The sequence below is a fragment of the Nonomuraea sp. NPDC048892 genome, assembly GCF_040649735.1.
Classification (GTDB): Bacteria; Actinomycetota; Actinomycetes; order Streptosporangiales; family Streptosporangiaceae; genus Nonomuraea; species Nonomuraea maheshkhaliensis.
Window position 1 is genome coordinate 56204 of record NZ_JBEZFZ010000028.1, and the last position, 56676, is coordinate 112879.

General features: G+C 70.9%; 53 protein-coding genes and 1 pseudogene (1 of these 54 running past the window's edge). 18 read left to right on the top strand and 36 right to left on the bottom strand.

Annotated features, from left to right (window positions below; all coding sequences use genetic code 11):
- Nucleotides 1-812 carry the 5' portion of an FAD-dependent oxidoreductase gene (locus AB0C28_RS46970; RefSeq protein WP_358082632.1) on the bottom strand. Its footprint begins 325 nt before the window's first position, so 812 of the gene's 1137 nt are visible here — the first part of the coding sequence; it begins with the start codon at nt 810-812; its stop codon lies beyond the left edge, outside the window.
- A gap of 97 nt (nt 813-909) precedes the next feature.
- On the opposite strand from AB0C28_RS46970, the gene AB0C28_RS46975 reads away from it, so the two are divergent.
- On the top strand, nt 910-1896 hold the full coding sequence (locus AB0C28_RS46975) for a COX15/CtaA family protein (protein WP_358082635.1): 987 nt from the start codon (nt 910-912) through the stop codon (nt 1894-1896).
- A 74-nt stretch (nt 1897-1970) separates the two neighbouring features.
- Here AB0C28_RS46975 and AB0C28_RS46980 read toward each other — a convergent pair whose 3' ends face one another.
- The 4 genes from AB0C28_RS46980 to AB0C28_RS46995 all read right to left on the bottom strand — a co-directional run bounded on the left by AB0C28_RS46980 (nt 1971) and on the right by AB0C28_RS46995 (nt 5530).
- On the bottom strand, nt 1971-3158 hold the full coding sequence (locus AB0C28_RS46980) for a PrsW family intramembrane metalloprotease (RefSeq protein WP_357854368.1): 1188 nt from the start codon (nt 3156-3158) through the stop codon (nt 1971-1973).
- Nucleotides 3145-4140: a cation diffusion facilitator family transporter gene (locus AB0C28_RS46985; RefSeq protein ID WP_358082638.1), complete on the bottom strand. Its 996-nt coding sequence runs from the start codon at nt 4138-4140 to the stop codon at nt 3145-3147. Before AB0C28_RS46985 ends, AB0C28_RS46980 begins: the two co-directional genes overlap by 14 nt.
- Nucleotides 4137-4520 (bottom strand): metalloregulator ArsR/SmtB family transcription factor, encoded by a 384-nt coding sequence (locus AB0C28_RS46990; RefSeq protein ID WP_106251496.1) that lies wholly within the window; start codon nt 4518-4520, stop codon nt 4137-4139. Before AB0C28_RS46990 ends, AB0C28_RS46985 begins: the two co-directional genes overlap by 4 nt.
- 65 nt (nt 4521-4585) lie before the next feature.
- Nucleotides 4586-5530 (bottom strand): heme o synthase, encoded by a 945-nt coding sequence (locus AB0C28_RS46995; RefSeq protein WP_357854374.1) that lies wholly within the window; start codon nt 5528-5530, stop codon nt 4586-4588.
- Nucleotides 5531-5947: 417 nt separating this feature from the next.
- On the opposite strand from AB0C28_RS46995, the gene tkt reads away from it, so the two are divergent.
- From tkt to pgl, 6 genes are all read left to right on the top strand, one after another.
- Nucleotides 5948-7978 (top strand): transketolase, encoded by a 2031-nt coding sequence (gene tkt, locus AB0C28_RS47000; protein ID WP_357854509.1) that lies wholly within the window; start codon nt 5948-5950, stop codon nt 7976-7978.
- 8 nt (nt 7979-7986) lie between these two features.
- Complete coding sequence (tal, locus tag AB0C28_RS47005) at nt 7987-9078, top strand: transaldolase (RefSeq protein ID WP_357854377.1); 1092 nt, start codon at nt 7987-7989, stop codon at nt 9076-9078.
- A complete protein-coding gene (locus tag AB0C28_RS47010) occupies nt 9078-10691 on the top strand; it encodes a glucose-6-phosphate isomerase (RefSeq protein WP_358082705.1) in 1614 nt (537 codons plus the stop codon). Before tal ends, AB0C28_RS47010 begins: the two co-directional genes overlap by 1 nt.
- Before the next feature lie 73 nt (nt 10692-10764).
- The gene (gene zwf, locus AB0C28_RS47015; protein ID WP_357854515.1) at nt 10765-12294 is read left to right on the top strand and encodes a glucose-6-phosphate dehydrogenase; all 1530 of its coding nucleotides are present in this window, start codon (nt 10765-10767) and stop codon (nt 12292-12294) included.
- 61 nt (nt 12295-12355) lie between these two features.
- Nucleotides 12356-13270 carry a glucose-6-phosphate dehydrogenase assembly protein OpcA gene (locus AB0C28_RS47020; RefSeq protein WP_357854380.1) on the top strand — a complete coding sequence of 305 codons (915 nt, stop codon included), beginning with the start codon at nt 12356-12358 and terminating at the stop codon, nt 13268-13270.
- Nucleotides 13271-13293: 23 nt separating this feature from the next.
- On the top strand, nt 13294-14067 hold the full coding sequence (gene pgl / locus AB0C28_RS47025; RefSeq protein WP_357854518.1) for a 6-phosphogluconolactonase: 774 nt from the start codon (nt 13294-13296) through the stop codon (nt 14065-14067).
- A gap of 133 nt (nt 14068-14200) precedes the next feature.
- On the opposite strand, the gene add is transcribed toward pgl, so the two are convergent.
- Nucleotides 14201-15268 carry an adenosine deaminase gene (gene add / locus AB0C28_RS47030; protein ID WP_358082641.1) on the bottom strand — a complete coding sequence of 356 codons (1068 nt, stop codon included), beginning with the start codon at nt 15266-15268 and terminating at the stop codon, nt 14201-14203.
- Between the two features lie 99 nt (nt 15269-15367).
- Here add and AB0C28_RS47035 point away from each other — a divergent pair, with 99 nt between their 5' ends.
- Nucleotides 15368-16114 (top strand): methyltransferase domain-containing protein, encoded by a 747-nt coding sequence (locus AB0C28_RS47035; RefSeq protein ID WP_358082644.1) that lies wholly within the window; start codon nt 15368-15370, stop codon nt 16112-16114.
- Nucleotides 16115-16211: 97 nt separating this feature from the next.
- Here AB0C28_RS47035 and AB0C28_RS47040 read toward each other — a convergent pair whose 3' ends face one another.
- A complete protein-coding gene (locus AB0C28_RS47040; RefSeq protein WP_358082647.1) occupies nt 16212-17081 on the bottom strand; it encodes an oxidoreductase in 870 nt (289 codons plus the stop codon).
- 158 nt (nt 17082-17239) lie between these two features.
- Nucleotides 17240-18043: a hypothetical protein gene (locus tag AB0C28_RS47045; RefSeq protein ID WP_358082650.1), complete on the bottom strand. Its 804-nt coding sequence runs from the start codon at nt 18041-18043 to the stop codon at nt 17240-17242.
- Between the two features lie 73 nt (nt 18044-18116).
- On the opposite strand from AB0C28_RS47045, the pseudogene AB0C28_RS47050 reads away from it, so the two are divergent.
- Nucleotides 18117-18533, top strand: a pseudogene (locus tag AB0C28_RS47050) (Clp protease N-terminal domain-containing protein); the annotation flags it as partial.
- A 212-nt stretch (nt 18534-18745) separates the two neighbouring features.
- Here the strand turns inward: AB0C28_RS47050 and AB0C28_RS47055 are convergent.
- Complete coding sequence (locus AB0C28_RS47055) at nt 18746-19768, bottom strand: GNAT family N-acetyltransferase (RefSeq protein WP_358082653.1); 1023 nt, start codon at nt 19766-19768, stop codon at nt 18746-18748.
- 109 nt (nt 19769-19877) lie between these two features.
- Between AB0C28_RS47055 and AB0C28_RS47060 the strand changes: the two genes are divergently transcribed.
- Both AB0C28_RS47060 and AB0C28_RS47065 read left to right on the top strand, forming a co-directional pair.
- Entirely contained in the window at nt 19878-21248 is a 1371-nt protein-coding gene (locus tag AB0C28_RS47060) for an FAD-dependent oxidoreductase (protein WP_358082657.1), read from the top strand.
- Between the two features lie 12 nt (nt 21249-21260).
- Nucleotides 21261-22859, top strand: a complete 1599-nt coding sequence (locus tag AB0C28_RS47065; RefSeq protein ID WP_358082660.1) for an amidohydrolase — start codon at nt 21261-21263, stop codon at nt 22857-22859.
- A gap of 75 nt (nt 22860-22934) precedes the next feature.
- On the opposite strand, the gene AB0C28_RS47070 is transcribed toward AB0C28_RS47065, so the two are convergent.
- From AB0C28_RS47070 to gap, 5 genes are all read right to left on the bottom strand, one after another.
- Nucleotides 22935-23279, bottom strand: coding sequence for an RNA polymerase-binding protein RbpA (locus AB0C28_RS47070; protein WP_090942943.1), 345 nt, complete (start codon nt 23277-23279; stop codon nt 22935-22937).
- A 74-nt stretch (nt 23280-23353) separates the two neighbouring features.
- Nucleotides 23354-23584: a preprotein translocase subunit SecG gene (secG, locus tag AB0C28_RS47075; protein WP_106251512.1), complete on the bottom strand. Its 231-nt coding sequence runs from the start codon at nt 23582-23584 to the stop codon at nt 23354-23356.
- A gap of 95 nt (nt 23585-23679) precedes the next feature.
- Nucleotides 23680-24462 carry a triose-phosphate isomerase gene (gene tpiA / locus AB0C28_RS47080; protein WP_357854403.1) on the bottom strand — a complete coding sequence of 261 codons (783 nt, stop codon included), beginning with the start codon at nt 24460-24462 and terminating at the stop codon, nt 23680-23682.
- A gap of 3 nt (nt 24463-24465) precedes the next feature.
- A complete protein-coding gene (locus AB0C28_RS47085) occupies nt 24466-25653 on the bottom strand; it encodes a phosphoglycerate kinase (RefSeq protein WP_358082708.1) in 1188 nt (395 codons plus the stop codon).
- Between the two features lie 40 nt (nt 25654-25693).
- A complete protein-coding gene (gene gap / locus AB0C28_RS47090) occupies nt 25694-26698 on the bottom strand; it encodes a type I glyceraldehyde-3-phosphate dehydrogenase (RefSeq protein ID WP_357854406.1) in 1005 nt (334 codons plus the stop codon).
- A gap of 208 nt (nt 26699-26906) precedes the next feature.
- On the opposite strand from gap, the gene AB0C28_RS47095 reads away from it, so the two are divergent.
- Nucleotides 26907-27554: a hypothetical protein gene (locus AB0C28_RS47095; protein WP_357854409.1), complete on the top strand. Its 648-nt coding sequence runs from the start codon at nt 26907-26909 to the stop codon at nt 27552-27554.
- A 225-nt stretch (nt 27555-27779) separates the two neighbouring features.
- Here the strand turns inward: AB0C28_RS47095 and whiA are convergent, their stop codons facing one another.
- Together whiA and yvcK are read right to left on the bottom strand one after the other, a co-directional pair.
- Complete coding sequence (gene whiA, locus AB0C28_RS47100; RefSeq protein WP_026214667.1) at nt 27780-28760, bottom strand: DNA-binding protein WhiA; 981 nt, start codon at nt 28758-28760, stop codon at nt 27780-27782.
- A gap of 71 nt (nt 28761-28831) precedes the next feature.
- Nucleotides 28832-29749 (bottom strand): uridine diphosphate-N-acetylglucosamine-binding protein YvcK, encoded by a 918-nt coding sequence (yvcK, locus tag AB0C28_RS47105; protein ID WP_357854525.1) that lies wholly within the window; start codon nt 29747-29749, stop codon nt 28832-28834.
- An 18-nt stretch (nt 29750-29767) separates the two neighbouring features.
- Here yvcK and AB0C28_RS47110 point away from each other — a divergent pair, with 18 nt between their 5' ends.
- Entirely contained in the window at nt 29768-30352 is a 585-nt protein-coding gene (locus AB0C28_RS47110; RefSeq protein WP_358082663.1) for a hypothetical protein, read from the top strand.
- Here the strand turns inward: AB0C28_RS47110 and rapZ are convergent.
- The 5 genes from rapZ to AB0C28_RS47135 all read right to left on the bottom strand — a co-directional run bounded on the left by rapZ (nt 30328) and on the right by AB0C28_RS47135 (nt 34850).
- On the bottom strand, nt 30328-31194 hold the full coding sequence (gene rapZ / locus AB0C28_RS47115; protein ID WP_346111479.1) for an RNase adapter RapZ: 867 nt from the start codon (nt 31192-31194) through the stop codon (nt 30328-30330). The genes AB0C28_RS47110 and rapZ overlap by 25 nt on opposite strands.
- Before the next feature lie 175 nt (nt 31195-31369).
- The gene (gene uvrC, locus AB0C28_RS47120) at nt 31370-33274 is read right to left on the bottom strand and encodes an excinuclease ABC subunit UvrC (protein ID WP_357854530.1); all 1905 of its coding nucleotides are present in this window, start codon (nt 33272-33274) and stop codon (nt 31370-31372) included.
- Nucleotides 33275-33382: 108 nt separating this feature from the next.
- Nucleotides 33383-33856: a Rieske 2Fe-2S domain-containing protein gene (locus AB0C28_RS47125; protein WP_358082667.1), complete on the bottom strand. Its 474-nt coding sequence runs from the start codon at nt 33854-33856 to the stop codon at nt 33383-33385.
- A gap of 45 nt (nt 33857-33901) precedes the next feature.
- Nucleotides 33902-34357: a Rieske (2Fe-2S) protein gene (locus AB0C28_RS47130; protein WP_346111459.1), complete on the bottom strand. Its 456-nt coding sequence runs from the start codon at nt 34355-34357 to the stop codon at nt 33902-33904.
- A 103-nt stretch (nt 34358-34460) separates the two neighbouring features.
- On the bottom strand, nt 34461-34850 hold the full coding sequence (locus AB0C28_RS47135) for a Rieske (2Fe-2S) protein (RefSeq protein WP_358082669.1): 390 nt from the start codon (nt 34848-34850) through the stop codon (nt 34461-34463).
- Between the two features lie 269 nt (nt 34851-35119).
- Between AB0C28_RS47135 and AB0C28_RS47140 the strand changes: the two genes are divergently transcribed.
- Nucleotides 35120-35773 (top strand): DUF2306 domain-containing protein, encoded by a 654-nt coding sequence (locus AB0C28_RS47140; RefSeq protein WP_358082672.1) that lies wholly within the window; start codon nt 35120-35122, stop codon nt 35771-35773.
- 191 nt (nt 35774-35964) lie between these two features.
- Here the strand turns inward: AB0C28_RS47140 and uvrA are convergent, their stop codons facing one another.
- Nucleotides 35965-38805 carry an excinuclease ABC subunit UvrA gene (gene uvrA, locus AB0C28_RS47145; protein WP_357854424.1) on the bottom strand — a complete coding sequence of 947 codons (2841 nt, stop codon included), beginning with the start codon at nt 38803-38805 and terminating at the stop codon, nt 35965-35967.
- 219 nt (nt 38806-39024) lie between these two features.
- On the opposite strand from uvrA, the gene AB0C28_RS47150 reads away from it, so the two are divergent.
- Nucleotides 39025-40128, top strand: a complete 1104-nt coding sequence (locus tag AB0C28_RS47150; RefSeq protein ID WP_358082675.1) for a maleylpyruvate isomerase N-terminal domain-containing protein — start codon at nt 39025-39027, stop codon at nt 40126-40128.
- Nucleotides 40125-40781: an MBL fold metallo-hydrolase gene (locus AB0C28_RS47155; protein ID WP_357854431.1), complete on the top strand. Its 657-nt coding sequence runs from the start codon at nt 40125-40127 to the stop codon at nt 40779-40781. Before AB0C28_RS47150 ends, AB0C28_RS47155 begins: the two co-directional genes overlap by 4 nt.
- Nucleotides 40782-40929: 148 nt before the next feature.
- On the opposite strand, the gene AB0C28_RS47160 is transcribed toward AB0C28_RS47155, so the two are convergent.
- From AB0C28_RS47160 to AB0C28_RS47220, 13 genes are all read right to left on the bottom strand, one after another.
- Nucleotides 40930-41205, bottom strand: a complete 276-nt coding sequence (locus AB0C28_RS47160) for a hypothetical protein (RefSeq protein ID WP_357854434.1) — start codon at nt 41203-41205, stop codon at nt 40930-40932.
- A gap of 47 nt (nt 41206-41252) precedes the next feature.
- Nucleotides 41253-42083: a CDP-diacylglycerol--serine O-phosphatidyltransferase gene (pssA, locus tag AB0C28_RS47165; protein WP_106251537.1), complete on the bottom strand. Its 831-nt coding sequence runs from the start codon at nt 42081-42083 to the stop codon at nt 41253-41255.
- A complete protein-coding gene (locus AB0C28_RS47170) occupies nt 42070-42681 on the bottom strand; it encodes a phosphatidylserine decarboxylase (RefSeq protein WP_357854439.1) in 612 nt (203 codons plus the stop codon). Before AB0C28_RS47170 ends, pssA begins: the two co-directional genes overlap by 14 nt.
- 138 nt (nt 42682-42819) lie before the next feature.
- Nucleotides 42820-43803, bottom strand: a complete 984-nt coding sequence (locus AB0C28_RS47175; RefSeq protein WP_358082677.1) for a TerC family protein — start codon at nt 43801-43803, stop codon at nt 42820-42822.
- Between the two features lie 177 nt (nt 43804-43980).
- Nucleotides 43981-45054: a glycosyltransferase family 4 protein gene (locus tag AB0C28_RS47180; protein ID WP_358082680.1), complete on the bottom strand. Its 1074-nt coding sequence runs from the start codon at nt 45052-45054 to the stop codon at nt 43981-43983.
- Between the two features lie 583 nt (nt 45055-45637).
- The gene (locus tag AB0C28_RS47185; protein ID WP_357854447.1) at nt 45638-47236 is read right to left on the bottom strand and encodes a lipid II flippase MurJ; all 1599 of its coding nucleotides are present in this window, start codon (nt 47234-47236) and stop codon (nt 45638-45640) included.
- 108 nt (nt 47237-47344) lie between these two features.
- Nucleotides 47345-48208: a hypothetical protein gene (locus AB0C28_RS47190; RefSeq protein ID WP_358082683.1), complete on the bottom strand. Its 864-nt coding sequence runs from the start codon at nt 48206-48208 to the stop codon at nt 47345-47347.
- Between the two features lies 1 nt (nt 48209).
- Nucleotides 48210-49187, bottom strand: coding sequence for a copper transporter (locus AB0C28_RS47195; protein ID WP_358082686.1), 978 nt, complete (start codon nt 49185-49187; stop codon nt 48210-48212).
- Nucleotides 49184-50380, bottom strand: coding sequence for a putative cytokinetic ring protein SteA (steA, locus tag AB0C28_RS47200; RefSeq protein ID WP_346114753.1), 1197 nt, complete (start codon nt 50378-50380; stop codon nt 49184-49186). Before steA ends, AB0C28_RS47195 begins: the two co-directional genes overlap by 4 nt.
- Nucleotides 50381-50453: 73 nt before the next feature.
- Complete coding sequence (recN, locus tag AB0C28_RS47205; protein ID WP_357854457.1) at nt 50454-52163, bottom strand: DNA repair protein RecN; 1710 nt, start codon at nt 52161-52163, stop codon at nt 50454-50456.
- 177 nt (nt 52164-52340) lie between these two features.
- Nucleotides 52341-53240 carry an NAD kinase gene (locus tag AB0C28_RS47210; protein WP_357854460.1) on the bottom strand — a complete coding sequence of 300 codons (900 nt, stop codon included), beginning with the start codon at nt 53238-53240 and terminating at the stop codon, nt 52341-52343.
- The gene (locus AB0C28_RS47215; protein WP_357854463.1) at nt 53237-54052 is read right to left on the bottom strand and encodes a TlyA family RNA methyltransferase; all 816 of its coding nucleotides are present in this window, start codon (nt 54050-54052) and stop codon (nt 53237-53239) included. Before AB0C28_RS47215 ends, AB0C28_RS47210 begins: the two co-directional genes overlap by 4 nt.
- Complete coding sequence (locus AB0C28_RS47220) at nt 54049-54348, bottom strand: hypothetical protein (protein ID WP_357854467.1); 300 nt, start codon at nt 54346-54348, stop codon at nt 54049-54051. The genes AB0C28_RS47215 and AB0C28_RS47220 overlap by 4 nt, the downstream gene beginning before the upstream one ends.
- Before the next feature lie 126 nt (nt 54349-54474).
- Between AB0C28_RS47220 and AB0C28_RS47225 the strand changes: the two genes are divergently transcribed.
- Nucleotides 54475-54822, top strand: coding sequence for an SCP2 sterol-binding domain-containing protein (locus tag AB0C28_RS47225; RefSeq protein ID WP_346114759.1), 348 nt, complete (start codon nt 54475-54477; stop codon nt 54820-54822).
- Between the two features lie 241 nt (nt 54823-55063).
- Here AB0C28_RS47225 and AB0C28_RS47230 read toward each other — a convergent pair whose 3' ends face one another.
- Nucleotides 55064-56035 (bottom strand): HAD-IIA family hydrolase, encoded by a 972-nt coding sequence (locus AB0C28_RS47230; protein ID WP_358082689.1) that lies wholly within the window; start codon nt 56033-56035, stop codon nt 55064-55066.
- Nucleotides 56036-56113: 78 nt separating this feature from the next.
- Between AB0C28_RS47230 and AB0C28_RS47235 the strand changes: the two genes are divergently transcribed.
- On the top strand, nt 56114-56554 hold the full coding sequence (locus AB0C28_RS47235; RefSeq protein WP_358082691.1) for a TipAS antibiotic-recognition domain-containing protein: 441 nt from the start codon (nt 56114-56116) through the stop codon (nt 56552-56554).
- Nucleotides 56555-56676 lie beyond the last annotated feature (122 nt).

Below are 56676 nucleotides of genomic sequence, written 5' to 3' on the forward strand. Positions count from 1 at the left end.
CTGCTGGCCCCGATGAGCACGGTCCCCGAAGGGGTGCCCTCCACGACGGCCGAGGTCTCCAGGCCGGCGGAGTCGCTGGCCACGTTGGTCACGTAGGCGGCGGTGTAGACCTTGTGCCGGATGAGCGGCTCGCGCAGGGGCTCGGTGACGAGGATGAACCCGCGCCTGGGCAGGATCGGCAGGTGGGCGCTGGCCAGCGCGGCGATCTCGCCGCCCCAGGTGCCGGCCGCGTTGACGACGGCGTCCCCGAGGATGTCGCCGCCGGACGTCCGCACGCCCGTCACCCGCTCGCCGGAGCGGAGAACGCCGGTGACCTCGACCCCGAGACGCAACCGCAGGGTCCCATGGTCGCCGGCGCCGCGCCGGAGCAGGGTGGCGGCGGCCAGCATGGGCTGCACCTGCGCGTCCTGCGGGTAGAAGACGCCGCCGGCCAGCCCCTCGGCCAGGTGCGGCTCGTGGTCGCGCAGCTCGGACGCCCCCACGAGCGAGTACTCCACGCCCTGCTTGGCGGCCAGGCCGGTGAGCTGCCGCTGGACGTCCTCGGTCTCGGCGACGACCAGCCCGCCCTTCGGCTCGAACTCGAACCCGCCCGGCTCGGCCAGCTCGCGCCACAGCCGGTTCGACAGCACGGCCAGCTCCAGCTCGGGCCCCGGTTCCTTGTCGGACACCAGGATGTTGCCCTCGCCCGAGCCCGTCGTGCCGCCCGCCACGGGCCCGCGGTCGACCACGGTCACGTCGAGGCCCGCGCGCGCGGCGTAGTAGGCGCAGGCCGCGCCCACGACTCCGGCGCCGACGACGATCACGTCGGACATCACCACCTCCTCGCAGTAATATGTCACATACCTTGAGGTCTTGAGAAGCCTGTTCCCGGTGGCGGGACCGCCGGGTCCGGCCCCTACCATCGATGACGTGAAGCTACCCACGGACAACCCCAACCCCTTCGTGCGTTTCCTGCTGTCCTTCTGGGCACCCACGACTCGCTCGCTGCGCGGCTGGGCGCTGGCGTCCGTGGTGGTCAACGCGGGGATCACGGTGACCGGGGCGGGCGTGCGCGTCACCGAGTCCGGGCTCGGCTGCCCGACCTGGCCGAGGTGCACGCCCGACAGCTTCGTCCCGGTGGCGCACCCCGAGGTCTCGCCGCTCAACATGGCCGTGGAGTTCGGCAACCGGCTGCTGACGTTCCTGGTGCTGGCCGTCGGCGTCGCGTGCGTGCTGGCCGCGCTGCGGCTGGCCCCGCGCCGGGTCTCGCTGGTGCGCCTGGCCTGGCTGCAGCCGGCCGGCATCGTCGCCCAGGCGCTGTGGGGCGGGCTGGTCGTCAACACGATGCTCAACCCGTTCACCGTCGGCACCCACTACCTGATCTCCAGCGGCCTGATCGCCGTCTGCTGGCTGTTGTACGCGCGCGCGGGCGAGGGCGACGGCCCCGTGCGCCGGGTGACCCACCGCGACATCCGCAGGCTCGGCCACGTGCTGCTGGCCGCGACGTTCGCGCTGCTGGTGGCCGGGGTCGTGGTCAGCGGTACGGGGCCGCACTCGGGCGACAAGATGGCCTCGCGCTTCGACCTCGACATCGAGGCCATGGCCCGCTTCCACGCCGATCTGGCCTACCTGGTGGTGGGGCTGACGTTCGCGCTGCTGTTCGCCCTCCACGTGACCAACGCGCCGAGGCCCGCCAGGCGGGCGGCGCTGGCGCTGCTCGGCGTGGAGCTGCTCCAGGGCGTGATCGGCTACACGCAGTGGTTCCTGGCCGTGCCGGCCGCGCTGGTGCTCATGCACGTCCTGGGCTCGACGCTGGTCTGGATCGCCGCGCTCAGGGTGGTCACCTCGCTGCGGGTCCGCGACGGCGAGCCCGCCCCCGTCAGCCCCTCCCCCACCGGGACGCCCGCCGCCGTCTGAGGGGTTGTGCCGGGGTTTGCGGTGGTACGTCCGCCACTCCCCCACCCCATCGGACGCCCGTTTTGCGCAGAAGGTCAGGTCGGTGCGCCGGGCGCGTAGCCGGGCGGAGGTGAGCCCCTGGCCACCGACCTGGTGTGCAGCGGCATGGGGAAGTCGGCCCGCGCCGTGCTCATGCACTCCAGCAGCGCCCGCTGCTCCTCGTGGAAGGTGTGCTCGTCGACCATGTGGCGGGCCGCCCGCTCGTGCAGCAGCCCCAGCTCGGTGGCGGCGAGCTGGTAGTCGCGCATCGCCCGCACGCCGCGCTTGCCGCCGTAGGCGCGGGCCCACTGCCGGGCCTGGCGACGCCGGGAGAAGGCCGACAACATGTGGATGTCGGCCTGGGTGACGAGCCTGGTCGGCTCGTACGGCGGCAGATACCGCTGGATGAGCGCCACGATGCGCCGCCGGTCCCTGAAGATCACGCCGATGAGCACGACCAGGACGACCAGCAGCACCAGATAGGCCACGACGAGCCCGGGGAAGCCGCCGTAGGAGGCCAGGCCGTTCCACAGCCCGTGCAGGATCATCGCCCCCGACCAGCCGGCCAGCACGTAGGTCACCCGCTCGGGGCCGGTGCGCTGGGCCGCGTACGCCACGCCGACCCCGATCATCGAGCTGAACAGCGGATGCGCCAGCGGCGACAGGATGCCGCGCAGCACCACCGTGACGGCCAGCCCCTTGACGCCCGAGGTGGACAGCGCGCCGAGGTAGTAGCTGACGTTCTCGCTCATGGCGAAGCCGAGGCCGACCATGCTGGCGTAGATGACGCCGTCGGTCGGCCCGTCCAGCTCGGCCCGGCGGAACCTGAGCAGGCCCAGCAGCACCAGGCCCTTCATCGTCTCCTCCACCACGGGCGCGCCGAACGTGGCCGCGATGTTGCGCGCGCTGGCCTCCGACAGCTTGGCGGTGTCGATGATGTAGTGCAGGTTGAGCGAGTTGATCACGCCGGCGACCAGCACCGCGACGCCCGCGCCCCACGCGAAGGCGAAGATCAGGTTGCTGCGCGGCTCCGGCTCCATCCGGTCCAGCGCCAGCACCGCCGCGAGCAGCAGCGGCACCGGGGCCAGGGCCAGGGCCAGCGCGATGAAGAACTGCACCGGAGCGCCGTTGAAGACGTCGAAGGAGAACGAGACCAGAGCGCAGATGCCGGTGAGGACCAGCCCGATGATCAACGCGAACGACGGGCGGTCCTTCAACACCCAGCGTGGATCACGGGTCGCCATACGGTGACCTTAACGGATCAGAGTGCCGGGGTCCGTGCGGGTCCTCGCAGTGCCGATCAAGACCCGGAATACCGTGGTCGACCTGGAGTGTCGTGTGCCCGATCGCGAACCTCCGGCTCAGCAGGTCCGCCAGCCGGGAGCGCACCCGGTGGCAGTCGGAGCCCCTGGCCACGATCACGTGCGCCGACAGGGTCGGATAGCCACTCGTCACCGTCCAGACATGGAGATCGTGGATCTCCTCCACGTCCGCCTCCGCGGCCAGCACGCGGCCGATCTCGTCGGGGTCGAGGTCGCTGGGCGCGGCCTGGAGCAGCACCCGGCCCGAGTCGCGCAGCAGCCCCCAGCCGGCCTTGAGCATGAGCGCGGCCACGACCAGGGCGGCGATCGTGTCGGCCTGGCGGAAGCCGGTCAGCCAGACCACGAGGCCGGACACGGCGGTGGCGATGAACGCGTACATGTCGTTGAGCACGTGCTGGAAGGCGCCCTCGACGTTGAGGCTGCGCCGGTTCGCCCTGGACAGCAGCCAGGCGGCCAGCGCGTTGACGGCGATGCCCGCCACCGCGGTGACGACCACGATCGGGCCGTCCACCGCGGGCGGCTCCAGCAGCCTGCGTACGCCCTCGTAGACGAAGTACGCCACCAGCAACAGCAGCGTCACCCCGTTGATCTGCGCGGAGAGGATCTCGGCCCGCTTGTAGCCGAAGGTGTAGGCGCCCTTGGCCGGCCTGGCGGCGATGCGCATGGCGATCAGCGCCAGCGCGATGGCGCTGGCGTCGGTGAGCATGTGGGCGGCGTCGGAGATCAGCGCGATCGAGTTGGCGGCCACACCGGCGATCACCTCGACCGCCATGTAGCCGAGGATCAGCGCCAGCGCGCCGACGAGATAACGCCGGTCGGCGTCCGCGCTCAGCGCGTGCCCGTGCCCGTGCCCGTGTCCGTGTCCGTGCCTATGACTGGGCCCGTGCTCGTGGTCGCCGCTCATCCGGTCTCCTTCAGATGCTCCCTGCTCAGGTCGAGGAGCATGCGGACGTGAGCGTCCGCCAACCGGTAGTAGATCATGCGCCCGGCCCTGCGGCTGGCCACGATGCCGGCTGTTCGCAGCAGGCGCAGCGCGTGGGAGACGGCGGTGTCGGTCACCTCGACCGCGTCGGCCAGGTCGCACACGCACAGCTCCCCCGCCTCCAGCAGCGCGTAGAGCAGCCGGGCCCGCGTGGGGTCGCCGAGCAGGCGGAACAGCTCGGCCAGCCGGGTGGCCTCGTCAGGCGTCACGAGCCGGTCGCGGGTGGCCGCGACCCTGGCCGCGTCCGGCTCCGGCACCACGCATCCGTCCAGCGCCGCCACAACACCTGAAGAGCTATTCATATGTGCATGATACGAAAGAGGAAAAGCCCGGCGCAACGGCCGGGCGGTGGGCGGGAGCAAGCCGTTCAGGCCAGCAGCGGATCGATCGCCACGGCCAGGAACAGCAGCGCCAGATAGGCGTTGGACCAGTGGAAGAAGCGCATCGGCCGCAGGTCGACGCCCGTCTTGCCGGCGTTGAGCCGGGCGAGCAGGCGGTGCACCTCCCACAGGCACATCGCGCCCAGCACGGCCGCCACGATCGCGTAGAACGGCGTGGTGCCCGCCACCGGCCACAGCGCCAGCGAGCACAGCACGGTGGCCCAGGTGTAGGCGATGGACTCCAGCACGACCCGCCGCTCGGTGGCCACCACCGGCAGCATCGGCACCTTGGCCGCCGCGTAGTCCTCCTTGTAACGCATGGCCAGCGTCCACGTGTGCGGCGGCGTCCAGAAGAACACCACCCCGAACAGCACCAGCGGCGCCCAGTCGAGCCGCTCGGTGATGCCGGCCCAGCCGATCATCACCGGCATGCAGCCCGCGATGCCGCCCCACACGATGTTCTGGGCCGTGCGCCGCTTGAGGATCATCGAGTAGACCAGCACGTAGAACAGGATCGCCGCGAGCGACAGCACCGCGGCCAGCCAGTTGGTGGTCAGCCACAGGCCCAGCGTGGACAGCACGCCCAGCACGATGCCGAAGATCAGCGCGCCGCGGGGCGAGACCTGGTGCCTGGCCAGCGGCCTGCGGCGGGTGCGGCGCATCTTCTGGTCGATGTCGCGGTCCACGTAGCAGTTGAGCGCGTTGGCGCTGCCCGCCGACAGGGTGCCGAACACCATGACCGCGATCGAGGTCCACAGCGGCGGCAGGCCGCCGGCGGCGAGGAACATCACCGGCAGCGTCGTGATCAGCAGCAACTCGATGATCCGCGGCTTGGTGAGCGCGATATAGGCCTTGATGGTCATGCCTATCGAGCGCGGCGCCTCCACCTGCGGTGAGGGGGCCGTCGCGTGCCTGTTGGTCAGCACCGTCAAGGCGCTTCCAGCCTGTGCGGAGTCAACGCGTAACCTCTGATAAGAGCGGATCCATGGGCGGGCGCCGTGACGCCCCTGCGAACAACCAAACTGTAGTCGCAGGGTCGGCCGGTCCGGCCAATGGGGGGCTTGCGCCGTCCCGGCCGGACGAACCCGACGGAGTCCGGGCCTACATGGACACGCGCGGGTGGAATGGGAATCGATCGCCATCTCCACTCGGTTAGGGTCCCGTGTAGGCGCGGGCCGCACAACCTGCGGCGGGCCGCCGAAGGCGGTCGGCCGCGGGGCGGGACAGCCGACCGGCACCACCACGACAACTAGATTCCGGAGATCGAGCACTTGAGCACCGAACTCGTGCCAGCCCTTGAATGGACCGACCTGGACAAGCAGGCGGTCGACGTCGTTCGAGCCCTGGCGATGGACGCAGTGGAGAAGGCGGGCTCGGGTCACCCCGGCACCGCCATGAGCCTGGCCCCCGCCGCATACCTGCTGTTCCAGCGTGTCATGCGCCACGACCCGACCGATCCGAACTGGCTCGGGCGCGACCGTTTCGTCCTGTCGTGCGGCCATTCGAGCCTGACGCTCTACATCCAGCTCTACCTTTCCGGCTACGGGCTGACGCTCGACGACCTGCGGCGGCTGCGCCAGTGGGACAGCCTGACGCCCGGCCACCCCGAGCACGGCCACACGGCCGGCGTGGAGACGACGACGGGCCCGCTGGGCCAGGGCCTGGGCAACGCGGTCGGCATGGCGATGGCCGCCCGCCGCGAGCGCGGCCTGTTCGACCCCGAGGCCGCGCAGGGCGCCTCGCCGTTCGACCACCACATCTGGTGCTTCGTCAGCGACGGCGACATCGAGGAGGGCATCAGCCACGAGGCCAGCGCGCTCGCCGGCCACCAGAAGCTGGGCAACCTCATCGTCGTCTGGGACGACAACCACATCTCCATCGAGGACGACACGCAGATCGCCAAGTCCGAGGACGTGGTCGCGCGCTACCAGGCCTACGGCTGGCACACCGAGAGCGTCGACTGGACCGCGACCGGCGACTACGCCGAGGACGTCCCGGCCCTGTACGAAGCCCTCCAGAAGGCCAAGGCCGAGACCGACCGCCCGTCGTTCATCCGGCTGCGCACGATCATCGGCTGGCCCGCGCCCAACAAGCAGAACACCGGCAAGATCCACGGGTCCGCCCTGGGCGAGTCCGAGGTCGCCGCCACCAAGCAGGTGCTGGGCATGGACCCGGCCAAGACGTTCGACGTGCCGGCCGGGGTGCTCGACCACGCCCGCGGCATCGCCCAGCGCGGCCGCGCCGAGCACGCCGAGTGGGAGAAGTCCTACGCCGAGTGGCGCCTGGCCAACCCCGAGCGCGCCGCCGAGCTCGACCGCATCTCCCACCGGGAGCTGCCGGCCGGCTGGGCCACCGCGCTGCCCTCGTTCGAGAAGGGCTCCTCGGTCGCCACCCGCAAGGCCTCCGGCGAGGTGCTCAACGCGCTGGCGCCGGTGCTGCCCGAGCTGTGGGGCGGCTCGGCCGACCTGGCCGAGTCCAACAACACCACGATGAAGGGCGAGCCGTCCTTCATCCCCGAGGAGTTCCAGACCAAGGCGTTCCCCGGCAACCGCTACGGCCGCACGCTGCACTTCGGCATCCGCGAGCACGCCATGGGCGCCATTCTCAACGGCATCGCGCTGCACGGCGGCACCCGCCCCTACGGCGGCACGTTCCTGGTCTTCTCCGACTACATGCGTCCCTCGGTGCGCCTGGCCGCGCTGATGAAGCTGCCGGTCACGTACGTGTGGACGCACGACTCCATCGGCCTGGGCGAGGACGGCCCGACCCACCAGCCGATCGAGCACCTGTGGGCGCTGCGCGCGATCCCCGGCCTCGACGTGGTGCGCCCGGCCGACGCCAACGAGACCGCGTACGCGTGGAAGGCCGTGCTGGAGCACACCGACCGGCCCGCCGCGCTGGCGCTCACCCGGCAGAACCTGCCGGTCTACGAGGGCACGAGCGCCGACGGCGTGGCCCGCGGCGGCTACGTGCTGCGCGAGGCGTCCAACGGCCAGCCGAGGGTCATCCTCATCGCCACCGGCAGCGAGGTGGAGATCGCGGTCAACGGCCGCGAGATCCTGGAGGCGCAGGGCATCCCCACGCGAGTGGTCTCGATGCCGTGTGTGGAGTGGTTCAACGGGCAGGATTCCGCATACAGGCAGACGGTTCTGCCCTCGTCGATCCGGGCTCGCGTGGCGGTCGAGGCGGGCATCGCGCTCGGCTGGCACGCCTACGTCGGCGAGTGCGGCGAAGTGGTCAGTCTCGAACACTTCGGTGCCTCCGCCCCGTACAGAACTTTGTACGAGCAGTTCGGACTGACGGCGGAGCGCGTGGCGGCCGCGGCCAAGGCGAGCCTGGCCAAGCTGGGTCAGGACAAGGGCGAGACGACGGGAAACTGAGAAAGATCATGAGCGAGAACCTCAACAAGCTGTCCGGCCAGGGCGTTGCCATCTGGCTCGACGACATCAGCCGCGAGCGCCTGCGCACGGGCAACCTCGACCAGCTGATCAAGGAGAAAAACGTCGTCGGGGTGACCTCCAACCCGACGATCTTCGCCAACGCGCTGAGCAAGGGCGACGCCTACGACAGCCAGCTGCACGACCTGGCCGTACGCGGCGTCGACGTGGGCGAGGCCGTGCGCGCCATCACCACCTACGACATCCGCTGGGCCGCCGACGTGCTGCGCCCGGTCTACGACGCCAGCGGCGGCGTGGACGGCCGCGTGTCGCTGGAGGTGGACCCGCGCCTGGCCCGCGAGAGCGAGAAGACGATCGCCGAGGCCCGCGCGCTGTGGTGGCTGGTCGACCGGCCCAACCTGCTGATCAAGATCCCGGCCACGGTGGAGGGGCTGCCCGCGATCACGCAGGCGATCTCCGAGGGCATCAGCGTCAACGTCACGCTGATCTTCTCCCTTGAGCGCTACCGCGCCGTCATGGACGCCTGGCTGACGGGGTTGGAGGCGGCCCAGGCCAAGGGTCTCGACCTGAGCTCGATCGAGTCGGTGGCCTCCTTCTTCGTCAGCCGCGTCGACACCGAGATCGATAAGCGGCTCGACCAGCTCGGCAAGCCCGAGCTCAAGGGCAAGGCGGGCGTGGCCAACGCGCGCCTGGCGTACGCGGCGTTCGAGGACGTCGTCAACTCCGAGCGCTGGCAGCGCCTGCGCGCCGCCGGCGCGCGCCCGCAGCGGCCGCTGTGGGCCTCGACCGGGGTCAAGAACCCCGAATACTCCGACACCCTCTACGTCGACCAGCTCGTCGCGCCCGGCACCGTCAACACGATGCCGGAGAAGACGCTCGACGCCACGGCTGACCACGCCAACATCACCGGCGACACCGTGCGCCCCTTCTACGAGCAGGCCTGGAACACCATGGCCGCGCTCAAGGACGCCGGCGTCGACTACGACGACGTGGTGAAGGTCCTGGAGGACGAGGGCGTGGAGAAGTTCGAGGCGTCCTGGAACGAGCTGCTCGAGAGCGTCACCAAGAACCTGGTTCCGTGATGGAGGTCTCTTACCGCGAGGAGGGGGTGGCCTCGGCCGCCTCCTCCGTCGCGGGGCGCCTCGTCGCCGACGGCGTGCCCGCGCGGCTCGCCGCCGGCGACCCCACGCTGTGGGGTGAGGACGCCGAGGCGGAGGCGGCGGTCAGGCTCGGCTGGCTGACCCTGCCCCGCTCCTCCCGCGAGCTGCTGCCCGTCCTGGGCGAGCTCGCGGGCCGGGCCCGCGCCGCGGGCCTGACGAACGTCGTCCTGGCCGGGATGGGCGGCTCCTCGCTGGCGGCGCAGGTCATCTGCGACACCGCCGACGTGCCGCTCACGGTGCTCGACACGAGCGATCCCGGGCAGGTCCGCCGGGCCCTGGCCGAGGGGCTGGAGTCCACGGTCCTGGTGGTGGCGAGCAAGAGCGGCTCGACCGTGGAGACCGACTGCCTGCTGCGGATCTACGAGGGGCTCTTCACCGAGGCGGGCCTCGCGCCCGCGGGCCGCGTCGTGGTCGTCACCGACCCGGGCTCGCCGCTGGAGCGGCGGGCCGTGGAGTCCGGCTACGACCTGGTGCTCGGCCCTCCCGGCGTGGGGGGCCGTTATTCGGCGCTGTCGGCGTTCGGGCTGGTGCCCGCCGCGCTGGCGGGCGCCGACGTCGAGCGGCTGCTCGACGACGCGGAAGAGGTGCTGGCGCTGCTGTCGCTCGACAGCGGCAATCCCGGCCTCGACCTGGGCGCCGCGCTCGCCGGCGCGGCCCTGGCCGGGCGCGACAAGCTGCTGCTCGAAGACCAGCTCTCGGCCATCACCGGGCTGCCCGACTGGATCGAGCAGCTCGTCGCCGAGTCCACCGGCAAGCAGGGCAGGGGGATCCTGCCTGTCGTGGCCGCCGACCCTTCGGGGACGGCTGACGAGCTGGTCGTGGCGATCGAGTCCGACGTCGGCGACGTCCGCGTCGACGGGCCGCTCGGCGCGCAGTTCCTCGTCTGGGAGTACGCCACCGCCATCGCCGGGACCGTGCTCGGCATCGACCCCTTCGACCAGCCGAACGTGGCCGAGTCGAAGGCGAACACCGCCGCTCTGCTTGACCTGCCCGACCTGCCCGCCGGCGCGCCCGCGTTCGTGGACGGCCCGGTCGAGGCGTACGGGCCGACGACGGCCAAGGACCTGCCCCACCTGTTCTCCGAGTTGCTCGACGCCGTTCCCGGCGACGGCTACCTGGCGATCATCGCCTTCCTCGACCGGCTGGCGGCCTTCGACGCGCCGGTGCCCGACGGGGCCGACTTCGAGCAGATGACCGACGCCTGGATGATGGCCGACCCTGCCACGCTGCGGGCGCTGCTCGCGCTGCGCACCGACCGGCCGGTCACGTTCGGGTGGGGGCCGCGATATCTGCACTCGACGGGGCAATATCACAAGGGTGGCCCGCAGAACGGGGTGTTCCTGCAGATCACCGGGGCGGTGACCGACGACGTCGCCGTGCCGGGCAGACCGTACACGCTGGGCCGGCTCCAGCTCGCGCAGGCGCTCGGCGACCTGGGGGCGCTGGAGACCCGCGGGCGCCCGGCCGTACGCCTGCATTTGACCGACCGCGCGGCCGGAGTCGCGCGTTTGCTCGCAGCCGCACAGGAGGCTTGAGATGACAGACCCGGCAGCACCCGCGGAGGAGGCCGCCACCGTGGCGGCCGCCGTCGCGGGCACCGCCACCACCATGGAGGTGGCAGCCGCCAACCCGCTGCGCGATCCGCGCGACAAGCGGCTGCCCCGGGTGGCGGGACCATGTGTGATGGTGTTGTTCGGCGTGACGGGGGACCTGGCCAAGCGCAAGCTGCTGCCGGCGATCTACGACCTGGGCAACCGGGGGCTGCTGCCGCCCGGATTCTCCCTGGTCGGGTTCGCCCGGCGGGATTGGAAGGACCAGGACTTCGCCCAGTTGACGCACGACGCCGTCAAGGCCCACGCCAGGACGCCCTTCCGCGAGGAGGTATGGAAGCAGCTGCGTGAGGGCATCCACTTCGTTCCTGGCGAGTTCTCGGACGACGGGGCCTTCGACGCGCTGGCCATGGCCTTGGCCGAGATCGACGAGACCAGGGGCACGGGCGGAAACTACGCTTTCTACCTGTCCGTGCCGCCGAAGTTCTTCCCGACGGTGGTGGAGCAGCTCAAGCGGACCGGATTGTCCGACGCGCCCGACGGCTCGTGGCGGCGGGTGGTCATCGAGAAGCCGTTCGGCCACGACCTGCAGTCGGCCCACGAGCTGAACGAGATCACCACCTCGGCCTTCCCGGAGAGCTCGATCTTCAGGATCGACCACTACCTGGGCAAGGAGACCGTCCAGAACATCATGGCGCTGAGGTTCGCCAACAACCTCTACGAGCCCATCTGGAACCGCAGCTTCGTCGACCACGTGCAGATCACGATGGCCGAGGACATCGGCATCGGCGGCCGGGCCGGCTACTACGACGGCATCGGCGCCGCCCGCGACGTGATCCAGAACCACCTGCTCCAGCTGCTCGCCCTCGTCGCCATGGAGGACCCGACCTCCTTCGACGCCTCGGCGCTGCGGCGGGAGAAGGAGAAGGTGCTCAAGGCCGTGCGCCTGCCGGCCAACCTGGCGCTCAACACGGCCCGCGGCCAGTACTCCGCCGGCTGGCAGGGCGGCGAGAAGGTGGTCGGCTACCTCCAGGAGGACGGCATCTCGGCCGAGTCCACGACCGAGACCTACGCCGCCATCAAGCTGGAGATCGCCAACCGGCGCTGGGCCGGGGTGCCCTTCTACCTGCGCACGGGCAAGCGCCTGGGCCGCCGGGTGACAGAGGTGGCCGTGGTGTTCCAGCGGGCCCCGCACCTGCCCTTCAGCGCCGACGACACCGAGATCCTGGGCCAGAACGCCCTGGTCATCCGGGTGCAGCCGGACGAGGGCATCACGGTGCGCTTCGGCTCGAAGGTGCCGGGCACGCAGATGGAGGTCCGCGACGTCTCCATGGACTTCGCCTACGGGGAGTCGTTCCTGGAGTCGTCGCCGGAGGCGTACGAGCGGCTGCTGCTCGACGTGATGATCGGCGACCCGCCGCTCTTCCCGCACCAGCGGGAGGTGGAGCTGTCGTGGAAGATCCTCGACCCGATCGAGGAGTTCTGGACCACGCAGGGCCAGCCCGAGGGCTACGAGTCAGGATCGTGGGGGCCCGAGTCGGCCGACGCGATGATGGCCCGCGACGGCCGGGTGTGGAGGAGGCTCTAGTGAGCGAGCGAACCATCAGACGCAGCACCACCGTGGTCACGAGACCGACGAAGGAGGGCTCATGACCACGTTCATGCTGACGGACACGACGGCGGGCAAGATCGCCGCCCAGTTCATGCACCTGCGGCACCAGATGGGCGCGCCGGCCATCGGCATGGTGCTGACGCTCGTCGTGATCAGCGAGGAGCGCCACCAGTACGACGCGCTGCGCGCGGCCACCGAGGCGGCCCGCGAGCACCCGTCGCGCATCATCGTCGTGATCAAGCGCGAGGAGGACGAGCCCATCAGGCTCGACGCCGAGCTGCGGATCGGCGAGAACACGCCCGGCGAGGTCGTCGTGCTGCGCCTGTACGGCGAGCTGACCGAGCACGCCGACTCCGTGGTCAGCCCGCTGCTGCTGCCCGACACCCCGGTGGTGGCGTGGTGGCCGGGCGCGGCTCCCGACGTGCCCTCCAAGGACGCGATCGGGGCGCTGGCGCAGCGCCGCATCACCGACGCCAAGGGCTTCGACGACGGCGGCGTCAAGTCGCTGGTGATCAGGGCCAAGGGGTACGCCCGCGGCGACACCGACCTGGCTTGGGCCCGGCTGACGCCGTGGCGCAGCCTGCTGGCGGCCGCGTTCGACCAGCCGGTGGGCAAGGTGCGCAAGGGCGTCGTGGAGGCCGCTCCCGGGCATCCGAGCGCGCCGCTGCTGGCCGCCTGGCTGTCGGAGCGGCTGGGCGTGAGCATGAAGGTCGCCGAGTCCGCCGGCCCCGGCCTGACCGCCGTACGCCTGCAGCTGGGCGACGGCGAGCTCGCCGTGGTCAGGACCGACGCCCGGCTGGCTAAGCTGTCGCGCCCCGGCCAGCCCGACCGCAACGTGGCCCTGGCCAGGCGGCAGACCTCGGAGCTGATGGCCGAGGAGCTGCGCAGGCTGGACACCGACGAGATCTACGAGACCGCCGTCAAGCGGTTCGCTAGGACGTACAAGGGATGACGACAGTTCAAGGGATGGCGACCGTGAGCGTTCCCGGCATCGTCGTGCACCGCGACGCGGACGTCCTGGCCAAGGCCGTGGCGGCGCGGATCATCACCCGCCTGGTCGACGTGCAGTCGGCCAAGGGGTCGGCCTCGATCGTCCTGACGGGCGGCACGGTCGGCACGGCCACGCTGGCCGCCATCGCCGCCACCCCGGCCAGGGACGCCGTCGACTGGCGGCGCCTGGACGTGTGGTGGGGCGACGAGCGGTTCGTCCCCTCGGGCGACAAGGAGCGCAACGAGACCGGAGCTCGCGAGGCGCTGCTCGACCACGTGGACGTGGACCCCGAGCGGGTCCACGTCATGCGCGGCCCCGACTCGGGCATGACGGCCGAGGAGTCCGCCGACGCCTATGCCGCCGAGCTGCGCAGGGCCGCCAGGCCCGAGGATCACGGGCCGGTCCCGAACTTCGACGTGATGCTGCTCGGCATGGGCCCCGACGCGCACGTGGCCTCGCTGTTCCCCGGCCTGCCCGCGCTCTACGACACGCGCCCGGTGGTGGCGGTGCACGGCTCGCCGAAGCCGCCGCCCACGCGCATCTCGCTGACGCTGCCCGCCATCCAGGCCTCGCGTGAGGTGTGGGTGGTGGCGGCCGGCGAGGAGAAGTCGGGCGCGGTACGGCTGGCCCTGTCGAAGTCCGGGCCCGTCCAGGTGCCCGCGGCGGGGGCCAGAGGGCGGGGACGGACGCTGTTCCTGCTGGACCGGGCGGCGGCCGGCAAGATCCCGCCGGGCCTGGGCCGCATCGCCTCCCCGTAACGCCTGCGGGCCCGTCACAGGCGTGACCCTCGCCGATCGGCCGGGGTCACGCCTGTGGCGGTTCACGCCGGCCTGCTCACCCTCTGGGGTGGGTTCCCGCCGGCCTGCTCGCACTCGTTTCCCCGGCCGGTCTCTACGCGCCCGGCCCCTGGGCCGGTCCCTGCGCGCCCGGCGTCTGTGCGGCCTCCTGGCCGGTCAGCGTGTCGATCTCCTCTATGAGCTGCCGCTTGCGCTCCTCGCTCAGGTACGACGCCCGCACCCCGTTCCGCGCGAACTCCGCCAACCGCTCCTTCCCGAACCCGAACGCCCGCGCCACCGCCCGGTACTCCGCGGCCGTCGTCGTGGCGAACATCGGCGGGTCGTCGCTGTTGAGCGTGACGAACAGCCCCTCCTCCAGCAGCCGGGGCAGCGGGTGGTCCTCGATCCCGGCGACCTGGCCCGTGCACACGTTGGAGGTCGGGCACACGTCCAGCGGCAACTGCGTCTCGCGCAGGTGCGCCACCAGGCGGGGATCGGACAGGCAGTTGATGCCGTGGCCGATGCGCTCGGCGCCGTAGCCGTCGATGACCTCCCAGATCGTCTCGGGGCCGCTCATCTCCCCGCCGTGGGGCACGCTGTGCAGGCCCGCCGCGCGGGCGGCCGAGAACGCCGAACGGTAGGCGTCGCGGTGTTTGGGGCGTTCCTGCTCGATCCCACCGATGCCGAAACCTACCAACGCGGCGGGAGGTTCTTGAAGGGCGTGCTCCAGGGTCACCTTCGCGGCCTCCTCGCCGTACTCGCCGGGGATGTCGAAGATGTAGGCCATCTCGACCCCGTACTCGCTGAGCGAACGGCTGGAGGCCACGTCCAGCGCCTCGGTGACGGCCCGCATGGGCAGGCCGACCATGTGGTGCGCGTACGGGGTGACCTGCAACTCGGCGTACCTGACCCCTTGCGGGACGAGGTCGCGGGCCAGGCCGAGGACGAGGGTGGCCACGTCCTCCGGCTCGCGTATCAGGGAGTTGACGGCCCCGTAGACCTGGGCGAAGTGGGGGAAGTCGGTGAAGGTGTAGAAGCGGCGCAGCTCCTCCTCCGAGGTGGGCACCTCGATGCCGGGATGGCGGCGCGACAGCTCCAGCACGGTGGGCACCGAGGCCGAGCCCACCAGGTGCACGTGCAGTTCGACCTTGGGCAGGGCGTCGATGAAGGCGTCAAGGGTCATGCCGACGACCATAGATGCGGGGTTTCCCGGAAATACAGGCTTCGCCGCTAAATCTCACAGTCATTTGTCAGATTCTTTGGCCGAGCTAGGCTGGGGCGCGTGACCGATGCCGAAGCCTACGACCGCGGCTTCGCCCGCCTCACAGCCCACACCGCCGGTCTCCTCGTCGCCTCCATGGCTTGCGACCGCGCCCTGCGCCTGCTCGACGCGGGCTGTGGCACCGGGGTGGTGACGGCGGCGGCGCTGGCGGCGGGGGCCGAGGTGACGGCCGTGGACGTCGATCCGGGCATGGTGGCGCTGACCGCCCGCCGTAATCCGTCCGCAACGGTCCGGCCGGCGGCGCTGCCCGAGTTGCCGTTCGATGACGAGCAATTTGACGCAATAGCCGGAAATTTCATCATCAATCACGTTCCCGACGCCGCCGCGGCACTGACCGAGCTGCACCGTGTGCTGCGGCCGGGCGGCACGATCGGCCTGACCTGGTGGAAGGCCGACGAGATGACGGCCACCGGCGTGATCGCCGACGCCATCGCCGCCGCCGGGGTCCCCTACGAACCGCCGGTCCGCTCGTTCACCGCGCACGACACGCCCGAGCGCTTCGCCGCGCTGCTGGCGCGGGCCGGGTTCAGCCGGATCTCCGTGGAGGACGTCAGATGGCGGCACCGGGTCGACCTCGCCGCATGGTGGGCCGACATCGTGCGGGCGGGCGGTCCCCGGTTCGCGGTCATCGGCCGGCAGCCGCCGGAGGTCGTCGAGCGGGTCAGGGCCTGCTATCTGCGGCTGGCGGCGCCGTACGAGCGGGAGGGGTTCCCTGTCTGTGCCCACCTCGCCCACGCGCACCGCTGAGGCACCCGGCGCGAAACGCTGAGGCACCCGCCCACCTCCCGCGTGCGCCGCTGAGACGCCCCGCCCCTCCCCCTGCGCGCAGCCCCGGCGCGTCCTCTCAGCGGCCGGCGAGCGCCTCGTACCGCACGCCGGTCAGTTCCTCCGAGACCTCCCACAGGCGCGCGGCCAGTTCCTCCGAGCGGGCCCGCTCCGACGGGACGAGCAGCTTGGCCTTGGGGCCGAAGTACTCGCCGCCGCGCACGTCGGGCGAGGTGGCCGCGTACAGCGAGGGGACGGCGCCCGCCGCGGCCGGCTTCAGCACCAGCCCCACCAGCGGCTGCAACGGCCCCAGCTTGACGATCCGGGTGGCCGTCACGCCGGGATGGGTCGCCGTGCTGAGCAGATCGACCCCCGCCTTGTCGGCCCGCCGCTGCAGTTCCAGCGCGAACAGCACGTTGGCGAGCTTGGAGCGCCCGTACGCGGACATGCGGCCGTAGCGGCGCTCCAGGCCCAGATCGTCGAAGTCGATCCGGCCCGCGTTGTGCGCGTCGCTGGTCACGGTCACGACCCGGGCGCCTGGAGCGGCGATCAGCAGCGGCAGCAGCAGCCCAGTGAGCGCGAAGTGCCCCAGATGGTTGGTGCCGAACTGCATCTCGAAGCCGTCCCTGGTCGTGCTCCTGGGGATCATGGCGATGCCGGCGTTGTTGATCAGCAGGTCGAGCTTGCGCACACCCGCGGCGAAGCCCCTGACCGAGGAGAGATCGGCGAGGTCGAGCCGCCCGTACTCGACCTGGGCCCCGGGCACCTCCCGCAGGATCCGCGCGACCGCCTCCTCGCCCCTGCCCTGGTCGCGCGCCGCCACGATGACGTGGGCGCCGTGCCTGGCCAGCTCCAGCGCGGTGGGGTACCCGATGCCGCTGTTGGCGCCGGTCACGACGGCCGACTTGCCGCTCAGGTCGGGCATGGAGGCTGGGGTCCAGGCGGTCATCGGCGCTCCAGGGGTGCGGAACCGTTGCGTAGATCACAGACTAAACGTTCCGGACGTTTCCTAGATCACCGGCGCAGCTTCAAAACGTCGCGCAAATCACCGGCGCACGTTCATGGTGCTTTGGAGATCACCGGCGCACGTTCAAGGCGCTGCGGAGATCACCGGCCGCGGTCCAGGCGCAGGCGGGCGTGCCGTTCCTCGCGCCGCGTCACCTCCAGCCGCTGGGCGCTGTCGTCCAGCTTCTTGCGTGCCTTGGCCAGCTTCCGCTCCAGCCGCGCCACCTTCTCCGCGCGCTCGCCGTGCTCCTTCTCGGCCGCGTCCAGGGCATCGCGCCACTCGCGGTGCGCCGCCTCGGCCTCCCGCCGTTCCTCGGCCTTCCTGGCCTCGGCCTCGGCGCGCTTCCTGGTCTCCTCCTCCCGAGCCTCCGCCCGCGCCTTCTCCGTGTCCTCCGTACCGCTGCCGCGTTTCCCCCTGGCGGCGGCGGGACGCCCGCGCGGAACGGGGGCGGGGGCGAAACCGCTGAACCGCAGTGGCTTGTCCAGCCGGCCGCGGCGCACCTCCTCGGCCGCGCCCGCGTCCACGACGGCGGCGTCCAGCGTCTGGTCCACCTCGGCCCCGGCGGCGGCCGACAGGTTCACGCCCTCCCGCGCGAGCCGGCCCGCCCTCCCGGTCACCTCGCCCCGCCGCCGGGTCAGCTCGGCCAGCTCGCCCGCGTCCTGCCGTTCCCAGGCCGCGCGCAGGCTCTCGCCCACGTCGAGGAGTTCGGCGAGCGCGTCGGGATGCTCACGGGCCAGCCGGTTCACCGCCCAGGCGGAGACCGTCGGCCGACGCAGTTTCGCGATCTCGCGCGAGAGCCGTACGTCCCCCGCGTCCTTGGCAGCGCGGGCCTCCGCCGTGCGCGCGGCGGTGAACTCGGACGGCGGCAACGCATACAGGCGGCCGGCCACCTCGTCAAGATCCACACAGGACAAATACCCCACACGGCCGGGTTTCTAGCGCATAGTGGAGGCAGCCCCAGCCGAACGGAGGCATCCGGTGTTCGAACGCTTCACCGACCGTGCGCGCAGGGTCGTCGTCCTCGCTCAGGAGGAGGCGCGGATGATGAGCCACAACTACATCGGCACAGAACATCTGCTGCTCGGCCTCGTCCACGAGGGTGAAGGGCTCGCCTCGCTGGTGCTCGACAGCTGCGGCGTGGACATCGAGCACGTACGCGCGTTCGTCGAGCGCGAGGCCGGCCACGGCAGCAAGGCGCCGAGCGGGCACATCCCGTTCACGCCGCGCGCCAAGAAGGTCCTGGAGCTGTCACTGCGCGAGGCGCTGCAGCTGCGGCACAACTACATCGGCACCGAGCACATCCTGCTCGGGCTGATCAGGGAGGGCGAGGGGCTGGCCGCATCGGCGCTGGCGGACGCCGGCGCTGACCTGGTGGATGTACGCCAGCGCGTGCTCGACCGGGTGGGCCGCGCCCCCAAGGAGCGCCCGGCCGAGATGTTCTTCGCCGGCGGCTCCGTGCTGAGCGAGCGGCTCACGCAGATCCAGGAGAGCCTCGACCGCATCGAACGCCACCTCGGCATCGAGAAGCGGGACCCACCTGGCCAGGCGGGCAACGACGAGGCGGGCCTGGGCTGAGGCGACCACGGGCCCACCTCAAGCCGAGGCCTTCAGATCGAGGCCAGCGCGCCGACCGGGAGCCGGGCCTCCATCACTCCCGGGTCCTCGGTGTAGGCGAGGCCGGCTCCCAGCGCGACCAGCAGCCGGCGCATCCGCGCGTTGTCCGACAGCATGGTGGCCCTGACCTCGGCGTAGCCCAAGTCGCGGGCCGCCCGTACGAGCATTCTGGCCATCGCCGTGCCCAGACCGCGCCCCTGCCAGCGGTCCTCGACCAGGAAGGCCATCTCCGCGATCCCGGGGTCGGGGGTGAACATGAGGTTGGCCATGCCCACCACCTGCCCGTCGTGGCCCGCGACCAGCGAATATCCCTTGCTCCTGTCACAGAGCTTGTCGAACGCGCGCGGCGGCAGCGCCGGCATGGCGGTGAAGTAGCGGAACCTGCGCGACTCCGGCGAGCACCTGTCGTGCAGGTCGCGCACGGCCTCGCGGTAGATCGAGGTGAGCGGGCGCACCGTCACCTCAGCTCCGTCGGCGAGCTTGATCGCGCGCTCGGCCATGGCCGGCTCCGTCGCGGGCTGGGCCAGCCGGGCGAAGGAGGCCGCCCTGGCCGCCTCGGTCAGCGTGAACGGCAGCTCGGAACGGCGCAGGCGGACGGCGCGCCTGGGCGCGACGGGAACGACGAGCTGGGTCGGGTCGGGAAGATCACTCACGGGCTCACCATAGATCCACCGGGCGTCGTCCGCGCGCAGCAGCTCGGCCAGCAGCTCCGGCAGCCGCCAGGGCATCGTGCGCAGCCTGGAGGCCAGCAGCAGCGCCCGGGTGGGCTCGTCGGTCAGCTCGTGGGCGGTGGCGGGCACCACCTCGACGCGGCGGCCGCCGGCCGCCTCAAGGGCCTCGCGCACGGTCTCGGCGCTGGCGGGGATGTCGGCGACGAACTCGTCGACGGTGCCGTCGGTGTCGGACTGTACGCTCAGGCCGAGGATGTTGCCGCCCCTGTCGGCAAGGGCCGAGGCCAGCGAGGCCAGCCGGCCGGGTCGCTCGTCCACCGTCGTTCGGATGCGCAGGAATCCCATGGGCACGAGCATGCCCCGCGGCTGTTACACGGTCGCTACCGACGTGTTTACATTGCGTATTTCGTCGCATGATGCGCCGACTTATCCCGATATAGGAGGATATGTCGCTATGAGTGTCCCTTTGTCGACCGGGTTCGTGAACGGCGACGTCTCCTTCTGGTACCGGTCGTCCGGGCTGCCCGCCGCCGGCCCGCGGCTCGACGGCGACCTGAGCGCCGACGTGGCCATCGTCGGCGCCGGCTACACGGGCCTGTGGACCGCCTACTACCTCAAGCGGGCCCGCCCGTCGCTGAACGTGGTGGTGCTGGAGCAGGAGTTCGCCGGGTTCGGGGCCTCGGGACGCAACGGCGGCTGGCTCACCGGCGACCTGGCCGGCTCGCACGAGCGCTACGGGGAGGGCGCGCGGCGGCTCCAGCGCGCCATGTACGCCTCGATCGACGAGGTCATCGCGGTCTGCGAGCGGGAGTCCATCGACTGCGACCTGGTCAAGGGCGGCGTGCTGAACGTCGCCCGCACCCCGGCCCAGGCCGCCCGGCTGCGCGAGACGGTGGCCTCCGCCCGCTCCTGGGGCATCGAGGAGCCCGATCTGCGCCTGGTGGACCCGGCGGACCGGGTACGCGTCTCCGGCGCTCTGGCGGCATCCTGGAGCCCCCACTGCGCCAGGATCCAGCCGGCCAAGCTGGCGCGCGGCCTGGCCAGGGCGGTGCGCGAGCTGGGCGTGCCCGTCTACGAGCGCACCCCGGTGACCGCCATCGCCCCGCACCGGGCGCGTACGCCGTACGGCACGGTGACGGCCGGCCACGTGATCCGCGCGACCGAGGGCTTCACCGCCCGGCTGCGCGGCCTGCGCAGGCAGTGGCTGCCGATGAACAGCTCGATGATCGTCACCGAGCCCCTCCCCGCGTCGTTCTGGGACGAGGTCGGCTGGCAGGGCGCGGAACTGCTCGGCGACATGGCCCACTACTACATGTACGCCCAGCGCACGGCCGATGACCGGATCGCCTTCGGCGGGCGCGGCCGCCCGTACCTGTACGGCTCGCGCGTGGACGCCCGCGGCCGCACCCACGAGTGGACCGTCGAGGCCCTGTGGCGGCTGCTGACCGGTTTCTTCCCCGCCGCCCGATCCGCCTCGGTCGCGCACGCCTGGTCGGGCGTGCTGGCGGTGCCGCGCGACTGGTGCTCGGCCGTGCACGTGGACCCCGCGACGGGCCTGGGCTGGGCGGGCGGCTACACCGGTCACGGCGTGACCACCACCAACCTGGCCGGGCGCACGCTGCGCGACCTGATACTCGGCGAGGAGACGGAGCTGACGTCGCTGCCATGGGTGGGCCACCGGGTGCGCCGCTGGGAGCCCGAGCCGCTGCGCTGGGCGGGCGTGCACGCGATGTACCGCCTCTACCGGATGGCCGACCACCGGGAGCGGACGATGCCGCGCACCTCCGCCCTGGCCCGGTTCGCCGATATGATCACCGGCCACTAGAAAGGAACGTCCATGAGCATCCTCTTCCGAGGCGGTCGCGTCTTCACCCCGAAGGGCGTCCTGGCCGGATCCGTGCTGGTGCGGGACGGCGTGATCGCCGCGGTGGTCGCGGAAGGGGAGCCGGCGCCGCGGGCCGGCGAGACGGTGGATCTCGACGGCGGGCTGCTGGTGCCCGGTTTCACCGACGCGCACATCCATCCCATCCAGGCGGGCCTAGAACGCGCGAAGTGCGATTTGTCCGACAAATACGGGCTGGACGCGTACAGAGAAAAGATCGCCGACTATGCGGCGAAAAATCTTGATAAAGAGTGGATTGATGGCGGCGGCTGGGACATGTCGGCATTTTCGGGTGGCTTGCCGCACCGCGAACAGATCGACTTCCTCGACCGCCCCGCTTATCTGATCCAGCGCGACCACCACGCCGCCTGGGTCAACACCCGCGCGCTCGAACGGGCTGGCATCACCCGCGACACGCCCGACCCCGCCGACGGCCGCATCGAGCGCGACGCCACCGGCGCGCCGACCGGTGTCCTGCACGAGGGCGCGATGGACCTGGTCGGCCTGCTCACGCCCCGCCCGACGCCCCAGGACCTCCAGGACGCGCTGGCGGAGGCGCAGCGGCACCTGTTCTCGCTGGGCATCACCGGCTGGCAGGACGCCATCGTGGGCTCCTACGCGGGCTCGCAGGACCAGCTGCCCGCCTACCTGGCCGCGGCCCGCTCGGGGACGCTGCGGGCGCGCGTCGTGGGCGCGCTGTGGTGGGACAGGACGCGTGGGCTCGATCAGATCGAGGAGCTGGTGGCGCGGCGCGCGTCGGCAGAGGGCCTCGACCGGTTCCGGGCCGGCTCGGTCAAGATCATGCAGGACGGCATCACGGAGAACTTCACCGCCGCGACCCTGGAGCCCTACTGCCTGTGCGGGGGCACGGGGCTGTCGTACGTGGATCCGGCACTGCTGCGCGAGTGCGTCGCCGAGCTCGACCGGCTCGGCTTCCAGGTGCATGTGCACGCCATCGGCGAGCGGGCGGTGCGCGAGGCGCTCGACTCCTTCGAGGGCACCGACCCCGCCAACCGGCACCACATCGCCCACCTGCAGATCATCGAGCCGTCCGACGTGCCGCGCTTCGCCGCCCTGGGCGTCACCGCCAACCTGCAGCCGCTGTGGGCCACGCATCACGCCCAGATGGACGAGCTGACGCTGCCGTACCTGGGCGAGCCGCGCTCGTCGTGGCAGTACCCGTTCGCGGACCTGCTGGCCACCGGGGCCCGCCTCTGCGCGGGCAGCGACTGGCCGGTCTCCGACGCCGATCCGCTGCAGGGCATGCACGTGGCGGTCAACCGCACCGAGCCCGGCGGTTCGCTGCACGCGGGCTACCCGACGGCGCAAACGCCGTTCCTGCCCGGCCAGCGGATGGACCTGGCCACGGCCATGACCGCGTACACGGCGGGCTCGGCCTGGATCAACCGCTCCCCCGCCGGCGTCATCGAGCCGGGCCGCCCCGCCGACCTGGTGGTGCTGGACCGCGACCCGTTCGAGCTGCCGCCGGACGAGATCTGGACGACGCGGGTGCGCATGACGTTCGTGGACGGCGAGCCGGTCCACGAACGCTGACGGAGGGTTCTCCTGCGGCGGACATGACGAAGGGGCCCCGGGCAGCCGCCCGGGGCCCCTCGCCGTCCGCCACCACTACCAGGGGGACTTGTTGTTGCGCAGGCGCTCCAGTGCTTCCTCCAGGATCGCCTTGCCGTCCTTGTCGCTCCTGCGCTCCTTCACGTAGGCCAGGTGCGTCTTGTACGGCTCGTTCTTCGGCGGGGCAGGCGGCGCCTCCTCGTCCTGTCCGGCCGGGAGACCACAACGCGGGCAGTCCCACAGCTCGGGCACCGCCGCGTCGCTGGCGAAGCTGGGGCGCGTCTCGTGCATGTTGGCGCACCAGAACGAGACCCGCACTCTCGGAGCCGCCTCGCCACGCTCGGCCTCCCCCATCGGGCCGGCGCCGACTCGGCTGCCACGGATCGCGTTGCCACTACCCACGGATGAACTCCTCGCTCGATCGCCCCGCGTACAGACACGGGGGGAGAATCACTGTCACGCGTTGACTTGCTTGCTCACGGCCTCATGAGCAGGCCGAGAGCGATGATGCAGACGAACCAGACCGTGCCGGTGATGACGGTCAGCCGGTCGAGGTTACGCTCCACCACCGAGGAACCACCGAAGTTCGACGAGAAGCCGCCGCCGAACATGTCAGACAGGCCACCGCCCTTGCCCTTGTGAAGCAGAACGAGCAGGATCATGAGAAGGCTCGCCAGGATGAGGGCGATGGAGATTCCGAGTACCACGGTATGCCTGTTCCTTCAGTGCTCTGTTACGCGTGACGATTCAAACTTGCCTCTTGAGGGTACGACCTGATGTCAAGTCGCACCCCCAGAACGGCTCAGTTGGCAGGCATATCGGAGAATCGGCAGATCTTCGCGAACTCTCCGGCGTCGATGCTGGCGCCACCGACGAGCGCGCCGTCGACATCCGGCTGAGCCATGATGCCGGCGACGTTTCCTGACTTGACCGAGCCACCGTAAAGGATACGGATCGCGGAGGCCACTTCGGGGTCGTAGAGCTCGGCGAGTCTGACCCGCAGCGCTCCGCAGACCTCCTGGGCGTCCTCCGGGGTGGCCACCTCACCGGTGCCGATCGCCCACACCGGTTCGTAGGCCACCACTATCGATTTTGCCTGCTCGGCGCTGATTTTGCGCAGCGCCCCGTCGAGTTGTCGCAAACAGTGCGCGATCTGGCCCCCCGCTTGACGCACGGGAAGGCCCTCCCCCACGCACAGGATGGGCGTCAGCGAGTGGCGGTAGGCCGCCCGGACCTTGCCGTTGACCAGGTCGTCGTCCTCGCGGTGGTACTGCCGGCGCTCGGAGTGGCCCACCACGACGTAGGTGCAGCCGAGCTTGGCCAGCATGGCGCCCGACACCTCGCCGGTGTAGGCGCCGCCGTCGTGCTCGGACAGGTCCTGGGCGCCGTAGACGATCCTGAGCTTGTCGCCGTCGACCAGGGTCTGGACGCTGCGCAGGTCGGTGAAGGGCGGCAGGACGGCGACCTCGGCCTTGTCGAAGTCCTTGTCGTTGAGCGCGAAGGCCAGCTTCTGTACCAGGGCGATGGCCTCGAAGTGGTTGAGGTTCATCTTCCAGTTGCCGGCGATGAGCGGCTTGCGCTGCACCGTTCAGTCCTCCAGGGCCGCGAGTCCGGGGAGGGTCTTGCCCTCCAGGTATTCGAGGCTGGCGCCGCCACCCGTGGAGATGTGGGAGAAGCCGTCCTCGGAGAGCTCCAGCTTGCGTACGGCCGCCGCCGAGTCGCCACCGCCCACCACGGTGAAGGCGTCGCCGGCGATCAGCGCCTCGGCCACCGCCCTGGTGCCGCCGGAGAACGCCTCGAACTCGAACACGCCCATCGGCCCGTTCCAGAACACCGTCCTGGCGTCGGCCAGCTTGGCCGCGAACAGCTCGCGCGTCTTCGGCCCGATGTCGAGCCCCTCCCGGTCGGCCGGGATGGCCGTGGCCTCGACCACGTCGTGCTCGGCGTCGGCGGCGAAGGTGACCGCCGCCAGCACGTCGACGGGCAGCACGAGCTCGACGCCCCGCCGCGCGGCCTCGTCGAGGAAGCCCCGCACCTGGTCGAGCTGGTCCTCCTGGAGCAGCGACCTCCCGACCTCGTGGCCCTGGGCCTTGAGGAAGGTGTAGGCCATGCCGCCGCCGATGAGCAGCCGGTCGACCTTGGTCAGCAGGTTGGCGATGACGCCGAGCTTGTCGGAGACCTTGGCCCCGCCCAGCACCACCACGTAGGGCCGCTCGGGGCTCTCGGTCAGCTTGCGCAGCACCTCGACCTCGGCCACGACCAGCCCGCCCGCGGCGTGCGGCAGCAGCCTGGGCACGTCGTAGACGCTGGCGTGCTTGCGGTGCACGGCGCCGAAGCCGTCGCCCACGTAGAGCTCGGCCAGCCCCGCCAGCCTGGCCGCGAACTCACCGCGCGCGGCGTCGTCCTTGGACTCCTCGCCCGGCTCGTAGCGCAGGTTTTCCAGCAGGGCCACCTGGCCGTCCTGGAGCGCCTCGACCGTGCTCCGCGCGCTCTCGCCGACCACGTCGGAGGCGAAGGCCACGTCCTGGCCGAGCAGCTCGCCGAGCCGCGCGGCGACGGGCGCGAGCGAGTATTCCGGGTTGACCTTGCCCTTGGGCCTGCCCAGGTGGGCGCAGACGACGACCTTGGCGCCCCGTTCGAGCAGGGCCTTGATCGTCGGCACCGACGCCCGGATGCGGCCGTCGTCGGTGATCGTCTCCCCGTCGAGGGGGACGTTGAGGTCGGCGCGCACGAGCACGCGCCGCCCCTTCACGTCGAGATCGTCGAGCGTGCGCATGCTCATGCTCCCGTGGTAAAGAGGCCGTCCTGACCTTCGCTCACAGACCGCGGCCGACGAGCTCGACCAGGTCGGCGAGGCGGTTGGAGTAGCCCCACTCGTTGTCGTACCAGCCGACGACCTTGACCTGGTTGCCGATGACCTTGGTCAGACCGGCGTCGAAGACGCAGGAGGCCGGGTCGGTCACGATGTCGGAGGAGACGATCTCGTCCTCGGTGTAGCTGAGGATGCCCTTGAGCGGGCCCTCGGCGGCGGCCTTGACCGCGGCGTTGACCTCCTCGACGGTGACGTCGCGGCTGACCTCGACGGTCAGGTCGGTGGCCGAGCCCGTGGGGATCGGCACGCGCATGGCGAACCCGTCGAGCTTGCCCTTGAGCTCGGGCAGCACCAGGCCGATGGCCTTGGCGGCGCCGGTCGAGGTGGGCACCACGTTGAGCGCGGCGGCGCGGGCGCGGCGCAGGTCCTTGTGCGGGCCGTCCTGGAGGTTCTGGTCCTGCGTGTAGGCGTGGATGGTGGTCATCAGCCCCTTCTCGATGGTGAAGGAGTCGTGCAGGACCTTGGCCATCGGCGCCAGGCAGTTGGTGGTGCAGGAGGCGTTGGAGATGATCGTGTGGCTGGCCGGGTCGTACGCGCCGTCGTTGACGCCCAGCACGAGGGTGACGTCCTCGTTCTTCGCCGGGGCGGAGATGATCACCTTCTTGGCGCCGTTGTCGGCGTGCACCCGCGCCTTGCTGGCGTCGGTGAACAGGCCGGTCGACTCCACCACCACGTCAACGCCGAGGTCGCCCCAGGGCAGCTTGCCCGGGTCACGCTCAGCGAAGACCTTGATGGCCTTGCCGTCAACGGTGATCTCGTCACTGGTCGCCTTGACCTCGTAGGGCAGGCGGCCGAGGATGCTGTCGTACTTCAGCAGGTGGGCGAGCGTCGCGGTGTCGGTCAGGTCGTTGACCGCGACGATCTCGATGTCCTTGCCGCTGGCGGCGACAGCGCGCCAGAAGTTGCGACCGATGCGGCCGAAGCCGTTGACGCCTACGCGAATGCTCACGGGAACCGATCTCCTCGAACAGATGGCGGGCTGGATCCTTCAGCCACCGGCGGGCGGGATCCTCAACCACGAACCCTATCGGACCCAAATTGGTTTAGACCACTTCAGGTCCCGCCCTGTGAATCACCGTTCTGGCGACACGTTTTGAGAGGTTCGAGTAAAGTGCCCGACTCGTCGGAGTAAATTCGTGCATTCTCTGGGGGCTGAGATGTCACATAACCGGTCCGGCCTACTGCCCGGACTTCTAGCAGGGCTGCTCGCCGCGCTCGTCTGCGCGGCCGGCATGGGGATGGTCGTGCTGTTCCAGCAGAGCCTGCCGGCCGCCGTCATCACGTTGTGGGGCGGCCATCCGGTCCTGCTGGGCCTGTCGCTCGTGATCGCCGCACTGGTCGCTCTCGCGATGGGCGCCGTACGTCCGCGCTCCCTCGTCCTGCTCCCGTTCGCCGCGCTGTTCGCGGGCGGCGCGGTCGCGGCCGGGCAGATCACGGGCTCCTCCATCCTGTACGGCGCCGCCCTGCGCGGCGCCCCTTCGCCCGAGCCGGCCCCCGCCGACCTGGGCGACATCGACATGACCAACTTCAACACCGGCCTGCAGGACGCGCTCGCGCTGTACCGGGGGCCGCTCGCGGAGACGTGGTCCGCCTGGCTGTACGTCGCCGTGGCGGCCGTGGCCGCGTTCGCCCTGCTCACGCTGCGGGTGACGCGGGTGCGGCGGGCCCAGCGGGCGCAGGAGGACGCGGCGGAGGCCGAGGAGACCAAGGAGCCTGAGTACCGGGCCCCGTTCGAACCCGCCCAGCAGCCCACCCCGAAGACCACGGCCGACCTCTTCACCCCCCGCAAGCCCGTGAAGGACTGACGGGTCCCTCAACCCGCACCCGCCCGCCACGCCCGCCTGCTCACGGCGACACACCGGCGGCGACACGTCCGGCACAGCGGGACCCGCCACCCCAGGACGGCCAGCCGTCCGCCATCCCACGACGAAGGCGGCCACCACCGCGTGACGCGCTCCCGGACACCCCCCTGAGCGCCCGCGTGCAACCTGCCCGCCACGCGAAAGCAGCCGCCTGACCGTCGCGTCACCTCACGGCGCGAGCATGTCCACTGTGAGATTGGCCTCAGTGTTGGGGATCCCCAGATCGGAGGCCCGTTTGTCGGCCATCGCCAGCAACCGCCGGATCCGTCCGGCGATCGCGTCCTTGGTCAGCGGCGGGTCGGCGATCTGCCCCAGCTCCTCCAGCGACGCCTGCTTGTGCTCCACCCGCAGCCGACCGGCCACGACCAGGTGCTCGGGCGCCTCGTCTCCCAGGATCTCCAGCGCCCGCTGCACGCGGGCCCCCGCCGCGACCGCGGCCCTGGCGGAACGACGCAGGTTGGCGTCGTCGAAGTTGGCCAGGCGGTTGGCGGTGGCGCGCACCTCGCGCCGCATCCGCCGCTCCTCCCAGGCCAGCACGCTGTCGTGCGCCCCGAGCCGGGTGAGCAGCGCGCTGATCGCGTCACCGTCGCGCACCACCACCCGGTCCACGCCGCGCACCTCGCGCGCCTTGGCGTGGATCTTCAACCGCCGTGCCGAGCCCACCAGTGCCAGCGCCGCCTCCGGCCCCGGGCAGGTGACCTCCAGCGACATGGAGCGCCCCGGCTCTGTGAGCGAGCCGTGCGCCAGGAAGGCCCCCCGCCAGGCGGCCTCCGCGTCGCAGGCGGCCCCCGCCACGACCTGACGCGGCAGCCCGCGCACCGGGCGGCCGTGGTTGTCGATGAGGCCCGTCTGACGGGCCAGCGCCTCACCGTCGCGGTAGACGCGTACGACGTAGCGCGAGCCCTTGCGCAGCCCGGCGGGCGCGAGCACGAGCACCTCCGCCTTGTGCCCGAAGACCTCGCCGATGTCCTTGATCAGCCGCCGTGCGGTGGCGTTGGTGTCGAGTTCGGCCTCTATCACGATCCGGCCGCCCACCAGGTGCAGGCCGCTGGCGAACCGCAGCAGCGTCGAAACCTCCGCCTTTCGGCAGCACGGCTTGAGCACCGGCAGGCGGCTCAGTTCGTCTTTCACCACACCTGTCATCGCCATGCGTTAGTCCTCTCCCCCATTCAGACCGGCTCCTTTGAGTCTCTCGCACCTTCGCGCCACGCCGACCAGGATCAACGCTTCTGGAGGAAAATCTCGTCCAGGACGGAGGCAAGACGTCGTGGGTCATGCCGCGCGGAGCCGTCGGCGGCGGCCACGTCGGCCATGACGAGCCGGGCGCCGAGCGCCGCCGCCGCCTTCTCCAGGGCGTCGGGATCGTCCACGACACCGGTGTCGGCGAGCACGACGTCGATCGACAGGCCGGGTGCGTGCTGTCGGAGCACCTCCAGGTGCTGTTGGGGGGAGAAGTCGTCGGTCTCACCCGGCTGGGGGGCGAGGTTGAGCGTGACGAGCCGCTTGGCCCTGGTCGCGTGCAGGGCCCTGGCCAGCTCGGGCACCTTGAGGTGCGGCAGCACGCTGGTGAACCACGACCCGGGCCCGAACACCACCCAGTCGGCCTCCAGCACCGCCGCCACGGCCTCAGGCCGCGCCGGCGGGTCCTCGGGCACGAGGGAGATCGCCTGTACGCGACCGGGCGTCAGGGCGCACGCCACCTGCCCGCGTACGGTCGAGGTGACGCCGTCGAGCTCCACCTCCGCCACGATGTCGAGCGGCACGGAGGCCATCGGCAGCACCCGGCCGTGCGCGCCCAGCAGCCGCCCGACCCAGTCGAGCCCCGCCACGGGGTCGCCGAGCAGCTCCCACAGCGCCACGATGAGCAGGTTGCCGACAGCGTGCCCGTGCAGGTCGCCCTCACTGCGGAAGCGGTGCTGCACCACCTCGCTCCAGGTGCTGCCCCACTCGTCGTCACCGCACAGCGCGGCCAGCGCCATGCGCAGGTCGCCGGGCGGCAGCACACCGAGCTCCCGGCGCAACCGTCCACTGGAGCCGCCGTCGTCGGCGACGGTCACCACGGCGGTCAACCGGTCGGTGACCATCCGTAAGGCCGACAGGGACGCGTACAGGCCGTGCCCGCCGCCGAGCGCGACCACCGGCGGCCCGAACCCGCCGTGCCACGGCGCGCCCACACCACCGTCGCGAACCTCAGGCTCCTGCTCCCGCGCATCCGCGTCACCCACGCCGCCGCCCCGCTCCTCCCGCGCGACCACGCCGGCCACGACCCCACCGTCCGCAACCCCGCTGTCTTCGCCCACGCCGGCCCCGGCACCACGCCCGGAAGACTCACCGTCGATCATGCCGCTGCCGGAAACCCCAGCTGGAGACACAGCGCCGCCGGAACCTCCACCGGCCGCGGCCACGACGCCATCGTCCGCAACGCCACCATCGGGAGCCCTTCCGTCCAAAACGCCACCACCGCGAGCCGCACCGTCCACGGCACCACCGCCGGGGACGCCACGATCCGGACCGGTAAGGTCCAGAACCTCGCGATTCAGGACACCACGGCCCGAGACACCACGGTCGGCAACCTCATGGTCGGAAGGGTCGCCACAAGGCACGTCTCCACCCGGCCCGCCAACCACCAGCGACGGACCCTGATGACCGCGCCCGCCGAGGCCGGGCCCAGCGTCGCCTACCGGAACCGGCAGAGCGGCTTCGACGTCTTCATCGGTCACTCCCGCCCCACATCCCGGTGACTCACCTGGACCTCCATCCCGCGGTCGCGCAGGCGGGCGGCGACCTGCTCGGCCATCGCGACGCTGCGATGCTTGCCGCCCGTGCATCCCACCGCAAGCGTGGCATAGCTCTTGCCCTCGCGCGCGTATCCGGCCGCGACCACCTGGAGGACCTCCTCGTAGGCGTCGAGGAACTCCTTGGCCCCCGGCTGGCCGAGGACGTAGTCGCTCACGGGGGCGTCGAGGCCGTTCATCGGCCGCAGCTCGGGCACCCAGTGCGGGTTGGGCAGGAACCGGCAGTCGACCACCAGGTCGGCGTCGACGGGCAGCCCGTACTTGAAGCCGAACGACACGACGTTGAGCCGCAGCCCGGGACGGTCTTCCCCGCCGAAGTAGGCGACGATCTTGTTGCGCAGGTCGTGCACGTTGTGCGAGGAGGTGTCGATGACCAGGTCGGCGTTGGCGCGCACCTCCCGCAGGATGCCGCGTTCGCGGGTGATCCCGTCGACCAGCCGCCCCTCGCCCTGGAGGGGATGCGGTCTGCGGACGTTTTCGAACCTGCGCACCAGCTCTTCGTCGCTGGCCTCCAGGAACACCACCCGCACGCGTACGCCGCGCCCTTCGAGCTCCTCGATGGCCGCGTTGAGGTCGGTGGTGAAGGCCAGGCTGCGCACGTCGACGACGGCGGCCACTTTGTCGGCGGCGAGTTTGACCTTGCCCGCCTCCTCGGCCATCGCGAACAGCAGCCCCGGCGGCAGGTTGTCGATGACGAACCAGCCCAGGTCCTCCAGCGCCTTGGCGGCGGTGCTGCGCCCGGCCCCTGACATGCCGGTGACGATGACGAACGCCGGCCCGGCGCTCATCGCGTCACCCCGCGCGGAACCGGCGCCGCGCGCTTCGCGGGCGATGCCCGCGCCACCCCGTGCGTCGCTCATCGTGTCACCCCGTCAGGGGTGATCGATGGTTTCGACGGGGCCCGGCCATGACGGGCCGGACCGTACGCCTCTTCGGCGTGAACACCCTGGCATCCTGGCGAGATCAAGGTGACTCTCCCTTCAGCGTCGACACGATGACCTCGGCGATGGACGGGCCGATGCCGGGAACCGCGCAGATTTCATCGGCAGTGGCCTCACGTAGCTTTTTCACGGAGCCGAAGTGTTTGAGCAGCGCCTGCCTGCGCGCCGGCCCCAGGCCGGGCACACCGTCGAGCGCACTCTCCTTCACCGTCTTTGACCTCTTGGAACGATGGTAGGTGATGGCGAACCTGTGTGCCTCGTCACGCACCCGTTGCAGCAGGTAGAGACCCTCGCTTGAACGAGGCATGATCACCGGCTGGTCGTCGCCGGGCAGCCACACCTCCTCCAGCCGCTTGGCCAGACCGCACACGGCCACGTCGTCGATGCCGAGCTCGTCGAGGGCCCGCTGCGCGGCGGCCGCCTGCGGGCCGGCGCCGTCGACCACGACGAGGTTGGGCGGGTAGGCGAACTTGCGCGGTTTGCCGGTCTCCGGGTCGATGGGGCCCGCTCCGGCGTCGTCGTCGGGGGCCAGCTCGCCGGTCGCGGAGCGTTCCTCCAGATAGCGGCGGAACCGGCGCATGATCACCTCGTGGATCGAGGCGACGTCGCCCTCCTTGGTCTTGACGGCGAAACGCCGGTATTCGCTCTTGCGCGCCAGGCCGTCCTCGAAGACCACCATCGACGCCACGACGTTCTCGCCCTGCAGGTGGGAGACGTCGTAGCACTCGACGCGCAGCGGCGCCTGGTCGAGGTCGAGCGCGTCGGCGATCTCCTGCAGCGCCTTGCTGCGGGTGGTCAGGTCGCTGGCGCGGCGGATCTTGTGCTGCGCCAGGGACTCCTTGGCGTTGCGCTCGACGGTCTCCATCAGCGACTTCTTGTCGCCGCGCTGGGGCACGCGCACCTCGACGCGGGAGCGGCGCTGCTCGGTCAGCAGCTCGGCGACGGCCTCGGCGTCGGGCGGCAGGTGCGGGACGAGCACCTCGCGGGGCATCGAGTCGGGGCTGGCCTCGCCGTACATCTGCAGCAGGAACTGCTCGACCAGCTCGCCGGGCGTGCTCTCCTCGACCTTGTCGACGACCCAGCCGCGCTGGCCGCGGATGCGTCCGCCGCGTACGTAGAAGACCTGGACGGCGGCCTCCAGCGGATCTTCGGCCAGGGCGATGACGTCGGCGTCGGTGCCCTCCCCGAGCACGACCGCCTGCTTCTCCAGCGCCCGCTGCAGCGCCTGGATGTCGTCGCGCAGCCGGGCCGCCCGCTCGTATTCCTGCTCGGCGGCGGCCTCGCGCATCTCCTTCTCCAGCCGCTTGATGAAGCGGGTGGTGTTGCCGGCCATGAAGTCGCAGAAGTCTTCGGCCAGGTCGCGGTGCTCGTCGGGGCTGACCCGGCCGACGCAGGGCGCCGAGCACTTGTCGATGTAGCCGAGCAGGCACGGCCGGCCGATCTGCCCGGCCCGCTTGAACACCCCGGCGCTGCACGTGCGTACGGGGAAGACGCGCAGCAGCAGGTCGACCGTCTCGCGGATGGCCCAGGCGTGGGAGTAGGGGCCGAAGTAGCGGGTGCCCTTGCGCTTGGCGCCGCGCATGACCTGCACGCGCGGGAAGTCCTCGCCCATGGTCACCGCGAGGTAGGGGTAGGACTTGTCGTCGCGGTACTTGACGTTGAAGCGCGGGTCGAACTCCTTGATCCAGGAGTATTCGAGCTGCAGCGCCTCCACCTCGGTGCCGACGACCGTCCAGTCGACGTCGGCGGCCGTGGTCAGCATCGACTGCGTGCGCGGATGCAGCGCGGAGAAGTCGGCGAAGTAGGAGTTGAGCCGCTGTCGCAGGCTCTTGGCCTTGCCGACGTAGATCACCCGGCCGTGCGTGTCCCTGAACCGGTAGACCCCTGGGGACTCGGGAATCGACCCCGGCTTGGGCCGGAAACTCAAGGTGCTGCCCGTTGATCTGACCACGCTGCCAGCCTAGTAGCCCGCACCGACAAGGTTGCCCGCCGTACTCTTCGCGATGGTACGGCGGGCACGCGCCAGAACGTCCGGCTATGCCAGCATGATCTGGTCGCCGTCGACCTTGATCTCCTGGGCCGCCAGCGGCTTGTCCGCCGGGCCCCCGGTGACGGAGCCGTCCGCGATGGCGAACTTGCTCCCGTGGCACGGGCACACGATCGCGCCGTCCTCGACGGAGCCGACCGGGCAGCCCTTGTGGGTGCAGAGTGCGCTGAAGGCCTTGAACTCGCCCTCGGTCGGCTGCGTCACCACGATCTTCTGGTCCTTGAAGACCGTGCCCCCGCCCACGGGGATGTCGGCGGTCTTGGCCAGCGCGCCACCGCCGTCGGCCGCCGGCGCGCTGGTCTCGGGTGCGCTGGACTCCGGTGCGGCGGGTGCGCTCGCGTCAGGGGTGGTGTTCGCCGTCGTCTCGGTGCCGCCGCCGCTGCACGCGCTGATCGCAAGCGCCAGGCCACCCGCTCCGACGCTTGCGAACACCGCCCTGCGGCTCTGAAGGTCATCTGCCATGCGCTCACCCAAACGTACACAGGTGAGAAATTCATGAGACGAATTTCAGGCGAGTCTAATCTTGTCGCCGTCGACCTCGATCTGCTTCTCCTCCAGCGGGTCACCCGCCGGACCGGCCGACACCGAGCCGTCCTCGATGCTGAACTTGCTCCCGTGGCACGGGCAGTTGATCGTCTTGTTCGAGACCGTGGCGACCAGACAGCCCTGATGGGTGCAGACCGCCGTGAAGCACTTGTACTCCCCCGCGGTCGGCTGCGTCACGACGAGCTTCTGCTTCTCGAAGACCTTCCCGCCTCCCTCCGGAATGTCGCTGACGTCCGCCAGCGCCTTCGGCTTGGAGTCGGCCTTCTTCTTCGGTGCGTCGGACGACGGCTCTTCGGCGGCCGGCTCCTCGTTCACTTCTGTCGTCGGCGAGCCGTAACTCGCACAGGCCGTCAGAACCGCCGCGAGCCCTGCGCTCCCGGCGCCGAACACCACTGTCCGACGCGTCGTTTCCGTCATGGTGTGTCCTCCCAGATTGTCTTTCACTTCAGGTACGGCCAGCGCCCTGGCGCCGGTTCAGCGTGCCCGAGGGCAATCCGGAGGACTACGCACTATTACCCGTTCAGGCGACCACGATCCCGTCGCCTTCGACCTTCACCTTGAACGAGGTCAGCGGCGCGGTCGCGGGACCCTTGGTGGCCTGCCCGGTATCGGCGGCGAACTCGCTGCCGTGGCAGGCGCACCTGATGACGTTGTCCGCGGGTGTGCCGACCTGGCAGCCCTGGTGGGTGCACACCGAACTGTAGGCCTTGTAGACGCCCTGCGTGGGCTGCGTCACCACGATCTTGAGGTCCTCGATCAGCTTGCCGCCGCCGACGGGCACGTCCGCCGTCTTGGCCAGGACCTTTCCCTTGAGGCTCGGCCTGGCCTGCGCGCCTTGCGAGCCGCACGCGGTCAGCGCCAGGCCGCACGCTGCGACCCCGGTCGCGCCCAGCAGTTCCCGACGCCCCAACCCGTTCCCGGACATGGCTCCGCCCCCGATCAGTGTCTCCGCGTGTTTCCGCGTGTGCCCGCGATGTGCCCGCGCTCCTGCGTTCGCCCCTGGAGCCGCGGTGATGACTCAGGACTTCACCTTATTGACGGCACCCGCCGGTCCTGTCAGCGGGTGGTAGGCCGGCGGTCAGCGGCCCACCCCAGGCTGCGTGCATGACGACTTCGACGACGCGTCCCTCTGTCCCTCCCGTTCAGGTGCCCAGGACCCGGTGGTGACGCCGGCCGTGGGTGGCGCCGCTGATGGTGGTGGCGGCCGCGTTCATCGCCTTCTCGCTGCCGCCGTACCTGTCGCTGGATCCTTCGCAGTCGCGCGTGCCCGCCCCTGACTTCTTCCCGCCGCACTTCGTGATGCTCTCGCTGCACGTGGTGTTCGGCTCGATCGCGATGATCACGTGCTGCCTGCAGATCTGGCCGTGGTTCCGCGCCCGCTACCCGCGGGCGCACCGGATGATCGGCCGCGTGTACGTGTTCGGCGGTTGCCTGCCGGCCGGCCTGCTGGGTCTGGTGGTGGGCCTGGCCACGCCGTTCGGGCCGGTGACGATGGCCAGTGACGTCACGCTGGCGCTGCTCTGGCTGGGTGTCACGGTGGCGGGATGGCGGATGGCCAGGCAGCGCAGGTTCGTCGATCACCGGCGGTGGATGGTGCGCAGCTTCGCGCTGACGATGTCCATCATCACCAACCGGATCTACAGCGTGCTGTTCGTGATCCTGCTGGAGCCGCAGCTGGAGACGACCTTCCTCGGTGACACGGGGCTGATGATCGCCACGGTGTCGGGGCTGGCGGCCTGGCTGGGCTGGGTGCTGCCGCTGCTGGTGGCCGAGTGGTGGCTGGAACGCGGCGACGCCGCCAAACGCCGCGCCCGCACCCGCCGCACCGCGTAGCACCGCGCCCGCCGCATAGCACCGCGCCCAGAGCCGCCGCACCGCGTAAACCCCAGCACCGTGCCCAGTGCTGCCGCGCCGCGTAGCTCCGAAGCCCGGCCCAAGCGTCGGGCCCGGAGCCGCCACGTCTGGTGACGCCGGAAGTCCCGCCCGTCGAACGTTTCGGCAGGCGGGATCTCCGGCGCCAGGGGTCAGAACTCGAGGATCTTGCGCAGGAAGCGCCCGGTGTGGCTCTCGTCCACCAGCGCGACCTCCTCGGGCGTGCCGCAGGCCACGAGCGTGCCGCCGCGTGAGCCGCCCTCGGGCCCCATGTCGATGATCCAGTCGGCGGTCTTGATGACGTCGAGGTTGTGCTCGATGACGATCACCGTGTTGCCGCCGTCGACCAGCCGCCCCAGCACGCCGAGCAACCGCCTGATGTCCTCGAAGTGCAGACCGGTGGTCGGCTCGTCGAGGACGTAGATGGTCCGCCCGGTCTGCCGCCGCTGCAGCTCGGAGGCCAGCTTGACCCGCTGTGCCTCGCCGCCGGACAGCGTGGTCGCCGGCTGCCCGAGCCGTACGTAACCGAGCCCCACGTCGTTGAGCGTCTGCAGGTGGCGCTTGATCGCGGGGATGGCGTCGAAGAAGCCGAGGGCCTCCTCGATCGGCATGTCGAGCACCTCGGCGATCGTCTTGCCCTTGTAGTGGACCTCCAGCGTCTCCCGGTTGTAGCGGGCGCCGTGGCACACCTCGCAGGGGACGTAGACGTCGGGCAGGAAGTTCATCTCGATCTTGATGGTGCCGTCGCCGGCGCACGCCTCGCAGCGCCCGCCCTTGACGTTGAAGCTGAAGCGCCCGGGCTGGTAGCCGCGCACCTTGGCCTCGGCCGTGGCCGCGAACAGCTTGCGCACGTGGTCGAAGACGCCGGTGTAGGTGGCCGGGTTGGAGCGCGGGGTGCGGCCGATCGGCGACTGGTCGACGTGGACGACCTTGTCGACCTGGTCCATGCCGTTGATCCGCGAGTGGCGGCCCGGCACCGTGCGCGCCCCGTTGAGCTCCTTGGCCAGGGCGTTGTAGAGGATGTCGTTGACCAGCGTCGACTTGCCCGACCCCGACACGCCGGTGACGGCGGTGAACATCCCCAGCGGGAACTCGATGTCGACGCCCTTGAGGTTGTGCTCGCGCGCGCCCTTGACCGTGATCTGCCGCTTCTTGTCGCGCTTGCGGCGCTTGGCAGGGATCGGGATGCTCCTGCGCCCCGACAGGTAGGCCCCCGTCAAGGACTCCTCGCTGGACAGGAGGTCCTGGACGGTGCCGGAGACGACGACCTGGCCGCCGTGCTCGCCCGCGCCGGGCCCGATGTCGACCACCCAGTCGGCCGCCGCGATCGTGTCCTCGTCGTGCTCGACCACGATCAGCGTGTTGCCCATGTCGCGCAGCCTGACCAGCGTGTCGAGCAGGCGCATGTTGTCGCGCTGGTGCAGGCCGATGGACGGCTCGTCGAGCACGTAGAGGACGCCGACCAGGCCGGAGCCGATCTGCGTGGCCAGCCTGATGCGCTGGGCCTCGCCACCGGCCAGGGTGGCGGCGGCGCGGTCCATGGTCAGGTAGTCGAGGCCGACGTCGAGCAGGAAGCCCATGCGGGCGTTGATCTCCTTGACCACCCGCTCGGCGATGTGCATGTCGCGGTCGGACAGCTTGAGCGCGGCCAGGAACTTGGCGCACTCGCCGATCGACATGGCCGCGACCTCGGCGATCGACTTCCCGGCCACCGTCACCGCCAAGGTGACCGGCTTGAGCCTGGCCCCCTTGCAGGCCGGGCACGGGATCTCGCGCATGTAGCCTTCGAACCGCTCACGGGCCGAGTCGCTCTCGGCCTCGGCGTGCCGGCGCTGCACCCACGGGATGACCCCGTCGAAGGTGGTGTAGTAGGAACGCTGGCGCCCGTAGCGGTTGCTGTAGCGGACGTGGACCTGCTCGTCGTGGCCGTACAGCAGCGACTTCTGCGCCTTCTTCGGCAGCTTCTCCCACGGCGTCTCCAGCGTGAACCCGACCGTGTGGCCGAGCGCCTCGATCAGCCTGGAGAAGTATTCGCTGGTGTGGCCGCCGGACCACGGGTGGATCGCGCCGTCGCCGAGCTCGCGCTCGGGGTCGGGCACCACCAGATCGGGGTCTACCTCCATCTTGGTGCCCAGACCGGTGCACTCAGGGCAGGCGCCGAACGGCGAGTTGAAGGAGAACGAGCGCGGCTCCATCTCCTCGAACGACAGGTCGTCGTAGGGGCAGTAGAGGTGCTCGGAGTAGAAGCGCTCGCGGTTGGGGTCGTCTTCGGGCAGGTCGACGAACTCCAGCGTGATCGTGCCGCCGGACAGCTGCAGCGCCGTCTCGACCGAGTCGGTGAGCCGGCGCCGCGCCGAGTCCTTCACCGACAGGCGGTCGACGATGACCTCGATGTCGTGCTTCTCGTACTTCTTCAGCGTCGGCGGCTCCTCCAGCCGCACGACGGTGCCGTCGACCCTGGCCCTGGCGAAGCCCTTGGTCTGCAGCTCGCGGAACAGCTCGGCGTATTCGCCCTTGCGGCCCCTGATGACCGGCGCGAGCACCTGGAACCTGGTGCCCTCCTCCAGGTCCATCACGCGGTCGACGATCTGCTGCGGCATCTGCCTGGCGATCGGGCGCGCGCACACCGGGCAGTGGGGCTTGCCGATGCGCGCCCACAGCAGCCTCAGGTAGTCGTAGACCTCGGTGATCGTGCCGACGGTCGAGCGCGGGTTTTTGCTGGTGGCCTTCTGGTCGATGGAGACCGCGGGCGACAGGCCCTCGATGAAGTCGACGTCGGGCTTGTCCATCTGGCCGAGGAACTGGCGGGCGTAGGCCGACAGCGACTCGACATAGCGCCGCTGGCCCTCAGCGAAGATCGTGTCGAAGGCCAGGCTCGACTTGCCCGAGCCGGACAGGCCGGTAAAGACGATCAGCGAGTCCCGCGGCAGATCCAGCGAGACGTCCTTGAGGTTGTGTTCTCGTGCACCACGCACGATCAGGCGGTCTGCCACGGCGATCCCGGAAGTCGAAAGGCGGATAGGTCCAACGGGCGATGGTAGACGGGGGCTCCGACAATTTCCGGCGGCCCGATCCTCGGCCAGTCGAAAATCCGTCTCTCACAGGTTACGGCCATCTCCCGCCTCGGCAGGAGTCCTTCCACATGGAACCGCTTGACCTGGGGTTTTATGCCCCGCCCGCCCCAGACACGATAGATGATGAAAAATCTAGACATGACCGTCCTCGCGGCGCTGCGGGCCGAGCTGGCCTCGGCGACCAACCAGTTGCTGGCCACGGCCGCCTCCCTCTCCGACGCCGACGTCCGCGCCCCTTCCCGCCTGCCCGGCTGGACCAGGGGGCACGTCATGGCCCACCTCGCCGCCAACGCCGACTCCTACGTCAGCCTGCTGGCCTGGGCGAGGACCGGTGTCCGCACCCCTCAGTACAGCTCGTACGAGTCCAGGGCGGCCGCCATCGAGGCCCACGCCCTCCAGCCGGCCGCCCAGCACTTGGCCCGCCTGGAGGACGGCGCCGCCCGCTTCGCCGCCGCCGTCCGGAACCTGCCGGACCGCGCCTGGTCCGCGCGGGTCGAGGGCCTGCGCCCACCACTCCATCCCGCCTGGTACGTCCTGGTACGCCGCCTGCGCGAGGTCGGCTTCCACCATGTGGACCTCGCCGCCGGCTACGGCCCTGCCGACTGGCCTGACCCGTTCGTCCGCCGCGAACTACACGACTGCCACACCACCTGGCCCCACGACCACAGCACGGTGAGCGAGATCATCCTCCTCACCCCACCCCCACCCCCACCCACACGTCCCGGTACGTCTTCCGCCACCCTCCTCACGGACGAACCCCCACCGACGCCACCTCCCAGCACACCCGCCGCCACACCCATCTCAGACGGACCTCCACCCCCGCATCCCGCCACACCCATCACGCACAGACCCCCACCCACACATCCCGGCACACCTGCCACACCCGCCGTCACCCCCGTCACAGACGGACCCTCACAACCCCCTCTTATGCGTCCCATGACGCCTGCCGCTCCTGTCATCCACCAGTCCTCGCCGGGCACTCCCCCGGTTACCACCCACCGGCCACTCGAGATCGTCGCCCGCTGGCGCGGCCTCGGCGACGGCCCTGCGGTCGCGGGCACGCCACGCGACATGCTGGCCTGGCTCACCGGCCGCTCCCGCGGTGAGGGCGTTAGTCTGTTGCCCGTGGGGCAGTCGTTCATGCCAGGCCCCGGAGGCGCGGGTCTGCCACCACCGCCGCCGTGGCTGACGATGCCGGCCCCCGCTGATCTGCCCGCGACGCCCCCGAAGGACTATCCATGACGTACACAGGCGACGTTCAGGTCGGCGGTCCCGCCGACGTGCGCGAGCTGCCCGCACTGACGATCTCCAAGCTCGCCGTCGGCCCGTACGACAACAACGCCTACCTGCTGCGTTGCACCGAGACCGGCGAGGGCCTGCTCATCGACGCCGCCGCCGACTCCGACCGGTTGCTCGCGCTGATGGGCGACCAGCCGGTCGGCACGATCGTCACCACCCATCAGCACGGCGACCACTGGCAGGCGCTTGAGCAGGTGGCCAAGGTGACCGGCGCCCGGCTGGTGGCCCATCCGCTCGACGCGCCCGCGCTCCCGCTGCCCGTGCATCGCACGGTCGAGCACGGCGACACGATCACGTTCGGCGAGGTCACCCTGGAGGTCATCCACCTGCGCGGCCACACGCCCGGCTCGATCGCCCTGCTGTACGACGGCGGCGAGGCCGGCCATCACCTGTTCACCGGCGACTCCCTGTTCCCCGGCGGCGTCGGCAACACCAACAAGGATCCCGAGCGGTTCGACCAGCTCTTCAACGACGTGGTGGAGCGCATCTTCGACCGCCTGCCCGACGAGACCTGGGTCTACCCGGGCCACGGCAAGGACACCACCCTCGGCGTCGAGCGCCCCGCCCTACCCGAGTGGCGAGCCAGAGGCTGGTAGACCGTGGCCGGCCGCCGTCTGGGCCGGCATCAGGCGCGCGACCGACGCGTCGCCATGTCACGGACGCGCGGCCTGGCGCGTGGTATGTGAAGAACGCGCCGCCGACGCGTGGCATGTCATGAACGGACGGCCGACGCGAGGTGGTGCGTCACGAGCGGGCGGCCAGCACGTGCACGATCCGCGCCGCCGCGAGGGCGGGCTCGTCGGCCAGGCCGACCAGCTCGCCCCACGACCAGCGGTAGAACCATCCGCCGGAGAGCGGCACACAGTCCACGGTCTCGGCCAGCATGAACGTGTCGGGATGGCTGATGCGCAGCGCGGGCGGATGGCTCCGCAGCAGGGCGGTCAGCCCGCGCTCTTCCAGCTCCGTGGCCAGCTTGCCGAGATAGTACGTGCGCGTGTGCTCGCGCGGCGTAGCCGACATGGCTCCATCAAAGCCGAAGTAAGACGAAAAATCCCGTCAGTGGCGCATCAGTGGCCGATTCGGATACGGGCGGCTTCCTTGCGCTGCTCGCGCTTGTAGAACAGCACCCGCAGCGGAATCGCGGCGACGAGCGCGATCTGCATGCTCGCCCCGATCTTGATCGGCAGGTCCCCGCCCTGCGGCCAGGCGACCCACACGGTCAGGAACGCCACGTTCACCATGATCCAGCCGAGGACGACCGCGGCGAGCTGCCCCTTCGGCTTGGGGTATTCGATCCGGCTGACCATCAGCCAGGCCACGCCGAGCACGGCCGCCAGCGACCAGACGCTCGGCTGGAAGAGCAGCACGATGGAGATCACGGTCATCGCGCCCATCGGGATGGGCAGCCCCATGAAGTCGCCGCTCTTGGTCTTGACGCAGGCGAACCTGGCCAGCCGTACGACACCGGCGACCAGCACGGCCGCCGCCGCCGCGAGCACCGCGGTGAACGGCACCTGCGGCGTGAACCCGCCCCAGATCACCACCATGAACGCGGGCGCGAACCCGAAGCTGATGACGTCGGCCAGGTTGTCCAGCTCGGCCCCCATCGCGGAGGCGCGGAAGCGCCTCGCCACGAGCCCGTCGAACAGGTCGCAGGTCGCGCCGATGAGCAGCAGCACGATGGCGGTGGCGAAGTAGCTGGGCTCGGGAGTGAAGCGCCCGCCGTCGACCTGGAGCTGCTGGATGGCGGAGTAGGCGAGGACGCACACCGCGAGGAACCCGCAGACGGCGTTGCCCAGGGACAGGGAGTCGGCGGCGGACAGGCGGAACGCCTTGCCCACGGGACCGCGCGGCTCTTCCTCGTCGGCCTGCCAGCTGCCGGCGTCAGCCGTGGTCAATTCTGGTCACCCCCGCAACCGTCTTGTCACCCACGGACACCGCGGGAGAGATCCCTTCGGGCAGGTAGAGGTCGACCCGGGAGCCGAGCCTGATGAGACCGATCCGCTCGGCCTGCTCCACCTTCGCCCCGGCGCTCAGATACGGCACGATCCTGCGCGCCACCGCGCCCGCGATCTGCACCATCTCGATGTCGCCCAGCGCGGTCTCGAAATGCCACACCACGCGCTCGTTCTGGTCGCTGTCCTTGTTGAACGCCGGCAGGAACCCACCTGCCACATGCTGCACGGAGGTGACATTTCCCGCAAGAGGGGCGCGGTTGACGTGCACGTTCAGCGGGTTCATGAAGATCGCGACCCTGGTGCGGCCGTCCGGCCACGGATCGATGCTCTGCACCACGCCGTCAGCGGGCGACAGAACCCGGCCGCGGCCGGGAGTGCGGTCGGGATCGCGGAAGAACCAGAGCATGCCACCGGTGAGCGCGCTCAGCGGCACCGCCGCGAGCGCCCATCGCCGGTTTCGGCGCGTCAGCAGAGCGGTGACGGCCGCCGTGGCCGCTGTCGGGAGAAGCCACGGGGAGACCCCTCGCGCGAGCCTCACGCGGCTCGGCTTAGCAGAATCGTCTGACACGAACAACCTTTGGTGGTGACTGGACTGGGCGCTTTGCCGTGATGTTACAGAACGAGCAACTATGACACGGCACAACTACACAAGCAAAGCGCCTCGAAGCCCATTTCGCTAGACCTGCTCCGAGTGCGTCTGCTCGCCCTTGCGCGCGTCCATGCGGGCCTTGATCAGGCTCGCCACAGTGGTGATGACCATGGTGGCGCCGATGACCGAGAGCGACACCCAGATGGGAATTTCGGGCGCCCAGGAGACATGGCTGGAGTGCAACGCCTCCAATACGAGCTTAACCCCGATGAACCCCAGGATGAACGCCAAACCATAGCTGATGTAGACGAGCCGCTGCAGCAGGCCGCCCAGGAGGAAGTAGAGCTGACGCAGCCCCATCAGGGCGAACGCGTTGGCCGTGAAGACGATGAAGGGGTCCTTGGTGAGCCCGAAGATCGCCGGAATCGAGTCGAGGGCGAACAGCAGGTCGGTGCTGCCGATGGCGACCATCACGATGAGCATGGGCGTGACCATGCGCCTGCCGTCGATCCGCACGGTGACCTTCGAGCCGACGTAGCCCTCGGTGGTCGGGAAGGCCCTGCGCACCCATCGGAGCAGGACGTTCTCGTTGAACTCCTCCTCCTCGCCCTTCAGGTGCTGGCGGACGAGGTTGACCGCCGTGTAGACGAGGAAGGCGCCGAAGACGTAGAACAGCCAGCTGAACCGCTCAAGAGCCGCTGCGCCGAGCGCGATGAACGCGCCGCGCATCACGAGCGCGAGCAGGATGCCGACGAGCAGCACCTTGTGCTGGTACATCTTGGGCACGGCGAACCGGCTCATGATGATGAAGAAGATGAACAGGTTGTCGACGCTCAGGCTGTATTCGGTGATGTAACCGGCGACGAACTCCCCGGCCCGGTCGGCTCCGGAGGTGTTCCACAACAACACGGCGAACGCCGCAGCGAGGGCGACGTAGAACGTCACCCAGTATCCGGCCTGCCGCATGGAGAATTCCCGGGCTTCTCCGCGGTCGACGATCCACAGGTCAACGGCGATGACGAGCAGAAGAGCGCCGATCACGGCGATCCAGGCCCACAGGGGTTCAGTCACAAAGACCCTCCGGCAGCATGCACGCTTCATTGCCGGAGGTCTCTCCCGCCCGCTCAAACCGCGGACCGGCAGCCCCGGGGGCCCCGTGGAGTGGGGCTGCACCGTGATGACGAGGCTGTCGCGAAGGGATACTCCCCTCCCTAACCCAGGCAGTATATGAGAACGGATCGGGCACGCCTAACCATCCCCGTCTCTCACTCCGCGGTACGCGGCCAGCACGCTCTCGACGACGTCGTCGTCATCCGGCATCTCCCGGCCCCGCCGCGCGGCCGCCTCGGCCAGCGTTTCCGCAGCTCGCGGGCTGGACAGCAGCTCCTGTACGGCCATACGCAACCCCTCCACGTCACCGTACGGAACCAGGATTCCGGCATCTCCCAAGATTTCCGGAATGCCCCCCACATTCGAGGCGATGGCCGGCGTCCCCGTCATGAGCGCCTCCCTCAGCGTGAGCGGTTGCCCCTCCCACCGGCTCGGCATCACCAGGGCCAGGGCGGCGCCGAGCAGGTCGGGCACGTCCTCCCGGTGACCCAGCAGCGTGACGGGCAGCCCTTCCCCGTCGATCCTGCGCCGCAGCTCCCCGCGCAGCGGCCCCTCCCCCGCCACCACGAACAGCGGCCGGGCGTCATGCCACGGCCCGGCGGCGACGTCGAGGAGCGTCTCCAAGCCCTTCTGCTGGGCCAATCTGGCGACGGTGAGCAGGATGGGCCGCTCGCCCGCGCCCAGTTCGTCCCTGACCTCCCGCGGCGTACGCTTCGGCGGCCGGGGCACCGGCGCCGTCACCAGGGCGGCCCGCACGTCACGGGCGCCGAGCCGGGTCATCCGCTGCGCCAGGTCGGGCGAGACGGTCAGCACGCGCCCCGCCCGGCGGGCCACGATCCGCTCCAGCACCCCGTAGGCCAGCCCGACGAACCCGCCGGCGGTGAGCGCGTTGTGCAGCGTCACGACCGGCCCCCGCCGCGCCAGCGCGGCCAGCGCCCCCGCCCGCAGCCCGTGGGCGTGCACCACGTCGGCGCCCCTGGTCAGCCGCCTGACGGCCAGCACGGCTCGCAGGTCGTTCACCGGATGCGGCCGATCGGAGACGGCCACCTCCGCGAACCTGGCCCCCGCGGCGCCGAAACCGAACTGTTCCTCGACACTCCCGGGCCCGATCACGACGACCTGGTGTCCCCGGCGTACGAGCTCCTCCACCAGCGTCAGGACATGCCGCCCCGTGCCTCCGGTCGTAGTGCCCAGCACGAAAGCCACCCGCACAACCCGCTCCCTCCTCAAGTCCACCACTCCCGACCCGACCAAGAACAGTCCGTCCCGCCCGAACCGCCGACCCGCCCGCCCGAACCTACGACCGTCCATCCATCCCGAACGAACCAACGACCCCGTCCGCCCTGAACGAACCAGCGATCCGTCCACCCCGAACGCCCCCCGACGATCCCACACAGACCGACCACTCACCCTCCCCGCACCAACCAACGACCAGCCGCCCGTCCCGAACACCACACCGCCCTATCCACCCTGAGCCAACCAACCCAACGATCCCGAGCGAACCGACCACCCGCCCTTTCGGACCACCCCAACCGCCCGTCGTATCCAGACCGACCAAGCGCTGGATCCGCTGCCCCCACCGACCCCACCAGCCCCACCCCAGCCCCACCCCAGCCCCACCAGCCCCGAAGGATCCCCCGCGACCCGCGCGACCCAAACCGATCCCTCCCAGCCTGCCCGCCTGCCCGCCTGCCCGCCCCAAGCGATCCCTCCGGCGCTGCCCGGGCCACCGTGCCCAGCCCCCTTGAGAGGTGGCCTCCCGTGCTCAGCCCGCTCATGAGGTGGCGTCCCGGGCTCAGCTCGGGCCACGCCGCCGCAGCAGCCCGACCACCGCGTCAGCATCCGCCCGATCCACCACCGCCACGACAGCAGCGCCGACGGCCAGTGCCACCACGGCGGCCAGGGCGGCGGAGGCGACGTTCGGCCACAGGCCGCTCGCCCCGAGCCACCCCACCACGCCGGCCCCGGCGAGCCACCCCAGCACCCCGCCGGCCAGCGCCGCGCCCACGGCCCTGCCCAGCCCCGCCGCGGCCGCGCGCCCCCGAGCCCGGATCACGGACCCGAGCAGCCACGCCCCGCCCACGCTCATGCCGACGCTCATGCCGAGCGCCATCCCGCCGATCTCCCACTGCTCGGGCAGCACGATCACGAACACGACCTGGGCCACCATGACCACACACCACCCGGCGACGGTGCCGGTGGCGGCCGCCCGCCCGTGGCCGGCCGCATAGAGCACCCGGCTGAGGTGCGCGATCAGCCCGTATCCCACCAGTCCCGGCGCGAACAGCGCGATCGCCGCCGCCAGCTCGGCGGGCGGCACGTCGCTCTTGTCGATCAGGAAGACCACCGCCCCCGGCCCTGACGCGGCGGCCAGCACCCCGGCGGCCAGCCCGGACACCAGCACCACGGCCCTGGTCGTGCGGGCCGAGAGCGCCGCGAAGGCCACCGGGTCGCCGGCCTGCGCGGACAGCCGGGGGAACGCGCTGGTGGCGATGGGCACGGCCAGCACGGCGTACGGCACCAGGTAGATCGCCCACGCGTAGTTGTAGACGGCGATGGCGCCGTTGCCGATCGCCTTGTTGGACAGCACCAGCACCACGATCATGGCCGCCTGCTGGGCGAGCAGCGCCGCGATGCCCGCGAGGGCGAGCCTGCGCACCCGCCCGGCCACCCCGTCGGGGAATCGTAAGGTGGGCCGCCAGCGCAGCCCGAGCCGCGCCACGGGCCCGAGCACGGTCAGTACCAGCGACAGCACTCCCAGGCTGGTGCCCACCGACAGCGCCAGCTCGGCCGGCTCGGGCAGCGTCGCGGGATCGACCACCCCGCCACTGAGCGGCACGAACAGCAGGTAGGCGACGATCACCACGATGCTGGAGACCAGGGGCGCGACGGCGGGCCCGGCGAAGCGCTTGTGCGACTGCAGTACGCCGTAGAGGACGGCGGCCACGCCGTACAGCGGGATCTGGGGGGCGAAGACGACCAGCATCCGGGCGGCCACGGCGGCCACGGCCGAGGTGTCCTGGCAGCCGTCGACGGCGGCGCCGACGAACAGCGCGATGACCGGCCCGGCCAGCAGCGCCATGAGCACGCTCACCGGGACGAGCACGACGATCACCCAGGTGAGCAGGGCCGAGCCGATCCGCCCCGCCCGCTCGCGCGAGAGGTCGCCGGCCAGCACGGGGACGACCATCCCGGCCAGCGCGCCGCCGACGACCAGCTCGAAGACGATGTTGGGGATCTGGTTGGCCGTCATGTAGGCGGTGGACAGGCAGTTGGTGCCGACGGTCCTGGCGAAGGCGTACTGCTTGGCGAAGCCCACGACGCGCGCCAGCACCGTGATGGCTCCGATGAGCATCGCGCCGCCCGCGACGCCCCGCGCCGTCACCACACCCACCCGGCCTCCTCAGCCCCGCCCCCGATAGCCCCGCTGCCGGCAGCCCCGCCGCCGATCACGCGTACGCAGACATCCTGGCAGGCCGGACCGACAATCGCGCCGAGCGGGTCACACGGTCTCGGCCGGGCGGCGGCCGAGCATGTCGATGCGGTTGAGCACGGGATTGCCCGCGATGACCTTGGTGAAGCTGACCTTCTCCGCGGCCGCGGTCAGCGCCACGACCGTGCCCAGCAGGACGTAGCGGCCCGGCTTGCCGAGCTTGGTGACGGCGGCGAGCCCGAGCAGCGCGCCCAGGGCGTTGGCGCCGGCGTCGCCGAGCATCGCGCGTTCGCCGAGGTCGTCGGGCAGCAGCGCGGCGGCGGCCCCGAGCGGGACGGCGGCCAGCGCCGCCGCGGCGGGCGAGCCGCGCAGGAGCGAGGCGGCCAGCAGCGGGCCGCCGGTCAGCAGGGCCACCTTGATGGCGCGGCCGGGGCGCAGGTCGAAGAGGTTGGCGAGGTTGGCGGTGCCGGCGATGGTGGCGCCGTTGACCAGGATGTCGGCGGGGCCCTGCGAGACGAGGGCGGCGGCGCCGAGGCCGGTGGCGCCGATGCCGAGGATCTTGATGGCACCGCTGGTGACCTCGCCGCGGCTCAGCGCGCTCAGGTGGCCTTTGAAGCCTTTGGAGGAGGTGGTGCCGTAGAGGTCGTCGTAGGCGCCGAGCGCGCCGCTTCCGGCTCCGGCCAGCAGCGCGGCGGCGCGTACGCGCGGGGTCAGGCCGGGCGCGAGCGCGGCGGCGGCAGTGGAGCCGGCCACGAACGCGGGGCCTTCGAGCAGCGTGATGGGCTCGCCGCGGTGGTTCTTCCTGGTCCAGCGGCCGCTCAGGTCGGCAGGGCGGTTGCGGGTGAACGCCACGTAGGCGGCCCGCGCCGCGGCGGCGCCGATCGCGGCACCGGCGAGGGCGTACAGCAGGCCACGGGCCCGGCTGGCTGGCATGTCAGCTCCCTGACGTTGCGGTGGGGGACGGGGTGGCGGACGTCTCCACGGGCATGGCGGCCGAGGCTCCCCTGCCCACGCCGTACTGGCCGGCGCGCCCGGCCAGTTGTTCGCGGAGAGAATAGACGACCACGACGCGCCCGAGGGGCATGTCGACGGTGTCCACGGTGGACACGCGCTTGGAGACCTCGCCCTCGTCGCGTACGGCGCTGATCGCGTCGCCGGGCAGGGCCGTGGTGGCGGCCATTCCGGCCAGCACCGTGCCCATGCCGCCGACGTCGAAGCCGTCGGCGACGGAGACGAGCGCGCCCACCTGGGCCTCGGCGCTCTCCCCCTCGTACGCCTTCTCCGGCGCGAACATGACCGCGAGCGTGGCCCGCTTGGTCACCTCGCCCTCGGTGCTGAGCAGGCCGCCGGTCTCGAACGTGCTGACGACGTCGGCGGCGGCGGTGTTAGGGGTGCCGCCCTGCGTCTGGTCGGTCGTGACCAGGGCGGAGGCCAGCAGCGTGGCGGCGCGATCCCAGCTGGTGGTGGTGGCGGGGAAGACCATGTTGACCGGCTTGAGCTGGTTGACCAGGCCGTCGAGCACGCCTATGCCCTTGGGGTCGAGGAACTTCTCGGTCAGCGTGACCCGGCCGGAGATCTCGGCCCCGGCCTGGTCGAGCACCTGCTGCACGGACTCGCGCGCGGCGGTGCTGGAGCCCGGCGTCTCGATCAGCAGCACCCGCTGACCGGCCAGGTCGCCCGACACCAGGTCGGGCGTCACGGAGGTGATGAAGCTGTCGTTGCCCGCCTCGCGGCCCTGCAGCGTGTCGATCTGGGCCCGCAGCTCCTCCTTCGTCTTGGTGAGCTGGGCCGTCAGCTCCTGGGCGGACTTGACCGCCGGCTCCTGCAGCAGCGTGGTGCCGAGCACGATCCCGACCGCGAGCGCCAGGAAGATCGCGACGATGGAGACGAGGTGGTAGCGAAAATCGATCACGAGAAAAGTCCGACCAACCAGAAGATGAATGCGTTCCAGACGTCCTGCAGCCCGTTGAGCCAGGTCTGACCGAGCGGCGACAGGAAGAGCGCGACCCCCATGGTGATCAGCGCCGTGATCACGAGCAGGAGCAGCTGGGACGTGGTGATGCGGCTGCGGTAGAGCCTGCTGACGCCCTTGGCGTCGATGAGCTTGCTGCCGATGATCAGCCGGGTGAGGAAGGTGCTGGCCATGCCGGAGCGGCCCTTGTCGAGAAACTCCTCCAGAGTGCCGTGGGTGCCCACCGCGACGATCAGCTCGGCGCCCTTGTCGTCGGCCAGCAGCATCGCGATGTCCTCGCTGGTGCCGGTGGCGGGGAAGATGACCGCTTCCCTGCCGAGCTGGTGCACCCGCTCGAGGCCGGGCGCCCTGCCGTCGCGGTAGGCGTGTACGACGAGCTCGGCGCCGCAGGTCAGGGCCTTGGTGGAGACCGAGTCGAAGTCGCCGACGATCACGTCGGGCAGGTAGCCGGCCTCCAGCAGCGCGTCGGCGCCGCCGTCGACCCCGACGAGTACCGGACGGTATTCGCGGATGTAGGGGCGCAGCGTGGCGATGTCTTCTTTGTAGTGATAACCGCGCACCACGATGAGGACGTGCCTGCCCTCCATGGGCGTGCGGATCTCGGGTACGCCGACACCGTCGATGAGCAGCTTGCCCTCACCGCGGACGTATTCCATCGTGTTGACGGCGAACGCCTCGATCTGCACGGCCAGACCGGCGCGCGCCTCGGCCATGGCCGACTCGACGGCCTCCGGGGTCTGCTCCTCGCCCTTGCCGACCACGTCGTCGTCGAGGTAGACGACGCCGTCGCAGACGCGTACGACATCACCGTCTTTGACCCGTTCGAACAACTCCTGGTTGGCGTTGTCGACGAACGGCACCCCGGCGTCGAGCAGAATCTGAGGCCCCAGGTTGGGATAGCGGCCGCTGATGCCGCTGGCCACGTTGACCACGGCCGAAGCACCGCATGCGACAAGAGCCTCCGCGCTGACCCGGTCAACGTCAACATGGTCGATAATCGCTATTTCCCCGGGCTGGAGGCGTTTTGTCAGCCTCTTGGTCCGCCGGTCGATTCTCGCCACTGCCGTTACACCGGGAAGGTCTCCGACCTTCCTCCCGCGGAGGCCCGGCATCCTGCTTCCCGGAACCTTCATCAAGACCATCCTGCCAGAGGGAAACAGCGCGGAGGCCACGCATGACGCGGCGTGTCCGCTATGTCACCCAGGATCACCTGTCGGCCGCCGCCAGCCCGAGCAGTTCTTCGGCGTGTGCCCGGCCGAGCTCGGAGTCCTCCAGGCCGGCCAGCATCCGGGACAGCTCGCGTACCCGGCCCTCGTGGTTGAGCGTGACGACGCCGCTGCGCACGACGCTGCCGTCGCTCGCCTTCTCGACCACGAGATGCTGGTCGGCGAAGGCCGCGACCTGCGGCAGGTGCGTGACGACGATCACCTGTGCGGTGCGGGCGAGCCGGGCCAGCCTGCGCCCGATCTCGACCGCGGCCTTCCCGCCGACCCCCGCGTCGACCTCGTCGAACACGAACGTCGGCACGGGATCGGCGCCGGCGAAGACCACTTCGATGGCGAGCATCACCCGGCTCAGCTCACCGCCCGAGGCGCCCTTGTTGAGCGGCAGCGGCGGCGCGGCCGGATGGGCGGCCATCCGCAGCTCCACCTCGTCGCGGCCCTCGGGGCCGAACTCCGGGCTCTGGCTCAGCTGGACCACGACCTTGGCGTGCGGCATCGCCAGCGCGGTCAGCTCGTCGGTCACCGCCTGGCCGAACCGCTCGGCGGCGGCCTGACGGACGGCGGTGAGCTCGTCGGCCAGGTCGGTGAGCCGGGTGGTCAGCTCCTCGTATTCGCGGGTGAGCTCGTCGATGCGCTCGTCGTCGCCCTCCAGCTCGGCCAGGCGGGCGGACGAGCGCTGCGCCCACGCCAGCACTCCCGCGCTGTCCTCGGCGTATTTACGGATCAGGCCGGACAGCACCGACCGGCGTTCCTGGACGGCGGCCAGCCGCGCCGGATCGGCCTCGATCGACTCCGCGTACGCCGCCAGGTCGGTGGCCACGTCGGAGATCAGGTAGCCCGCCTCGGCCAGCCGGTCGGCCACCCCGGCGAGCTGAGTGTCGAAGTCGCGCACGGCCTCCACGGCCGCGCGGGCCTCGCCCAGCAGCGAGATCACGTCGTGAGGGCCGCCCGCGGCCTCCATCGGGTCGCCGAGCAACGCCGTGTGGGCGGTGGTCGCGGCGCTGCGCAGCGCGTCGGCGTGCGAGAGCCGCTCCTCCTCGCTGCGCAGCTCGACGTCCTCGCCCGGCTTGGGATCGACCTTCTCGATCTCTTCGAGCCCGAAGCGCAGCAGGTCGGCCTCCTGCGCCCGCTCCCTGGCCCTGGTGGTCAGCTCTTCGAGCTGCGCGCCCACCTTCTTGTGCCGCTTGTAGGCCTGGGAGTAGGCGCGCAGCGGCTTGACCAGCTCGTTGCCGGCGTAGCGGTCGAGCGCCGCCCGCTGCCTGGCCGGCTGCAGCAGCCGCTGCTGGTCCATCTGCCCGTGCACGGCGACCAGGTCGTCGGCGAGGTAGGTGAGCGTGCCCACGGGAACCGTGCGCCCGCCGAGCCACGCCCTGGACCTGCCCTCGGCCGAGACGGTGCGGGAGATGATCAGCTCGCCGTCGTCGGCCGCGCCGCCGATGTCCTCGACCTGCTGGGCGACGCGCCCGCCCGGCTCGATGACGAGCGTGCCCTCGACCGAGGCCCGGTCGGCTCCCGGCCGGACCCGCGAAGGGTCGGCCCGGCCGCCGAACAGCAGGCCGAGCCCGGTGACGACCATCGTCTTGCCCGCACCCGTCTCGCCGGTGACCACGTTGAAGCCAGGCGAAAGCTCGAGCACGGCCTCGTCGATGACGCCGAGCCCCTGGATGCGGACCTCCTCGACCCTTGGTCGCACTGCCCACTCCCGTTCACTGCCGTGTCCGACGCCGCCTGAGGCGTTTCATCATGCCCACGTGATCCTACGCGCTCCGCCTTCCATTCACTCAGGCCATTCACTCAGGGACGAACCCTTCGGCCCTCCCCAGGCCGTTCGCTCAGGGGCGAACCCTTCCGTCCTCCTCAGCCCATTCACTCAAGGACGAACCCTTCCGCGCCACCCCTGGACAGGAAGCTCGAACTTGGCGACCAGCCTGTCGGTGAACGGCGCGCCGGTGCTCTCCACCCCGTGCAGCCGCGCCAGCCGTACGGGCTCGGCGCCCTTGCGGACCTCGATCCGCGTCCCGGACGGCAGCTCGAACCTGCGCCGCCCGTCGCACCACAGCACGCCCCCGGGGGTGTCGGGCAGGATCTCGACGGCCAGCGTGGAGCGCGGCGAGACCACCAGTGGCTTGGCGAACAGCGCGTGCGCGCTGATGGGCACCATGAGCAGCGCCTCGACCTCCGGCCAGACGACGGGGCCGCCCGCGGAGAAGGCGTAGGCGGTCGAGCCCGTCGGAGTGGCGCAGATCACCCCGTCGCAGCCCCATCTGGACAGCGGCCGCCCGTCGATCTCCGCGACGACCTCCAGCATGCGTTCCTGCTTCTCGACGGTGACCTCGTTGAGCGCCCAGGTGTCGGCCAGCACGCGGCCGTTCTGCCGGGCGAGAACATCGATGGTCATCCGCTCCTCGACGTCGTACCGGCCGGCCACGACGCTGTCGACGGCCGCGGCGAGATCGGCGACCTCGGCCTCGGCCAGGAACCCGACATGACCGAGGTTGACGCCCAGCAGTGGCGTGCCGGTGGGCCTGGCCAGCTCGGCGGCGCGCAGCAGCGACCCGTCGCCGCCGAGCACGATCATGACCTCGGCGTCCTTGGCCGCGCCCGGGTCGGCGGGCACCGCCTCGGCCACGCCGCAGCCGATCTCGCCTGCCTCGGCGTCCAGCACCTTGACGTTGATGCCCGCGTCGACCAGCCGGTTGATCACCAACCGGGCGCTGTCGATGGCGGCGCCGCGCCCGGTGTGCACGGCGACCAGCACAGTCCGTTTCATTGCGGCCCTTCCGCGACGGCCCGCTCGATCTCGGCGTCGAGGTCGGCGACCTGCGGCTCGCCTGCCCCCTTGCCCAGCCAGAGCAGATATTCCACATTTCCCGACGGTCCGGGCAGCGGGCTCGCGGTCACACCGCGCACACTCAGCCCCAGCTCCGTCGCCTTGGCCGCGGCGTCGCGGACCGAACGCGCCCGCAGCGCGGGATCGCGCACGACCCCGCCCGCCCCGACCAGATCCTTGCCCACCTCGAACTGAGGCTTCACCAACATCACGAAATCCGCCGCGGGCGCGGCCACCGCCGCCAGCGCGGGCAGCACGAGCCGCAGCGAGATGAACGACAGGTCGCCCACCACCAGCGTGGGCGGCTCCTCGCCGACCATCTCGGGGGTGAGGTCGCGTACGTTGACCCGCTCCATGACGGTCACCCGCTCGTCGTTGCGCAACGACCAGGCCAGCTGCCCGTAGCCGACGTCCACCGCCAGCACGTGGGCGGCGCCGCGGCGCAGCAGCACGTCGGTGAACCCGCCGGTGGAGGCGCCCGCGTCGAGGCAGCGGCGGCCCTCCACCTTCAGGGTCTCGAACGTGTCCAGCGCGCCGAGCAGCTTGTGCGCTCCGCGCGAAACGTAGTCGGGCCCCTCGTCCGAGGTGGCCACGACGATGGCGGAGGCGGTGTCGACCTGGGTGGCGGCCTTCTGTGCCCGCTGCCCGCCGACGCTGACCCGGCCGGCCTCGATGAGCTGGACGGCCTGTTCGCGCGATCTGGCCATGCCGCGGCGTACGAGCTCGCTGTCGAGCCGGATCCTGCGGCTCACGGGCGTCCCACGGCCCGCTCGCCCGCCAACCACCCACCGGGGCGCGGCCGCTCACCCGGCGTCGGCCCACCCGGCATCGGCCCATCCGGCATCGGTTCGCTCGGCGAGGGTCGTCCGTCCGGCGAGGGCTGGTCCGCCGTCGGCTCGTCCACGGCCGCGAGCGTGCTCTCCAGCCCCGAGAACGCCTCGTCGAAGAGCGCGACGTGCTCACTCACGGGCAGCTCGCCCAGCCCGCCGAGGCGCGCCACGATGGCGTCGACCCGCTCGTCGCCGGTCTCCTCCGGCAGCTCACTCATGACTCGACCGTAACGCCTCCCGGGAGGTGCCGGGACCTTGGCAGGCGTGTCACACGTTGAAGCCCATACGGGGGTGCTACTGATGTGGAACGCTACCGTCCGCAAAGGGAAGAAAGGATACGCATCATGGCAAGCGTCGAGGACTGCCGGGCGGCACTGACCAAGCTCGTGGCCCAGTTCGACGAGATCGACGAGGCGGACCGGGCCAAGCACGTGGTCGAGCGCACGGTCAGCTGCCGGGTGTCCGACCTCGACGTGATCTTCTACGGGCGGCTGCACCACGGGGGGCTGGACCCGTTCACCGAGCAACCGCCCGCGGACGGCAAGGCCGCCGACGTCAAGCTCACGATCGTGAGCGACGATTTGATCGCGCTGGTCGACGGGGAATTGGACCTGGCCAGAGCACTGCTCGGGGGACGGGTGAAGATCGACGCCAGCTTCGGCGACCTTCTCCGCCTCCGCAGACTCCTCTGAACGCCACCCCCAGCCGCCCGCGCACACCGCCAGGAACAGCAGACCACGCAGGCCCTGGCAGCAGCGGGCTCCCCAGGCCACGAGCACCAATCGGCCGCCCAGGCCGCGGCACTTGGAGTGCCGCACAGATCCTGGCACCAGGAGGAGGCGCAGGCGGCGACCACCGAGGGCACACACGCAGTAGCACTGACCACCCCCAGCACTAGCTACCCAACCGCGTGGAGCGGTCAGGAACGGTCTCTCAGCCGATGCGGTCGAGCACCGGTTTGACCGCATCCTCCTCCGCCCGCCCATCCCCGGCCGCCGCCCAGGCGGCGTCGCAGGCGGCCCTCAGCCCGTCGATCCTGCTGCCCTCCCCCTCCAGGAACAGGACCCCCTCCCGCCACCGGGCCCGCCATCCTCCGCAGGCACCGTCACGCACCTCCGGATAGGGCCGCAACAAAGCCCCCAGGTCCTCTCCGATGTACGTAGGCCGGTGCCTGGGCTCAGCCGTCAGCGCGTCGGCGGGCGTGGCGACCCCGGTCAGCACCAGCAGGCTCTCCACCCCTGCGTTGGTCGCCCCTTCGATGTCGGTGTCGAGCCGGTCCCCGACGACGAGCGGCCTGCGCGCCCCCGTACGGATCATCGACTCCCGGTGCAGCGGCGGTTCGGGCTTGCCCGCGTAGACGGGCTCGACGCCGGTGGCGGCGGCGATCACCCGTACCATCGCGCCGTTCCCCGGCAGCTCACCACGCTGGGTCGGCATCGTGCTGTCACCGTTCGACGCCACGAACAGCGCCCCGTGCCGCACCGCCAGCGCACCCTCCGACAGCAGCCCGTACGACAGCCCCGGGGCGATCCCCTGCACCACGGCGGCCGGCGACTCGACGGCCGTCGAAACCGGCCGCAGCCCCTGATCGCGCACCGCCAGGCGCAGTCCGGAGCCGCCGACCACGAGCACGTTCGCGCCCGGCGGAACCCGTTCGGCGATCAGCCGGGCGGCGGCCTGCGCCGAGGTCACCACGTCGCCGGCCTCGGCGGGCGCGCCCAGCTCGCGCAGGTGCGCGGCGATGGCGGACGGGGTACGGGAGGCGTTGTTGGTCACGTACGCCAGCCGCGCGCCGCGCCGCTGCGCCTCCTCCAGCGCCTCCGGCGCCCCGGGCACCGCGTGGCTGCCGAGATAGACCACGCCGTCGAGGTCGAGCAGCAGGGTGTCATAGCCGTCGATCAGCACAGGGCCTCTTCCCGTTTGACTCTCACGCTGCGTGAGACTTTAGCGTCCTCCCCATATTCGCCTGAGGAAGGGATGACCATGTCCGCACCACTCGACCTGACCCCGCAGGAGCGCGAGGAACTGTTCGGCGGCTTCGACCCCGACGAACACGCGGCCGAGGCCGAGCAGCGCTGGGGCGGCACCCAGGCCTGGGCAGACGCCATGCGGCGCTCGTCGGCGTACACGAAGCAGGACTGGCAGCGTTTCATGGCGGAGGCGGGCGACCTCAGTTCGCGCATGGCGGACGCGATGCGCTCGGGCGCTCCGGCGGACGGCGAGCTCGCCATGGCCTTGGCGGAGGAACATCGGGCCCACATCACCCGCTGGTGCTACGACTGCACGTACGAGATCCACCGCGGGCTCGGCGACATGTACGTCAACGACCCCCGCTTCACCGCCTCCATAGACGCCACAGCTCCCGGCCTGGCCGCGTATTACCAAGCCGCCATAACCGCCAACGCCGACCACCACACCACCTGACACCAAGCCAACAGACGCCCGTAAAACCCCCGCCCGCCCTGCAGACCCACCCCGAACGAAACGCCATGCCCGGACGTACAAGCCGGCCCCGCCGAAAGGGCAGTCGGAACAGAAGAACGCCT

What these genes read in the sequence shown, in the direction of transcription:
- AB0C28_RS46980 (WP_357854368.1), bottom strand. Translation starts at nt 3,158, where the DNA reads ATGGCGACCCGTGATCCACGCTGGGTGTTGAAGGACCGCCCGTCGTTC.
- AB0C28_RS46985 (WP_358082638.1), bottom strand. Translation starts at nt 4,140, where the DNA reads ATGAGCGGCGACCACGAGCACGGGCCCAGTCATAGGCACGGACACGGA.
- AB0C28_RS46990 (WP_106251496.1), bottom strand. Translation starts at nt 4,520, where the DNA reads ATGAATAGCTCTTCAGGTGTTGTGGCGGCGCTGGACGGATGCGTGGTG.
- tkt (WP_357854509.1), top strand. Translation starts at nt 5,948, where the DNA reads ATGGACGCAGTGGAGAAGGCGGGCTCGGGTCACCCCGGCACCGCCATG.
- tal (WP_357854377.1), top strand. Translation starts at nt 7,987, where the DNA reads ATGAGCGAGAACCTCAACAAGCTGTCCGGCCAGGGCGTTGCCATCTGG.
- AB0C28_RS47010 (WP_358082705.1), top strand. Translation starts at nt 9,078, where the DNA reads ATGGAGGTCTCTTACCGCGAGGAGGGGGTGGCCTCGGCCGCCTCCTCC.
- zwf (WP_357854515.1), top strand. Translation starts at nt 10,765, where the DNA reads ATGGAGGTGGCAGCCGCCAACCCGCTGCGCGATCCGCGCGACAAGCGG.
- AB0C28_RS47020 (WP_357854380.1), top strand. Translation starts at nt 12,356, where the DNA reads ATGACCACGTTCATGCTGACGGACACGACGGCGGGCAAGATCGCCGCC.
- add (WP_358082641.1), bottom strand. Translation starts at nt 15,268, where the DNA reads ATGACCCTTGACGCCTTCATCGACGCCCTGCCCAAGGTCGAACTGCAC.
- AB0C28_RS47040 (WP_358082647.1), bottom strand. Translation starts at nt 17,081, where the DNA reads ATGACCGCCTGGACCCCAGCCTCCATGCCCGACCTGAGCGGCAAGTCG.
- AB0C28_RS47055 (WP_358082653.1), bottom strand. Translation starts at nt 19,768, where the DNA reads ATGGGATTCCTGCGCATCCGAACGACGGTGGACGAGCGACCCGGCCGG.
- AB0C28_RS47060 (WP_358082657.1), top strand. Translation starts at nt 19,878, where the DNA reads ATGAGTGTCCCTTTGTCGACCGGGTTCGTGAACGGCGACGTCTCCTTC.
- AB0C28_RS47065 (WP_358082660.1), top strand. Translation starts at nt 21,261, where the DNA reads ATGAGCATCCTCTTCCGAGGCGGTCGCGTCTTCACCCCGAAGGGCGTC.
- AB0C28_RS47085 (WP_358082708.1), bottom strand. Translation starts at nt 25,653, where the DNA reads ATGCGCACGCTCGACGATCTCGACGTGAAGGGGCGGCGCGTGCTCGTG.
- AB0C28_RS47095 (WP_357854409.1), top strand. Translation starts at nt 26,907, where the DNA reads ATGTCACATAACCGGTCCGGCCTACTGCCCGGACTTCTAGCAGGGCTG.
- whiA (WP_026214667.1), bottom strand. Translation starts at nt 28,760, where the DNA reads ATGGCGATGACAGGTGTGGTGAAAGACGAACTGAGCCGCCTGCCGGTG.
- rapZ (WP_346111479.1), bottom strand. Translation starts at nt 31,194, where the DNA reads ATGAGCGCCGGGCCGGCGTTCGTCATCGTCACCGGCATGTCAGGGGCC.
- AB0C28_RS47125 (WP_358082667.1), bottom strand. Translation starts at nt 33,856, where the DNA reads ATGGCAGATGACCTTCAGAGCCGCAGGGCGGTGTTCGCAAGCGTCGGA.
- AB0C28_RS47130 (WP_346111459.1), bottom strand. Translation starts at nt 34,357, where the DNA reads ATGACGGAAACGACGCGTCGGACAGTGGTGTTCGGCGCCGGGAGCGCA.
- AB0C28_RS47150 (WP_358082675.1), top strand. Translation starts at nt 39,025, where the DNA reads ATGACCGTCCTCGCGGCGCTGCGGGCCGAGCTGGCCTCGGCGACCAAC.
- AB0C28_RS47155 (WP_357854431.1), top strand. Translation starts at nt 40,125, where the DNA reads ATGACGTACACAGGCGACGTTCAGGTCGGCGGTCCCGCCGACGTGCGC.
- AB0C28_RS47160 (WP_357854434.1), bottom strand. Translation starts at nt 41,205, where the DNA reads ATGTCGGCTACGCCGCGCGAGCACACGCGCACGTACTATCTCGGCAAG.
- AB0C28_RS47190 (WP_358082683.1), bottom strand. Translation starts at nt 48,208, where the DNA reads ATGCCAGCCAGCCGGGCCCGTGGCCTGCTGTACGCCCTCGCCGGTGCC.
- steA (WP_346114753.1), bottom strand. Translation starts at nt 50,380, where the DNA reads ATGAAGGTTCCGGGAAGCAGGATGCCGGGCCTCCGCGGGAGGAAGGTC.
- AB0C28_RS47210 (WP_357854460.1), bottom strand. Translation starts at nt 53,240, where the DNA reads ATGAAACGGACTGTGCTGGTCGCCGTGCACACCGGGCGCGGCGCCGCC.
- AB0C28_RS47220 (WP_357854467.1), bottom strand. Translation starts at nt 54,348, where the DNA reads ATGAGTGAGCTGCCGGAGGAGACCGGCGACGAGCGGGTCGACGCCATC.
- AB0C28_RS47225 (WP_346114759.1), top strand. Translation starts at nt 54,475, where the DNA reads ATGGCAAGCGTCGAGGACTGCCGGGCGGCACTGACCAAGCTCGTGGCC.
- AB0C28_RS47235 (WP_358082691.1), top strand. Translation starts at nt 56,114, where the DNA reads ATGTCCGCACCACTCGACCTGACCCCGCAGGAGCGCGAGGAACTGTTC.